The 57,671-nt window shown below is 40.6% G+C and carries 49 protein-coding genes, 1 tRNA gene and 1 riboswitch (1 of these 51 running past the window's edge); of the genes, 32 read left to right on the top strand and 18 right to left on the bottom strand.

What is annotated here, in order from left to right:
• Nucleotides 1-285 carry the final stretch of a xylan 1,4-beta-xylosidase gene (gene xynB, locus AU387_RS18270; protein WP_059336545.1) on the top strand. 1,317 nt of this gene lie to the left of the window's left edge, so the window shows 285 of its 1,602 coding nt (coding positions 1,318-1,602); the start codon falls outside the window, past its left edge; the stop codon is at nt 283-285.
• Nucleotides 286-434: 149 nt separating this feature from the next.
• Here the strand turns inward: xynB and xylR are convergent, their stop codons facing one another.
• Nucleotides 435-1,589: a transcriptional repressor XylR gene (gene xylR, locus AU387_RS18265; protein WP_044155621.1), complete on the bottom strand. Its 1,155-nt coding sequence runs from the start codon at nt 1,587-1,589 to the stop codon at nt 435-437.
• A 257-nt stretch (nt 1,590-1,846) separates the two neighbouring features.
• Here xylR and xylA point away from each other — a divergent pair, with 257 nt between their 5' ends.
• Together xylA and xylB are read left to right on the top strand one after the other, a co-directional pair.
• Nucleotides 1,847-3,184 (top strand): xylose isomerase, encoded by a 1,338-nt coding sequence (gene xylA / locus AU387_RS18260; protein WP_059336544.1) that lies wholly within the window; start codon nt 1,847-1,849, stop codon nt 3,182-3,184.
• 161 nt (nt 3,185-3,345) lie between these two features.
• On the top strand, nt 3,346-4,851 hold the full coding sequence (xylB, locus tag AU387_RS18255) for a xylulokinase (protein WP_059336543.1): 1,506 nt from the start codon (nt 3,346-3,348) through the stop codon (nt 4,849-4,851).
• A 531-nt stretch (nt 4,852-5,382) separates the two neighbouring features.
• Here xylB and AU387_RS18250 read toward each other — a convergent pair.
• Both AU387_RS18250 and AU387_RS18245 read right to left on the bottom strand, forming a co-directional pair.
• The gene (locus tag AU387_RS18250) at nt 5,383-6,822 is read right to left on the bottom strand and encodes a flavin monoamine oxidase family protein (RefSeq protein WP_059336542.1); all 1,440 of its coding nucleotides are present in this window, start codon (nt 6,820-6,822) and stop codon (nt 5,383-5,385) included.
• A gap of 66 nt (nt 6,823-6,888) precedes the next feature.
• The gene (locus AU387_RS18245) at nt 6,889-7,500 is read right to left on the bottom strand and encodes a thermonuclease family protein (protein ID WP_059336541.1); all 612 of its coding nucleotides are present in this window, start codon (nt 7,498-7,500) and stop codon (nt 6,889-6,891) included.
• A gap of 616 nt (nt 7,501-8,116) precedes the next feature.
• On the opposite strand from AU387_RS18245, the gene AU387_RS18240 reads away from it, so the two are divergent.
• From AU387_RS18240 to AU387_RS18225, 4 genes are all read left to right on the top strand, one after another.
• A complete protein-coding gene (locus AU387_RS18240; protein ID WP_059336540.1) occupies nt 8,117-9,532 on the top strand; it encodes a sugar porter family MFS transporter in 1,416 nt (471 codons plus the stop codon).
• A 342-nt stretch (nt 9,533-9,874) separates the two neighbouring features.
• The gene (locus AU387_RS18235; protein ID WP_059336539.1) at nt 9,875-10,420 is read left to right on the top strand and encodes a hypothetical protein; all 546 of its coding nucleotides are present in this window, start codon (nt 9,875-9,877) and stop codon (nt 10,418-10,420) included.
• Nucleotides 10,421-10,603: 183 nt separating this feature from the next.
• Complete coding sequence (locus tag AU387_RS18230) at nt 10,604-11,083, top strand: hypothetical protein (RefSeq protein ID WP_059336538.1); 480 nt, start codon at nt 10,604-10,606, stop codon at nt 11,081-11,083.
• Between the two features lie 278 nt (nt 11,084-11,361).
• Nucleotides 11,362-11,841: a DUF4944 domain-containing protein gene (locus AU387_RS18225; protein WP_059336677.1), complete on the top strand. Its 480-nt coding sequence runs from the start codon at nt 11,362-11,364 to the stop codon at nt 11,839-11,841.
• A gap of 154 nt (nt 11,842-11,995) precedes the next feature.
• Here AU387_RS18225 and AU387_RS18220 read toward each other — a convergent pair whose 3' ends face one another.
• On the bottom strand, nt 11,996-12,352 hold the full coding sequence (locus AU387_RS18220; protein ID WP_059336537.1) for a YoqO family protein: 357 nt from the start codon (nt 12,350-12,352) through the stop codon (nt 11,996-11,998).
• 352 nt (nt 12,353-12,704) lie between these two features.
• Here AU387_RS18220 and AU387_RS18215 point away from each other — a divergent pair, with 352 nt between their 5' ends.
• Nucleotides 12,705-13,061 (top strand): DUF3221 domain-containing protein, encoded by a 357-nt coding sequence (locus tag AU387_RS18215; RefSeq protein WP_059336536.1) that lies wholly within the window; start codon nt 12,705-12,707, stop codon nt 13,059-13,061.
• A gap of 145 nt (nt 13,062-13,206) precedes the next feature.
• Here AU387_RS18215 and AU387_RS18210 read toward each other — a convergent pair whose 3' ends face one another.
• From AU387_RS18210 to AU387_RS22140, 3 genes are all read right to left on the bottom strand, one after another.
• Complete coding sequence (locus AU387_RS18210) at nt 13,207-13,572, bottom strand: hypothetical protein (RefSeq protein ID WP_059336535.1); 366 nt, start codon at nt 13,570-13,572, stop codon at nt 13,207-13,209.
• A gap of 361 nt (nt 13,573-13,933) precedes the next feature.
• Nucleotides 13,934-14,479 (bottom strand): hypothetical protein, encoded by a 546-nt coding sequence (locus AU387_RS18205; RefSeq protein ID WP_059336534.1) that lies wholly within the window; start codon nt 14,477-14,479, stop codon nt 13,934-13,936.
• Between the two features lie 191 nt (nt 14,480-14,670).
• Nucleotides 14,671-14,874: a VanZ family protein gene (locus AU387_RS22140; protein ID WP_232460780.1), complete on the bottom strand. Its 204-nt coding sequence runs from the start codon at nt 14,872-14,874 to the stop codon at nt 14,671-14,673.
• 1,694 nt (nt 14,875-16,568) lie between these two features.
• On the opposite strand from AU387_RS22140, the gene AU387_RS18195 reads away from it, so the two are divergent.
• Nucleotides 16,569-17,342: an acetoin reductase gene (locus tag AU387_RS18195; protein WP_059336533.1), complete on the top strand. Its 774-nt coding sequence runs from the start codon at nt 16,569-16,571 to the stop codon at nt 17,340-17,342.
• Nucleotides 17,343-17,620: 278 nt separating this feature from the next.
• Here the strand turns inward: AU387_RS18195 and AU387_RS18190 are convergent, their stop codons facing one another.
• Nucleotides 17,621-18,658, bottom strand: coding sequence for a polysaccharide lyase family 1 protein (locus tag AU387_RS18190; protein WP_059336532.1), 1,038 nt, complete (start codon nt 18,656-18,658; stop codon nt 17,621-17,623).
• A gap of 168 nt (nt 18,659-18,826) precedes the next feature.
• Between AU387_RS18190 and AU387_RS18185 the strand changes: the two genes are divergently transcribed.
• Both AU387_RS18185 and exlX read left to right on the top strand, forming a co-directional pair.
• Nucleotides 18,827-19,504 carry a YoaK family protein gene (locus AU387_RS18185; protein ID WP_059293345.1) on the top strand — a complete coding sequence of 226 codons (678 nt, stop codon included), beginning with the start codon at nt 18,827-18,829 and terminating at the stop codon, nt 19,502-19,504.
• 281 nt (nt 19,505-19,785) lie between these two features.
• Nucleotides 19,786-20,484 (top strand): expansin ExlX, encoded by a 699-nt coding sequence (exlX, locus tag AU387_RS18180; RefSeq protein WP_059336531.1) that lies wholly within the window; start codon nt 19,786-19,788, stop codon nt 20,482-20,484.
• Nucleotides 20,485-20,918: 434 nt separating this feature from the next.
• Here the strand turns inward: exlX and AU387_RS18175 are convergent, their stop codons facing one another.
• Nucleotides 20,919-21,215 carry a hypothetical protein gene (locus AU387_RS18175; RefSeq protein ID WP_059336530.1) on the bottom strand — a complete coding sequence of 99 codons (297 nt, stop codon included), beginning with the start codon at nt 21,213-21,215 and terminating at the stop codon, nt 20,919-20,921.
• Nucleotides 21,216-21,326: 111 nt separating this feature from the next.
• Nucleotides 21,327-23,369 (bottom strand): molybdopterin oxidoreductase family protein, encoded by a 2,043-nt coding sequence (locus AU387_RS18170; RefSeq protein ID WP_059336529.1) that lies wholly within the window; start codon nt 23,367-23,369, stop codon nt 21,327-21,329.
• A gap of 148 nt (nt 23,370-23,517) precedes the next feature.
• Nucleotides 23,518-23,609, top strand: a riboswitch (SAM riboswitch).
• Between the two features lie 96 nt (nt 23,610-23,705).
• Between AU387_RS18170 and AU387_RS18165 the strand changes: the two genes are divergently transcribed.
• The 7 genes from AU387_RS18165 (at nt 23,706) to AU387_RS18135 (ending at nt 31,273) form a co-directional block, all read left to right on the top strand.
• On the top strand, nt 23,706-24,728 hold the full coding sequence (locus AU387_RS18165; RefSeq protein WP_082687960.1) for a 2-hydroxyacid dehydrogenase: 1,023 nt from the start codon (nt 23,706-23,708) through the stop codon (nt 24,726-24,728).
• A gap of 17 nt (nt 24,729-24,745) precedes the next feature.
• The gene (locus tag AU387_RS18160; protein ID WP_059336527.1) at nt 24,746-26,224 is read left to right on the top strand and encodes an FGGY-family carbohydrate kinase; all 1,479 of its coding nucleotides are present in this window, start codon (nt 24,746-24,748) and stop codon (nt 26,222-26,224) included.
• 93 nt (nt 26,225-26,317) lie between these two features.
• Nucleotides 26,318-27,562 carry an MFS transporter gene (locus tag AU387_RS18155; RefSeq protein ID WP_059293231.1) on the top strand — a complete coding sequence of 415 codons (1,245 nt, stop codon included), beginning with the start codon at nt 26,318-26,320 and terminating at the stop codon, nt 27,560-27,562.
• Between the two features lie 467 nt (nt 27,563-28,029).
• Entirely contained in the window at nt 28,030-28,581 is a 552-nt protein-coding gene (locus AU387_RS18150; protein ID WP_059336526.1) for a MarR family winged helix-turn-helix transcriptional regulator, read from the top strand.
• Between the two features lie 13 nt (nt 28,582-28,594).
• Nucleotides 28,595-29,533, top strand: coding sequence for an ABC transporter ATP-binding protein (locus AU387_RS18145; protein WP_059336525.1), 939 nt, complete (start codon nt 28,595-28,597; stop codon nt 29,531-29,533).
• 10 nt (nt 29,534-29,543) lie between these two features.
• Nucleotides 29,544-30,290: an ABC transporter permease gene (locus AU387_RS18140; RefSeq protein WP_059336524.1), complete on the top strand. Its 747-nt coding sequence runs from the start codon at nt 29,544-29,546 to the stop codon at nt 30,288-30,290.
• Entirely contained in the window at nt 30,284-31,273 is a 990-nt protein-coding gene (locus AU387_RS18135; protein WP_059336523.1) for an ABC transporter permease, read from the top strand. The genes AU387_RS18140 and AU387_RS18135 overlap by 7 nt, the downstream gene beginning before the upstream one ends.
• A 292-nt stretch (nt 31,274-31,565) precedes the next feature.
• Here AU387_RS18135 and AU387_RS18130 read toward each other — a convergent pair whose 3' ends face one another.
• From AU387_RS18130 to AU387_RS18120, 3 genes are all read right to left on the bottom strand, one after another.
• The gene (locus AU387_RS18130) at nt 31,566-32,093 is read right to left on the bottom strand and encodes a GNAT family N-acetyltransferase (RefSeq protein WP_059336522.1); all 528 of its coding nucleotides are present in this window, start codon (nt 32,091-32,093) and stop codon (nt 31,566-31,568) included.
• A 57-nt stretch (nt 32,094-32,150) separates the two neighbouring features.
• Nucleotides 32,151-32,915 (bottom strand): hypothetical protein, encoded by a 765-nt coding sequence (locus AU387_RS18125; protein ID WP_059336521.1) that lies wholly within the window; start codon nt 32,913-32,915, stop codon nt 32,151-32,153.
• Nucleotides 32,916-32,983: 68 nt separating this feature from the next.
• On the bottom strand, nt 32,984-33,289 hold the full coding sequence (locus AU387_RS18120) for a DUF948 domain-containing protein (protein WP_059336520.1): 306 nt from the start codon (nt 33,287-33,289) through the stop codon (nt 32,984-32,986).
• Nucleotides 33,290-33,438: 149 nt separating this feature from the next.
• Between AU387_RS18120 and AU387_RS18115 the strand changes: the two genes are divergently transcribed.
• Nucleotides 33,439-34,155, top strand: a complete 717-nt coding sequence (locus tag AU387_RS18115) for a 3-ketoacyl-ACP reductase (RefSeq protein WP_059293344.1) — start codon at nt 33,439-33,441, stop codon at nt 34,153-34,155.
• Nucleotides 34,156-34,185: 30 nt separating this feature from the next.
• Here the strand turns inward: AU387_RS18115 and AU387_RS18110 are convergent, their stop codons facing one another.
• Entirely contained in the window at nt 34,186-35,403 is a 1,218-nt protein-coding gene (locus AU387_RS18110) for a cytochrome P450 (protein WP_059336519.1), read from the bottom strand.
• 303 nt (nt 35,404-35,706) lie between these two features.
• Here AU387_RS18110 and rtp point away from each other — a divergent pair, with 303 nt between their 5' ends.
• The 3 genes from rtp to proB all read left to right on the top strand — a co-directional run bounded on the left by rtp (nt 35,707) and on the right by proB (nt 38,231).
• Nucleotides 35,707-36,075: a replication termination protein gene (gene rtp, locus AU387_RS18105; protein WP_010334473.1), complete on the top strand. Its 369-nt coding sequence runs from the start codon at nt 35,707-35,709 to the stop codon at nt 36,073-36,075.
• Between the two features lie 146 nt (nt 36,076-36,221).
• Nucleotides 36,222-37,100, top strand: a complete 879-nt coding sequence (gene proC, locus AU387_RS18100) for a pyrroline-5-carboxylate reductase (protein WP_082687969.1) — start codon at nt 36,222-36,224, stop codon at nt 37,098-37,100.
• Between the two features lie 15 nt (nt 37,101-37,115).
• The gene (proB, locus tag AU387_RS18095) at nt 37,116-38,231 is read left to right on the top strand and encodes a glutamate 5-kinase (RefSeq protein WP_059336518.1); all 1,116 of its coding nucleotides are present in this window, start codon (nt 37,116-37,118) and stop codon (nt 38,229-38,231) included.
• A gap of 60 nt (nt 38,232-38,291) precedes the next feature.
• Here proB and gltC read toward each other — a convergent pair whose 3' ends face one another.
• Nucleotides 38,292-39,194: a glutamate biosynthesis transcriptional regulator GltC gene (gene gltC, locus AU387_RS18090; protein WP_044155665.1), complete on the bottom strand. Its 903-nt coding sequence runs from the start codon at nt 39,192-39,194 to the stop codon at nt 38,292-38,294.
• 146 nt (nt 39,195-39,340) lie between these two features.
• Here gltC and gltB point away from each other — a divergent pair, with 146 nt between their 5' ends.
• Nucleotides 39,341-43,903, top strand: coding sequence for a glutamate synthase large subunit (gene gltB, locus AU387_RS18085; protein ID WP_059336517.1), 4,563 nt, complete (start codon nt 39,341-39,343; stop codon nt 43,901-43,903).
• Nucleotides 43,904-43,919: 16 nt separating this feature from the next.
• A complete protein-coding gene (gene gltD / locus AU387_RS18080) occupies nt 43,920-45,401 on the top strand; it encodes a glutamate synthase small subunit (protein ID WP_059336516.1) in 1,482 nt (493 codons plus the stop codon).
• Nucleotides 45,402-45,456: 55 nt separating this feature from the next.
• Here the strand turns inward: gltD and AU387_RS18075 are convergent, their stop codons facing one another.
• On the bottom strand, nt 45,457-46,446 hold the full coding sequence (locus AU387_RS18075) for a zinc-binding dehydrogenase (protein ID WP_059336515.1): 990 nt from the start codon (nt 46,444-46,446) through the stop codon (nt 45,457-45,459).
• A gap of 128 nt (nt 46,447-46,574) precedes the next feature.
• Between AU387_RS18075 and yofA the strand changes: the two genes are divergently transcribed.
• The gene (yofA, locus tag AU387_RS18070) at nt 46,575-47,444 is read left to right on the top strand and encodes a LysR family transcriptional regulator YofA (RefSeq protein ID WP_059336514.1); all 870 of its coding nucleotides are present in this window, start codon (nt 46,575-46,577) and stop codon (nt 47,442-47,444) included.
• Nucleotides 47,445-47,735: 291 nt separating this feature from the next.
• Here the strand turns inward: yofA and ggt are convergent, their stop codons facing one another.
• The gene (gene ggt, locus AU387_RS18065; RefSeq protein WP_059336513.1) at nt 47,736-49,499 is read right to left on the bottom strand and encodes a gamma-glutamyltransferase; all 1,764 of its coding nucleotides are present in this window, start codon (nt 49,497-49,499) and stop codon (nt 47,736-47,738) included.
• A 182-nt stretch (nt 49,500-49,681) separates the two neighbouring features.
• Here ggt and AU387_RS18060 point away from each other — a divergent pair, with 182 nt between their 5' ends.
• The 3 genes from AU387_RS18060 (at nt 49,682) to AU387_RS18050 (ending at nt 50,900) form a co-directional block, all read left to right on the top strand.
• Entirely contained in the window at nt 49,682-49,912 is a 231-nt protein-coding gene (locus AU387_RS18060; RefSeq protein ID WP_024121629.1) for an excisionase family DNA-binding protein, read from the top strand.
• A 315-nt stretch (nt 49,913-50,227) separates the two neighbouring features.
• Nucleotides 50,228-50,773: a site-specific integrase gene (locus tag AU387_RS18055; RefSeq protein WP_044155674.1), complete on the top strand. Its 546-nt coding sequence runs from the start codon at nt 50,228-50,230 to the stop codon at nt 50,771-50,773.
• Nucleotides 50,774-50,827: 54 nt separating this feature from the next.
• Nucleotides 50,828-50,900: transfer RNA gene (locus tag AU387_RS18050), tRNA-Arg, on the top strand.
• 87 nt (nt 50,901-50,987) lie between these two features.
• Here AU387_RS18050 and AU387_RS18045 read toward each other — a convergent pair.
• The gene (locus AU387_RS18045) at nt 50,988-51,533 is read right to left on the bottom strand and encodes an IseA DL-endopeptidase inhibitor family protein (protein ID WP_059293217.1); all 546 of its coding nucleotides are present in this window, start codon (nt 51,531-51,533) and stop codon (nt 50,988-50,990) included.
• A 288-nt stretch (nt 51,534-51,821) separates the two neighbouring features.
• Between AU387_RS18045 and AU387_RS18040 the strand changes: the two genes are divergently transcribed.
• From AU387_RS18040 to AU387_RS18025, 4 genes are all read left to right on the top strand, one after another.
• Nucleotides 51,822-53,213, top strand: coding sequence for an MATE family efflux transporter (locus tag AU387_RS18040; protein ID WP_059336512.1), 1,392 nt, complete (start codon nt 51,822-51,824; stop codon nt 53,211-53,213).
• A 139-nt stretch (nt 53,214-53,352) separates the two neighbouring features.
• Nucleotides 53,353-54,327, top strand: coding sequence for an aldose 1-epimerase (gene galM / locus AU387_RS18035; protein WP_059336511.1), 975 nt, complete (start codon nt 53,353-53,355; stop codon nt 54,325-54,327).
• Nucleotides 54,328-54,353: 26 nt separating this feature from the next.
• Nucleotides 54,354-55,829 carry a D-alanyl-D-alanine carboxypeptidase/D-alanyl-D-alanine endopeptidase gene (gene dacB, locus AU387_RS18030; RefSeq protein ID WP_059336510.1) on the top strand — a complete coding sequence of 492 codons (1,476 nt, stop codon included), beginning with the start codon at nt 54,354-54,356 and terminating at the stop codon, nt 55,827-55,829.
• Between the two features lie 433 nt (nt 55,830-56,262).
• Nucleotides 56,263-57,671, top strand: a 1,409-nt coding sequence (locus AU387_RS18025; RefSeq protein ID WP_241495300.1) for a condensation domain-containing protein, incomplete at its 3' end; no start/stop codon positions are given.

Below are 57,671 nucleotides of genomic sequence, written 5' to 3'. Positions count from 1 at the left end.
TTTTCTTTTTCACAACCATTAAAAAATAAAATTGTTATTCCTCGTGAAGTAAAGTATGTATATTTAAAAGTAAATATTGAAAAGGAAAATTATTATTATTTTTATTCTTTTAACAAAGAAGATTGGCACAAAATTGACATTGCATTGGAATCGAAAAAATTATCAGATGATTACATCCGTGGAGGAGGATTTTTCACGGGAGCCTTTGTAGGGATGCAATGCCAAGATACCAGTGGTAACAATATTCCGGCCGACTTTAGATATTTTCGCTATAAAGAAAAATAATTTGCGCATGAAAAAAGGAGACTTCTATTTTAGAACTCCTTTTTTCATATCCTTCAGAAATACTCCTATTCAACATCAATATAACAAACAAAAAGCTCATCTTTAAAGATGAGCGCAGGACATAAAGATCTGTACATTTTAATCATAAATTACATTGTAACCATATCCAGAAATTGATCAATAACAATAGAGGACATTCCTAATGCCGGTGCATTTTTTCCTAAGAAAGACGGTAATAATTCATAGCTATTGCCTAATTGGGAATAAACCCTGGACGACACTTCACTTCTAATTGAATTTAAAACCATAGGATGCGATTCAATTATGCTGTTTCTTAAAATGATGGCTTGAGGATTGAATGTATTTAGAATATTGGTAAGGCCTATTCCTAAATAGAATCCAAAATTCTGTAATGCATTTAAAGTTCCGATATCATTCCGGTGGGCAAGGTCTATAATATCTTGATAGGACACTTTTTTCTCTTTAGTCTGAAGAGATTTTAATAAAGCCTTCTCAGAAGCATACAATTCCCAGCAGCCTCGGTTTCCGCAACTGCATTTAGGGCCATTAAAGTCTATTGTCATATGTCCCATTTCTCCAGAGAATCCGCTGACCCCTCTATATAAATCATTGTTGATAATAACACCGATCCCTATCCCTGTACTGACACTTGCATAAATAATGTTATCGTGATTTTTTGCAGCACCGAATACTTTTTCTCCATATGCCCCAGCATTCGCCTCATTTTCAATAAAAACGGGCACATTGAACTTCTCTTGTATGAAAGATTTTAAGTCAATATCTCTCCAGTTGGAGTTCGGAGTGAAAACAATTTTTTGATTTTTATCAACTAGTCCAGGCACGCATATGCCTATACCAGTAAGCCCGTATGGAGATTGTGGCATATGCGTAATAAAGTGATGAATCATATCAATTAAAATGTCTTTGGTTTTTTCTGGAGAATTCGATTCCAAATGGTGGTGTTGATCAAGAACGATCGTTCCTGCAAGGTCTGTTAAAATGCCATTAATATAATCCACACCAACATCTATTCCTACGCAGTATCCTGCCTTTTTATTAAAAACAAGCATGACAGGTCTTCTTCCGCCACTTGATTGTCCCTGACCTATTTCAAATACAAGATTTTCTTTCATTAACGTGTTTACCTGTGATGAAACAGTTGATTTATTTAATCCAGTCTTTTCAGATAATTTTGCTCTTGAAATAGGTGAATTTTTAAGAATTTCTTTTAATAATAACTTTTGATTTACTTTTTTGACAAAGGTTTGATCAGCGATAACCACTTAATCCACTCCATTTGTATAATCTTTAAATTAAGTTGAAATGTATTGTTTTCAGTATGAGACATAGTACATAGCGAATCTTACCTTTACTATATCTAATGTGTTCATAAAAAACAAAAAAAATATTGAAAATACTGATGAGGTTATATAAGATGAAAATAAATTAGTTTGTTCGAACAACAAACTAATAGACAACTTACTTACAATATGAAATAAAACGTGCATGTATTTGAAATGATTTTTAAGGGGGAAATAACATGGCTCAATCTTATTCTAGTTCAGTCAACTATTTTGAAAGCGTAAACAAAGTGGTTTACGAAGGGAAAGATTCCACTAATCCTTTAGCATTTAAATATTATAATTCTCAAGAAGTTATTGGCGGAAAAACGATGAAAGAGCACTTGCGATTTTCTATTGCCTATTGGCATACATTTACCGCTGATGGAACAGACGTTTTTGGGGCAGCTACGATGCAAAGACCATGGGATCACTATAAAGGAATGGATCTGGCGAAGGCGAGAGTAGACGCAGCATTTGAGATGTTTGAAAAACTAGATGCACCATTCTTTGCTTTTCATGACCGAGATGTTGCACCAGAAGGAAGTACGTTAAAAGAGACAAATCAAAATTTAGATATCATCGTGGGTATGATTAAAGAGTATATGAGAAATAGCAACGTTAAGCTATTATGGAATACTGCAAACATGTTCACGAATCCCCGCTTCGTCCATGGTGCGGCGACTTCCTGCAATGCAGATGTGTTTGCGTATGCTGCAGCACAAGTAAAAAAAGGGTTAGAAACAGCAAAAGAGCTTGGTGCCGAGAACTATGTATTTTGGGGCGGACGTGAAGGATATGAAACATTGTTAAATACCGATTTAAAATTGGAGCTTGATAATTTGGCGAGATTCATGCATATGGCAGTGGATTATGCGAAGGAAATCGGATATACAGGGCAGTTTTTGATTGAGCCAAAACCAAAAGAGCCGACCACTCATCAATATGATACAGATGCAGCAACAACCATTGCCTTTTTAAAGCAATATGGCTTAGACAATCATTTTAAATTAAATCTCGAAGCCAATCATGCCACCTTAGCAGGGCATACATTTGAACATGAATTACGGATGGCAAGAGTACATGGTCTTCTTGGCTCTGTTGACGCGAATCAGGGTGATCCTCTTTTAGGCTGGGATACAGATGAATTTCCGACGGATTTATATTCTACGACATTAGCAATGTACGAAATCCTGCAAAATGGCGGCCTTGGAAGCGGTGGATTAAACTTCGATGCGAAGGTGAGAAGGTCTTCTTTTGAACCTGATGATTTAATATATTCCCATGTTGCAGGGATGGATGCATTTGCAAGAGGATTGAGAGTAGCCCATAAATTGATCGAAGATCGTGTGTTTGATGATGTGATTCAACATCGTTATCGCAGCTTTACTGAAGGAATTGGTCTTGAAATTACAGAAGGAAGAGCTAATTTCCATACTCTTGAGCAATATGCGCTAAATAATAAAGCAATTAAAAACGAATCAGGAAGACAGGAGCGATTAAAAGCTATATTGAACCAATACATTTTAGAAGTATAACAGATAAAGAGAACTGCTATAAAAAGGTATAGCATGATAGCCAATACCTGAGATTACCCGTCATGATCCCTTAACTTTTGCTTATTGTTATGACGGGTAATTTCTATAACTGGGCATTTATTTAGAGTGAATGGTTTTTTATAAGGGTAAGGGGTGAAAAAATGAAGTATGTCATTGGAATAGATCTTGGAACGAGTGCTGTTAAAACGATTTTAGTTAATCAAAACGGCAAGGTTTGTGCAGAAACGTCCAGAAGTTATCCGCTCATTCAAGAGAAGGCGGGATATAGTGAGCAAAATCCTGAAGACTGGGTGCAGCAAACAATTGATGCATTGACTGAATTGGTGTCCATATCCAACGTTCAAGCCAAGGATATTGACGGGATAAGTTATTCAGGACAAATGCATGGGTTAGTACTGCTTGACCAAGATCGGCAGGTGTTACGTCATGCGATTCTTTGGAATGACACCAGAACCACGCCTCAATGTATTAAGATGACCGAGAAATTCGGTGATCATCTGCTTAACATCACAAAAAACCGTGCTTTAGAAGGGTTTACATTACCTAAAATCTTATGGGTGAAGGAACATGAGCCTGAACTTTTTAAAAAAACGGCTGTTTTTTTGCTTCCGAAAGACTATGTGAGATTTCGTATGACCGGTGCCATTCACACCGAATACTCCGATGCAGCAGGAACGTTACTTTTACATATTACTCGCAAGGAGTGGAGCGATGATATTTGCAATCGATTTGGCATTTCTGCAGATATTTGTCCTCCGCTTGTTGAATCTCATGATTGTGTAGGATCGCTGCTTCCGAACGTTGCGGCGGAGACAGGGCTGTCGGAAAAAACAAAAGTGTACGCTGGGGGAGCAGATAATGCTTGTGGTGCGATTGGAGCCGGCATTCTTTCTTCCGGAAAAACATTATGCAGTATTGGAACGTCAGGGGTCATACTTTCATACGAAGAAGGCGAAGAAAGAGACTTTAAAGGGAAAGTGCATTTTTTTAATCATGGAAAAAAGGATTCTTTTTATACGATGGGAGTCACGCTCGCTGCAGGGTACAGCTTGGACTGGTTCAAAAGAACGTTTGCCCCAAACGAATCGTTTGAGCAATTATTGAAGGGGGTGGAATCTATTCCAATAGGAGCAAATGGACTGCTATACACTCCTTATTTGGTAGGTGAAAGAACGCCACATGCTGATTCTTCTATTCGGGGAAGCTTAATTGGAATGGATGGAGCACACAAAAGAGAGCATTTTTTGAGGGCGATTATGGAAGGCATTACATTCTCTTTACATGAATCAATTGAGCTATTTCGAGAAGCGGGAAAATCAGTGCATACTGTTGTTTCTATTGGTGGAGGAGCTAAAAATGAAACGTGGCTTCAAATGCAAGCTGATATTTTCAATGCGAGAGTGATAAAGTTGGCAAATGAACAAGGCCCGGCCATGGGTGCTGCTATGCTAGCTGCCTTTGGAAGTAGGTGGTTTGAATCTCTTGAAGAGTGTGCAGAGCAGTTCATTCGCGAGGCTGCTACATTTTATCCAAAGGAACAAAATGTTCAAAAATATAAAACACTATTCGATGTGTATAAGAAAATTTACACTCACACAAAGGATCTAAATACAGCCTTGAAGAGCTTTCGAAAAAACCAATTATAAGTATGGTTCAAAAACAGTGTGTTTTTTTGTCAGGGGATCAACGAAAAAACAATTAACGACTAATCCTCAACAAAGGCATTTGATGACAAAACTACAGCTCAAATCGGCTCCCAAGATGGCTATTGCGGAAGGATTATGGGAACACCAGTATGACGCTCAATAGCGGCGGCGCGTTTAGTGCCCAGTGAAGTAGCATTGGGAATGCTTTATTCGAAAAGGCAAGAAATTCGATACAACCAAGACTTACTCATAACTTGGAAACATGTCAATTCATTACAATGCAACCTTCAATCTGGAAGGAAATTCAAGCAGTAAATCATCCTTTTAAGTTTTGATTCAAATCCTGATTTGGTTTCAGTCCAAACTCTTGATTTACGATCAAATCGGAAGTATTGTCTACGCACAAACACCCACTCACATTAAATGTGAAGGGGTGTTTGTGATTAGCTACACGATCTAATTGCTGTTTTAAAAAGCAATATCAAATCTATCTAAAGGAGTCGCTAAAAACGGATATAAAAAACGAATGATTTAAGTTATACGATTCACTTCATACGCCGTTCGTATTCCGGATTCAATCGCTCCTTGCATCCATCCGTGAGTAAGTGAGGCGTGTTCTCCAGCGAAATGTATTTTCCCTTCAGGGGCAGGGATGTATGGATACAGCTGTAATTCCTGTCCTGGTTCGAAAGCTGTGAAACCCCCGGCTGAATGTGGATTTTGTGTCCAGCTAAAAGAAGCGCCGGTCACAAACTCTGACCATACAACATCACCATAGATTTCCGATAAATTCATTAACGTATAGCGGAGGCGCTCTCCCTCTGAAAGACTGTCCCATATCAGTGCCTCATCCGCCCATGTGTAACTCGCTACAACGACAGCATGTCCATTCGATCCAATGTCAATGCTGGGATAATACGAAAATCTAATCGGAAGATCAGTTATCGATTTGCCGCCGCGCTGCCCAGCTTTTTCCCAAAAACGGCTCTTAAACTCTATTCCGATTTTTGTTGCGGCAATATAGTTGAGTTCACGAATGGCCCGCCGTTTATAATAGGAAAATGAATCATATGGTTCAACTTGTACAAAACGCAATGTTGAAAATGGAATGGTTATGATAGCGAGATCGCCTGTCACTGCCAAATGTTTTGCTGTCTGTTGATGAATGCAGTTAACCGTAACATTGTTTTGGTTTTGAGATATTTTCACCATTTTATGATGGAAGACAGTATGTTCTTTTAATTGAGGAAGAAAGGCTTGAGGAAGCAGATCCATGCCGCCTGTTATTTCATAGAAGCGAGTTGGCGACGTATAAAAGATGGATTCCCGTAACACTTCAACAAGGGACATCCCCATATATGCTTCCATATCCAAAAGTACGCCGATCATATCGATTGCACCGTATGAAAAATAAGTATTCAAGTAAGAGCCTAACGAATGGTTCCGGTATTGTGTTTCAACAATCCGCCAATTTCTCGCAGGATCTCCATAAATAAAATTGAGGATAGGCTGCAATACAGAAAGCATCAGCTCTTCGGCCGTTTTTCTTTGTTCATTTGCTGCAACTGGGTATCTTAAGATACCCGGATTGCTTTCAAAATGATGAAGACGTGTTTGAATGCCATTGGCGTAAATGATGTCCATTGGAGTTCTGTTCAAAAATACATTTGTTGGCAGGCTGAATTTTTTTATATATTCCAAGGTTAGAGTATGGATATCCGGAATACGCATTGGTCCAGCATTGAAATACAGCCCGGCACTGTAGGGAGATCGCAACGTGCAAACTCTGCCCCCGACTCTATCACTCGCTTCCAGAATCGTCACTTTATGTCCCGCATTCTTCAGCAAAGATGCAGAAACAAGCCCGGCCAACCCGGCGCCAACGATAATAATGTGCTTTGGGTATTGTGATGTGCTGAGACCATTTCTAATCATCGCAATCATGTCTTCGTTCTTTAGTAGAGAATTCATTTTTGTGAGGCACCCTCTTTTTTGATTTCATTCAAAAGGGTATCTATCACGAACTATATCCTTTTTTCACTTATGTTTTTCAGTTGAGTGCTGCTTAACACAGCCTTTAAATCCTCTGGCATTCACATAACCGTTTTTACTCCAAATAGAACGTTTTTTCGTTTGTGCTTCCTGTTCATCTTTTCTAAACTGGTCTATGTATTTCGTATTTGGCTCATAAACATATGCTACTCTGGCTAATCCTTCTTTTAACAGTGTTTCTTGAACAGATTTGCCATCGACATAAACGTAAGCTAACAGCCTTCCGAATTTATCTCTGCGCTCTCCTTTATCAAATTCTAATTGGAGCTTGCCGCCGCTAACCAATTCTTTGTTTCGTTTAGATGCATCCTCGCCATATGGCTGAACACATGAATGTGGCTTTTTAGTCTCTGGAGTATCAATGAGCAAGTAGCGAACCGTGTCAATATTGCCGTTATAGCTAACTTTGATCGTATCTCCGTCAACAGGCCTTTCTAACAAAGCATCCACCAAGCCTTTTTTTGCTTCCGATTTAGAATTCTTGGCAACTGGCTGGTTAAGATCTGAATGGCTTTTTTCAGCAGTATCATTTAATCCGCAGGCTGCCAAAGAAAAACTCAAAGCTAATAGACTAAAGCCTAACATTACTTTCTTCAATTCTATTTTCTCCTTCTTCTGTTTCTATCTCAATCAACCAACATCCATTATAATGATATCGCTATTTATTGTGAATGTAATTTTTCTTAACACGTTTATATTTGAGTACAAGCCCTTGATCAATATTCAGATATCACAAAAAGGTTTCAAAAACATAACCATAACATAATGAAAATAGAACATGTTCAGCTGAATTTCCTGAAATCATTCGGAGCATAAGGGGATTAGTATGTATTCCTGGTGTTAGGCGTTTTATCTGGGAAAATCCTATGATTGCTAAAAAACTTTAGAAGCTTTTTATTGACTGAAAACGCTTTTAAAATTATGATAATATCAAACCTGACAAGGATGTAACAAAAATATAACTAGGACATAACAAAAAAGTGGATATGTTTCTTGTGAAAAAATGAAAGCGATTTCAATTAGGTTGTTTTTGCGAAAAGCCTCATTCGCTGCATTGAGTATTGCTAATTTTCAGATTGATAAGGTCTCGGGAAATAAAAAACCTGGCTGAAACGAGTATTGCTCTTTAAAAGAGAAAGGGTGAATCCAGCACACTCGGTTGACAAGAATGAAAAAATGTATAAAGCATTCTTCATAAAGGTGGGGAAAGGGTATGAAAGAACAACGAAATCCTAGGTCGTTTTTACAGTTAATAATGATTTCAGCAACATTTGGCGGGCTTCTCTTTGGATATGACACCGGAGTTATAAATGGAGCTTTGCCTTTTATGGCAAGATCTGATCAACTTAACTTAACACCGGTCACAGAAGGGCTGGTTACAAGCATGCTTCTATTAGGAGCAGCGTTTGGTGCATTGCTGTGCGGCAAATTGGCTGACCGTTATGGCAGACGTAAAATGATCCTTAATCTTTCCTTTTTATTCTTTCTGGCATCACTCGGAACAGCATTTGCGCCGAATGTTTTAACGATGGTTATCTTTCGGTTTTTGCTGGGACTGGCTGTCGGTGGGGCATCATCAATGGTACCGGCCTTTTTAGCAGAAATGGCGCCGTATGAGAAAAGAGGGCGTATGGTAACGCAAAATGAACTGATGATCGTCGGCGGGCAATTTTTAGCCTACGTTTTTAATGCGATTCTTGGTGTTGCAATGGCTGATACAGGGCATGTTTGGAGATACATGCTTGTCCTTTGTGCCATACCGGCTCTCCTATTATTTGCAAGTATGCTCATGGTTCCGGAGAGCCCGAGGTGGCTAACTTCTAAAGGTAAAAAAAGCGAGGCGCTGCGCGTTCTTAAACTCATACGTGACGAGAAAAGGGCAGAAGCAGAATTTAAAGAAATACAAGCAGCGGCAGTCAAAGATTCAAATGTAGAGAAGGCATCGATCAAAGAGTTCTCTACACCATGGCTGCGCCGTCTTTTATGGATTGGGATCGGTGTTGCCATCGTTAATCAAATCACAGGCGTCAATTCGATTATGTATTACGGCACTCAAATCCTGCAAGAATCCGGTTTTGGTACAAAGGCAGCGTTAATCGCTAATATTGGGAATGGATTGATATCAGTCATCGCCGTTATCATCGGCATTTGGCTGGTTGGCAGGGTGAACCGGCGCCCGATATTGATGATTGGTTTATCAGGAACCACCACAGCGCTTTTATTCATTGCCATATTCTCAATCGTGCTTGATGGATCAGCAGCACTCCCGTATATCGTGCTATCTTTGACCGTTTTATTTCTAGCCTTTATGCAGGGCTGTGTCGGACCAGTAACATGGCTGGTCATTGCAGAAATATTCCCGCAAAAAGTAAGAGGGCTTGGTTCTGGCATCAGTGTATTTTTCCTCTGGATTTTAAACTTTATCATCGGTTTTGCTTTTCCAATCATGCTTAGCTCTGCAGGCTTATCCTTTACTTTCTTTATATTTGTCGCTTTGGGTATCTTGGCAATCGGTTTTGTGTACAAATTCATGCCGGAAACTAAGGGACGAACACTTGAGGAATTAGAAGAGCATTTCCGTTCAATGGATAGAAATTATGACTCTGAAAAATCAATTCATGAAGCGTGATATCTGTACTAAAATGATATTGAAACTCAATTAGATTAATCAAGAAAACAATTCTGCATCAGACTCCCAATGAAGTGCGAGAAATAATTGATATGGACTTGTGGGAGAAAGCAAACTTTATACTTTCTTAATTCAACGATTACATGAAGGCCGCCATTAGTATTGGCGAAGCAAATGATGGGATAACGTTGGGTGTGCATATAGCATGCCCTTCACTGATCTGCTCAAGCAAAACGATTTGTAATTATAATTTGGAAATAACTAACGGAATCTTTTGATATCTCATTTTAATTTGTGAAGCTAGAATTTAGGGCACTAATAACTTTAGGGAGGCTATTTGTTTTGAGGCAGTCAAGTATGTGCATTACTTTAGTGGCAGGGCCAAATTGTGAGTTAGAATCATTTGCATTACGTTCCGCACTTGAATATTACGGTGCAAAAGTACACATGCATTGGGTTGGACGACCTAATGATTTAGTTAGCGTGCTTTCTGGCGAGAACAGGGGAGAAACCGATTATTTGATTTTAAGTTTTCATGGAGAAGATGGAAAATTTATATTGCCGGAATTGGGGCAAGAGGTTTATGAAAAAAACGAGCCGCATTCATGTTATTTCGGTCCTGAAGAAGTTCGGGCGTATGCAGATTTACGAGGGGTGCATGTGTTAGCAACTGGATGCACATTAGGTGACAAAAGGCTTGCAGAAGCGTTTAGACAATGCAAAAGCTCTTCTTACATAGCCCCTGGCGACTATATAGATGGAAACGCTACGCTTATCTTCGTCCTCACATTCATATATGAACTAATGACAAATGCGAAATCTCAAGAGGCAGCATTTCAAAAGGCTGCTTCGATCGACAAAGAAACAAGCTTGTTTCAATTGTTTTGAATCTAAACCACATACATTTAGCTATTGTAATGTTATGTTGCTGAAAGTCCTGCTTAGATTCCCGCAGACTAATGAAATAGTATTGCATTTGTAATAAAGCTCTCTAAATGAGGGCTTTTTTTATGCGTCATACCGGACACTTATATTGGGGAAGCTAATGAAAAAGAAAGAAGGAGATACGAAGTGAAGAAGCATTTACTTTCCTTATGTGTTTTATTATTTGCATTGACTTTTGTTCAAACAAAGACTCAAGCCCTGACATTTACAGAGTTGCCAATTAAACAAAAAACAGAACAATGGTCAGTCGAAATAACTGAAGCAAAAAATGCAAAGGAATTAGCGAGTCCAAAAAAGGGGGAATATAACGTATATTCAATGGAAATCAAAAACATAGGGGAAGCCGCAGCTACAGTGGATGTACAATTGTATAGAAATGATCCTGATTCAACCACTAGGTTTTCACTTTTTGGCTGTCCCAACGAAAATTGTGTGAGACAGGAGGAGGATTTAATAAGCTTAGCCGAAAGTTTAAACGATGGTGCCCCGCTGAAGTTTAACCATTTTATGGTGGCTGAAAAGGCATCTGAATTAGAGGTTGTTATGATTTGGACACAAAAAGGAAAAGAAGGACGCCAATTAAAACAAACCTTTACATTCAGTTAGTACCAGGTGAATTAGACAATGTAGTGACCTACATAGCTTGTAAGTAAATTTCTTTCCATTTGATGCTAAAAGGCAAATAATCAACACCTGATCAGTCATTAGCAAATATAGATGCGCTGTAAATCACAAAGCTGAGAACAAAGAAGAAAGTCTTATATGGCTGCAAAACTGAAAAGACAATGATTGGGCTGCTTTATGAGCAGCTTTTTTTATATTCTTTTTCAAGTAACATTTTGCCCATTTATTCTACTAATAAAATGAAGAAAGCGAGGGAAAACATGAGAAGCAAAAATAAAATTAAAAAATCACTAATCATTACAGCTCTATTATTGATTTGTTTTGTAACGTTCTTTGCAATGATATCAGGAGACAAAGTAAAATATGAGGGAAGCAGCAGGAACGGATTGTGGGTTTCTACCATTGAAAAATCAGATAAAACTTCGATTGGCCCTAATTACTTCTTGAATTTATACTGGCGAGGGAACAAGAAAGAAGCGAAAAGAACCATTGTTGAAAAAATTATATTATATATAGATGGTAAAAAGTACGATGACAGAGAAGATTATGATTTATCAGAGTACACAGGTGAAGAAATGCCAGGCGGAGGACAAATGGAAGACCATATTGCTACGTTTGATTTTATGCCTGAAGATGAAGTAATAGGACATGATGTAGTTGTTAAGGTTGAGTGGAAGACCGGTAGGGAGAAACATACAGATAAAATAAGATTACAAGAGAAACCATGGTATAAAAGATAAATTTGCAATGGCAAGTTTAGGGATGAACGTCCAAAATATAGGTCTGCCTTTCAGAAACATCTGATTGATACGTACATGTCATGATTAAGGCATGTTTTTATTCAAAGTAAAAATAAAACATGCGAGTGTAGTTCCTTACCTGTACATAAAATGCTTACATTTCTTTCAAATGCTCGTAAAGCAATCTAAAGCAAACAGTACCAGATATCAAAGGGACTGCAAACAAAATCATCACTGCTATGGTCTCCCAGCCGTTAAAAAAATCGTGGTTTTTAATGAATACCTGTCCTTCTAAAATGATAAAAGTTATAATCCCTGTTAATACTAAAAAGCATGAAAACAGAATGCTCCTTGCTTTTGGTTTTAGCTTTTTAAACTCATCTTTAAAATAAATGAAAACGAGAACTAAAGAGCAAAAGGATGCTACAGTGCTTATGACATCAATATTTTTCATGATTTTCTCAATGATGATACATAAGATGAAAAGAAAAAATGCTAAGTTTTTAGACAAAAAAATCGCTCCTTATTTTATGGCTACCCAAAAAGTTTACAAGTTTTTCACAATAGGCACAACGCGATGTCAGTAAATTAATCTATTGGTTAACGAAATAGGTGTTTTACCTTATTGTACCATGTACTAAATATTCAATCATTTTTTATGTGCGGGCACTAGGAAATGATGTGTAACGGAAAGGCAAAACGGAATTGAAGAGAGTTTACCTGTGGTAAATCTGTTCTTCAAATCTATAAACTTGTACTGTTTTTCCGGGTCCAGTACTCTTGTGTCGCGTGATTATAAATTACCTCTAAAATGATTTGCCTTTTTTACTGTTATAAAACATACGCCAAAAAGGGAGAGATAAATGCGTAAAAACGGGATATTGGTCTTAGTGTTCCTTGCTTTTATTTCAGGCTGCAATGATAAGGAAGAAAATAAAATAAAAACGCCAAAGATGCAGAACCTTGTTGGTTTTATCCTTTTTAAGGATGAAAAGTCAGCCGTTTTTCTTCAGGGCACACATGCTCCTGAAAAAGAGGACTTTGAATTGTCTCAAGATAGACTTATAAGAAAATATAAAAATCATGTTGTGATATTAGAGTTAAGTCAAATTGAAAACAAAGAAGACCTTGTGGAAGGTAAAAAAATGAAGGTGTGGTTCAACACTCTAAAAGAATCTGATCCTCCAAAAGCAACAATTAAAAAATTCAAATGGTTATAAAGGTTGGCATCCCCCCGCATATGATCGCTTAATAGAAAGCTCTGCAATTACCGTATACAACAATTTGAAGAGTTAAATAGCAAGAGGGGATACACCTGCTTCTCTAGAATCGATTCAATCTAAATGCAGATAAAGTTAGCTTCAATTATTCATTTAACCCGTCGATTTCAAAATTATCTATATCAAGATTTAGGTTTTTCAATTGTTTTAACAAAACTTCAGCTTTTAAGCAGTCACCGTTTTTAAATTCTTTTGGGATATCTTCAGGGTGAAAAATTTTTATACCAGCCTCAATCCATTGTTTACGATACAATTGAAATGCAGCTTCAATCAGATGATCTGGTGTTACAATAAAACCTAATTTCACATCATGATCTTCACTGTAACCAAATTCAAATCCACAACATGGACAAATATCAAATGTTTTTTGATACTCCCCATTATACAAAAGATTTTCTATTAATCCTTTATACCCGCATACTAAACATGAGTACAATTCTTTGTCCAACATTAATCCCTCATTTGTCTATTTTTATAATTACGCATTACGTTCTGCTGAATAAGAAGTTCTTTGGTCTTTTATTTTATTTTAATAATGGTACTGCCATTAACAGCGCTAGGGCAATTTTGATATGAAACAAACTTTAAGGCTTAGAGAAAATGGATTTACGATTGGAACGGTCCTGAAAAAAAGATGTTCTTTTACCACGCCGAAAGAGCATGAACATTCAATGCAGCTAGTTGCTGTATAAAAGCAGCATGATGGGCGAGGGCGGCAAGTGTAATTTGTAATGATGCTTTAGCGTAAAAAACAGCACTCACACGAAGACGTAGTGCTGTTTTAACGTTTGCAGAGCATTGCATAAAAGTGGTTATTTCCAGGCTGACAAATATTTCTTTCGATATGTGCTATCTTTCTCGATCTCAATCAAGTCCATTGCTATTTCCCTAATATGCTCATCTTTATCTTCATCGTATAATTTTTTTAATCCTACAATCATATCGTAGCGAATCAATGTATAATGTTTTTCGTTCATTCCATTTTTAAAGCGATCAATAATATGAGTAAGCACCAGTTCTTTTTGTTCTGGTCCAGCTAAGCCAACCTTCCAGATTGCTTGCAAACTATGCCGAGCAGTTACAAATTTTGAATCCCTGGTCACTTCCCATAACGCTGGAAAGTCGCACAGCATCCGCTTATCCGGATCACTGATAGCTAAACCAGCAAGAAACTGTGCAGCTCTCGCTCGCCTGTGGTTATCCGGATCGGTCAGCCATCCTATTAATTGATCCCATACTTCATAAGCCCAGTCTACTTTTTCCTTTGTGGCGTTAATAATATTCTGAAAGGCTTCTAATTGCAGGCTTTTGTCCTTTGCTTCTAGATTTTCAAAATGAGATTTCATTACACTGTCCATTTTCGTATCACCTTAAAATGATTAGTTATGTTGATTATATCCTTTCTCCTTGAGGTCTTCCAATAAACATCATTTCTCGCGCTAGTGAATGCTTACCTTTTCCTATTATGTCTTTCTAGTTGAATTTCAACAAAAAGTCTGTCACATTGGCTGGTCTTTGCTTGATGAGGGCTACATATCTTGTTTACAGATCAGATGTTTATGAAAGAATCATTTTTAAATCGTAATTTTTTATATACAAGAATACAAAACAGCAAGTAGCCTATTGCAGCACCTGACGTATTAAGGATTAAATCATCAACGTCAAAACTTCTATAAGAGTTTCTTACATACATAGAAATTGAAAGTTGTGTTAGTTCTATAAACAATGAAATAAAACATCCAGTTAATAACATTCTTTTTAGGTTCCTTCCTTAACTTGTCAAATAAAAGAGGGAACAACAAGCCAATTGGCAACAGTAAAATCAGATTTCCGCCAAGAGATCTTATCACAAAAAACTGCAAGCCTAGATGATAAATATCTACAAAGAAATAAAACGGGATAAAGTTATTTCCATACAAAAATGGATGATAAGAATCGTTCCTCCAGTTCGCAATTAAATGATGATCTATAGGTAAAGGGAATATTGTTACGCTTATCAGTTCAAAGAAGTAAACGATTAAACAAACAATAAAAAGATGCTTAACATTGGCCATTCGTTCTTTCTTAAATATAAATCGTTTAATAATTCTATATAGAATAAAACAAAAATAAAGTACAAACATGAATGGCAAGAGAAAAGTTGAGTCAAGCATAAATACACCACAATTTCTTTTTTGATCTATTTTAACATAATTAGGAAAGAGATTAAGATTAAATAAAAAAGACTTTTATCTAGATTTAAAAGGAGGAAAGAGAAGGTGAAACTCAATAACGACAGTGATTTCCAAACCAAGTTTGCTGACATGTTTTTAAGAAACGGTTGAGGAGAAGTTTATTGCTCATATGAGTCAAAGTTGAAAATGATTGGAGTGATATTGAATTGATCAATTGTTAAAGAATAAAAAAATAACTAAATATATTGAAAAGATCAATTGCTCTAAAGAATGCCTAATTTCGTATGGACAAATGACATTTAGCTGTGAGGTAAATACAATAAAGTAAACTAGAGGAGCGAATGGAGGGTTCGATGTGTTTAGACAATATCCAGTATGGTATACACAAACACCTTACTACCTGAATTATCATGTGCCTCAATACCAAACAATCTCTTATGATCCACAACGATGTTATCAACGTTGCATGTATCAATCTGGCGGTAACTATGAGTTATGTGACAGATTATGTTATGGAGAAATACAAGTGTAAAAGAGGGGACTTTCTCCTCTTTAAAACCACATTATATAAATGAAAAATGAAGAATCTGATAAAAAGGAAGTAAATTGGGATAACTCTATTTGATAAACGATACATCACAATTATAAATAATGATATCTCAGTTGAAGAATGTAAACCAAGTAGGAGTCAGAAAAAGCTTGCAACTTAAAGAATGACAAAGGAAACAAGAGGACGGTAGCATCGGCAATACATATGATGATAAGCTTGCTAAGAAAATTGAATGTTAAATGATGAAAAAGCTGACCAGGTCGATGATCTTCTTCGAACGACTTCATCACGCATGCTTTGGAATCAAGACCAATTAAACTCAATGGCATTTACACTATGCTTATATGAAATTCAAAGGTATTGTAAGCAAGGAAAACTACATTTAGAGGTAAGACCGTAGCAATGAAACATTGGGTACCGGTCTAATGAATTCCAATACAATGTATTACAGCGCATGAATACTAAAGAGAATGGATAAGAGCTTGGTGTACATATCTTTAACAATAATGAGGGCTTGGTTACACACGTCCTATAGATCATCTCAATTAAGGGATCAATCCTGAAGTGAAGAGCTTTTTTACTTTACACACGATGATTTCAACTTGAATTAATTAATATAATACAAGCTTTCTTTTGAGACAGCAGTTTACATTATGTGGAGAAACATTGATTTGTTAAAATAAATATATCGTCACTATACCTCATTGCGAAAGGGGAATATTTATGACCAAGGTAGCAATAGTTACTGGTTCAGCAGGCGGATTAGGGAGAGGGATAGCAGAAAGATTGTGCAAGGATGGTTTTAGTGTCGTTCTGCATGATATTAACGAGGAACTGCTGCAGGCAACTGTATCAGACTTCAAAGAAAAAGGCTATCATGTTATCGGAGTAAAAGGGGATGTATCCAAGCGTGATGATCAATTCAATTTAGTTAAAGCAGCGGCAGATACATTTGGCCGTTTGGATGTGTTTGTAAACAATGCAGGCATTGAGGCAGTTTCGCCATTTTTAGAAATAACAGAAGAACAACTGAATCAATTGTTCAAGGTTAATGTCAATGGCGTTGTGTTTGGTACTCAAGCAGCTGCTGATCAGTTCATTAAGCAAGACACAAAAGGCAAAATCATTAACGCATGCAGTATAGCAGGTCACGAATCATTTGAAATGCTTGGCGCATATTCCGCAACGAAGCACGCTGTGAAATCTTTTACACATTCAGCTGCTAAAGAGTTAGCCAAATATAAAATAACAGTTAACGCATATTGTCCTGGTGTTGCAAAAACAAAAATGTGGGATCGTATTGATGAAGAAATGGTTAAACATAGCGATGATTTAAAACCAGGAGAAGCTTTTGAGAAATTCTCTTCAGACATTGCTCTAAAAAGATATCAAACTCCTGAAGATGTGGCCAATTTAGTCTCATTTCTAGCTTCAGATGATTCAGATTATATCACCGGTCAAGCTATTTTAACTGATGGCGGCCTGGTTTATAGATGATAGAATGTACATTGATAAAAAGAATCCATTTTCGAAATGGATTCTTTTTGTTTGAGATGAAACCATAATGACCTAGTTGTATAATGAGAAAAGCAATTCAGAGGTCCGTGTGTTCCTTCAATGAAAATAGAGTGAACATTTTGGCGAAAAAATTTTGGTCCGTAAGCATGTTCATCTTGTGCAGGAATGATATGTTTGATAAGCAAGTTTAGACACAAGCCAGACGAACAATACATAGCCATAAAGAGAGGCTTGGCGTTATGCAAGCCCTCTTTGTGTCAGTAGCCAAAAACCAATGTTGTACTTTGTGATCCGGCATATTTTGTGACAAATTCTTTTGTGTACTGCGGAGTTTGAACCCGGTAGCTGTAATTGGAGCCTGGATTCCACGCTGTCAACGGAGAGGATTGCCTGTTCAAGGATGGATAGCTTCCTGTATCCTTAAAGTATCCGGTGCCCTTGTCATCAAGGATTCCGCCTTTTTCGCTGCCTTTTCCAAAATAATTGTATTCAGAGTATATTTTTGCTTTTGTCGCGATGGTAATTGCTTGGTTAAAATTGTTGCTGTAATTGTTTTTGACATGAAAATAGCCATATCTCATCAGCCCCGGGCCTCTTACATACAAATTCTCAAAATAGTTATTGGCGATGGTCATGTGCGGATAGCCGTCATATTGGTGCTGGGAATCATCAGGATATCCTAAAATTAAACCGTACTTATGATTTGCGAATTTTGAGTTGCTGATGGTGATATAATCAGCTGATTTACCGATATACAACAGCTTGTCCAGGTCACTTCCGCCAGCATTATAGCTGTGTCCTGAAAATGTAACATGGTCGATCCAATAGTTGAAGCCTGAATCTAGATAAAGCTGTATATCGTTATTTCCATTAATCTGCGGGCTGTGTTCAAAGGTCAGATTTTGAAAGATGACGTTTCCGGATGAAGAAGCTGTTGTTAAATAAATATTTTTCAGCGTTTTTTTAGCATAAGAACCTACAAGTGTTTTATTTGAACCAATCGTTACCGTTGTTTTTGAAGAAGCGATTAAATCATTTTGAAGCACTAAAATTTTAGGTGTTGATCCGCTCAGATGGGTTTTTAAATCATTTAGACTTTGGATATATACGATCTGGCCGTTTTTTCCGCCGGTTGTGCTGGCTTTAGAGACTCCTTTTTCATTTTTTGCATTTCCGGCAAATCCTAAAATGCCATTCGTCGAGGTATTTGGAAAATCGACGGCGCCTAAAGCTTTTTCAGGCAAGAGAAGCAATAATAAACTTAACATGGCAAATAATAAAGAAAGTCGTTTCAAAGCCACTCAGCTTCCTTTCAAATTGAAATAAATTCATATGGATTATTATTACAGTTGGACAAAAGTAAGAATAGAGTCTATATTCCTGATCAAAACCGGGATTTTATATGTTTTTGATGTCAAATAAAAGAGTTACAATTGGAACAACACGAAAGGATTGATACACCATTGACTGCTTCAGCATATCGAAACACCTTGCTTTCACTTCTTTGTTTAACAGCGGGAATCGTGGATGTGATCGGCTATTTAAGCCTAGGACACGTCTTCACTGCTAATATGACCGGAAATATCGTTTTATTGGGATTAGCGATCGGAAAATCTCTTCAGGTCACTGTTTTTCATTCTCTGACTGCGCTAATCGGTTTCATATTTGGGGTGATTATTTCAACAATCATTGTTGGAAAGGCAGAGAAAACATTTTGGCCATCCGCTGTAACAAAAGCTCTGGCAATTGAAGCATTCATTTTATTTGTTTTTGCTTGTCTTTCAATATCTTCTGCTTTCGTTCCCGTATACATCCTTATTATCCTTTTGAGTATTGCCATGGGGATACAAACAACAGCAGCTAAACAACTGGGGATTGCAGGCATTTCTTCAACTGTTTTGACCGGAACATTGGCTTCTCTTTTAGAGGATCTTTCCGGCCGGTTGTTTTTCTCTAAACAGAATAAAACATTCTTGAGAGATGCTGTGTTAAGGGCGCTGGCCATCATATTATATTGTATGGGGGCTATTATTGTAGCTTTTGCAGAACCGCATTTTCATTACATCATTATTTGGGTTCCGATTGTGCTCATTTTAGGTATTATACTTACTGCTCTGGCCAAGTTGCAAAAAGTAAAGTGAAATTCTCCCGCTTGCGATTTCAAGCGGGGATGGGAATTTTTTGAGCTGATATACTTCAGATCCTCACTATAGCTATCCATATTAATGAAACAAGAATTTTGGCTCATATGTGCATCTGAACATAAGTATTGCATAGTCGTATAAAATGCACCCTTTGATAGATATAGAATAGTGAATTAGACATAAATCAATCTATGAATCTATGTCCTCTTTCAATCCATATCGAATGAGTATTACAATGATAATGATTCTCATTCGAAATTTGGATTAGGAGGATGTCTATGAAAAAGAAGATCAGTGCTGTTATTAGCGTGGTTATGTTGATGATTCTTTGTTTTTGCCCGCAGGCTTCGGCAGCCTATAACGATTTGCACGAAGGCTATGCATCCTATACCGGATCAGGCTATTCAGGAGGGGCTTTCCTTCTTGACCCCATTCCATCTGACATGGAGATTACGGCAATTAACCCAAAAGATCTTAATTACGGCGGTGTGAAAGCAGCTCTTGCCGGCTCTTATCTTGAAGTGGAAGGGCCAAAGGGGAAGACGATCGTCTATGTTACCGATCTATATCCTGAGGGTGCCCCAGGAGCCCTTGATCTTTCACCCAATGCCTTCAGCAAAATCGGTGCTATGAAAGATGGAAAAATCAAAATCAAATGGCGTGTGATCAAAGCGCCAATCACTGGCAATTTCACATACCGGATTAAAGAAGGCAGCAGCCAGTGGTGGGCGGCAATCCAAGTTAGAAACCACAAGTATCCCGTTATGAAAATGGAATACTACAAAGACGGAAAGTGGATCAACATGGAGAAAACGGACTATAATCATTTCCTCAGCACCAATTTAGGAACGGGCTCTCTTAAAGTCAGAATCACTGACATTCGAGGAAAAGTTGTAAAAGACACGATTCCAAAGCTTCCTGCAAACGGAACATCTGGGGCGTACACAGTTCCCGGGCATGTTCAGTTTCCTGAATAAAACCTTTGAAAAACGTCGGAAAATCTAAATTTTCCGACGTTTTTTTATACGTGCAAATGATTATGAAATAAGAATGTTTTGACTTGCTTACAAGTTGGCACAGCAATGGTAGAGGAACATTTCAAATGAAAAGTCCTGCTCAAGAAAAAGGGCTAAACGAATCCTGCGACTGGTCTTTGTCTTTCAGCTACTTGGATACTAGATGGTGACTCTGTATTCATTTGGCAACCCCTCTACCAAAGACAGCAATACCTATACTTGATAAGTAAAAATCAATATTTGCATATGTGAGATGCTTTCGTTAATGTGTTGATTGGTTTCAAATTAAATAAATAACTAAAGAACCAATAAATTCATCAAAAAGCGTTTCCAATCCTGCTTTTTGTTGTGTTTGGAAAAGAAATTTTATAGCTCGTCTTATTGAAAAATCCGCATTAATCTTTCGCTTGTTGTTTCTCTCCTAATGTTAATACCCATTCTCTTAAGATATGTTTTTGCACATATCTTTTTCCGTTTATTTCGATATGAGGGAGGTCTGTGAGATCCTTTGCTAAGAGTTTCGCCTCCGCTTGGGTTATTCCTAAAAAATGCCCGATGTAAAAGTGAATATCTCGTTCTTTAATCAGCATGATGTCATTTTTTTCGTTAGCTTTTGGGTTGTTAATATGCTTTAATCCTTCTCCGATAAAATATCCAGCCAATGCAATACCGATTCCTAAAAAAACGTCCATGTGTATGCCTCCATTATGTAATCGTCATGTTATACGGTCAATCTATATCATTGGTTTCATTTTTGTTGACTGTGTACACAAAAAAACGCCAGAGCAAGCTCTGGACGGTTTCTATGCTTTTTCAATCTGCACTCGGCCTGAGAAAAAAGTGGCGCCTCCGCCCATATCAGACAAGCGGTCGGGGGTCAGGGCGTTAACAAGCTGATTTTTGCCTGGTTCATCTGCCCATAATCCTTGACTGACGACAACACCGGGCAGCACTTGTTCTCCGACTGCGGCGGTTAGTTCACACTCACCTCGGCTGTTGCAAATCCGTACGGCTTCACCATCAGTGATGCCGTGTTTTTCGGCATCTTTCGTGTTGATAAAGAGTTTCGGTGTCTTTTCAAGTTTGACGTGCTTTGCATTATTGGAAAACGTTGAGTTTAAGAAATTATGATTCGGCCCGGGAACATACATAAACGGGTATTCATGATCCGGCGCAAGCGGCGTATGGGTCGGTAACGGCGGGAAACCGGATTGTTTCATTTTTTCTGAATATAATTCTATTTTTCCGCTCGGTGTCGGCAATTTACCCGGAAACAGCGGCTTTTCACGCTTGGCCTTCATAAATGAACGTTCAGTAAGTGTTTCATAAGTAATTTCTGCTAAATAAGGATTATCGGGGTGGTGAAGCGCCTGCCGGATTAAGTCTTCATCTGAATCTTTGAGCTCCTGATCCGTAAATCCCATTGCCTCAGCCAATAACCGGAATACCTCAGTATTAGACTTACTTTCCCCGTATTTCTCAATAACCGGCTGCTGCAGCTGAATGTAATGATGCCAGTATGAGGTGTAAAAATCAGTATTTTCAAAAGCAGATGCAGCGGGCAGTACAATGTCCGCATATTTGGCCGTTTCTGTTAAAAACAAATCATGAACCACGGTGAACAAGTCATCCCGCAGGAGGCCTTGTCTGACTTTGTTCGCTTCTGGCGCCACAACGGCTGGATTCGTCCCATAAATAAAGAGGGAGCGAACAGGAGGGTCTGTTTCCAGAAGAACTCTGCCCAGCTGGTTCATATTAAACGATCTTGGTGTGCGGCCTTTCAGTAAATCAGGACGCTGAAGCGCGGTGGTATTATATTCTAAAATTCCGCTGTTATGTTTGATGGCACCGCCTCCTGTATGCAGCCATTGACCGGTAATCGCCGGAAGACAGGCAATTGTTCTTACAATCATTCCGCCGTTGTCATGATGCTGAAGGCCGTTTCCGATTCTGATAAAGGAAGGGGAGGTTTCACCATACATTTTTGCCAGCTGATAGATATCGTCGGTACTGATACCAGTGATCAGGGATACCTTTTCTGGATGATACTGTTTCGCATGCTCGCGAAGTTCTTCATAGCCGACTGTATATTCTGAAAGAAACGCTTCATCGTGAAGATTTTCTTTAAATAAAATGTGCATGATGCCGAGGGCAAGCGCGCTGTCGGTACCGGGTTTTATAGGAATAAACCAGTCTGCTAGACGCCCTGTCTGATTTTTATGCACATCAATCACAATAATTTTTGCGCCTTTTTTTCGTGCTTTTTGGGCGATTGTAATTTGATGCATATTTGTGCTGACTGCGTTAATTCCCCAAAAGATAAACAGTTTCGTATGGATTGTTTCTTCAGGATCGATTCCAGCACTCACACCCATGGTATATTTATAGCCCTCTGATCCGGCTTTGCTGCAAATCGTCCGCTCAAGCTGGCTTGAACCCAAGCGGTAAAAAAAGCGGCGGTCCATTCCTTCAGCCGTTAATTTTCCCATATTGCCGTAAAAGCTGTAAGGCAATATGCTTTCAGCCCCTTCTTGATCAATCAGCTGTTTCCAGCGGGATGTGATGGTGTCAATCGCTTCTTCCCAAGAAATTGGTTTAAACTCTGCCTCGCCCTTTATACCTGTTCGTTTCAGCGGAGTCGTCAGCCGCTTTTCATCATAGATGCGCTCAGCCATATTTCGTACTTTGTTGCATATATTTCCGGCTGTCACGGGGTGATCAGGATCACCCTGCACTTTTACAATTTTCCCGTCTTTTTTATGTACCAGCAAGCCGCACTGGTCCGGGCAGTCCAGTGAGCAAACGGATTTAAAAATGCCGTTTTGTTGAGTGGCAAACGATTTCATAGCCCAGTTCCTCTCCCCAGTTAGATATATTGTAAGAATTATAACATTTCGAATGATAACGTCAATTCTGAAAAAAAGACATTGACATCAATCTGGGTCTTCTTTATGATTAACGTATTCTCAATTCTGAAAATTACATACAAAACATTTTCTATCAAGAGAGGTGGAGGGACTGGCCCTATGAAACCTCGGCAACATTATTGTGCCAATTCCAGCAAGCGTCAGCTTGAAAGATAGGAAAGTAAGGTTTATACCGGCTTCTGTCTGTGGCAGAGTGCGCCTATACATGAATCTCTTTCCATCTTTGGAGAGAGATTTTTTTTGTGAAAAATAACGATGAAAAGGATGTTTTGGATCATGACGGTTTTGATTACAGCACCGTACAACGAAGAAGGACGAATAGAGCTTGAAGAATTGTTCGGTTCCGTTTTTTATCAGTCTTGGAAAGAGAACGGCCGGGCATACAGGGAAGATGAATTGATTCAGCTATTAAAAGAAACAAATGCGACGGGTTTGATTACTGAGCTTGATCAGGTGACAGAGAATGTGTTTGCATCAATGCCGGAACTTTCATTTGTGGGAGTATGCAGGGGAATGCCTTCCAATGTTGATGTAGCAGCAGCGTCAAACAGAGACATTCCGGTTTTCTATACACCTGGGCGCAACGCACAAGCTGTTGCTGAAATGTTTATTGGAAATGTGATTTCATTTCTCCGGCACACGAATACCTCTAATCAATGGCTAAAGGATGGAAAATGGAACAGCGATTATTTGCAGGCGTATGCCAAATTCAAAGGTAATGAAATAACAGGAAAAACCGTGGGTATGGTCGGATTCGGAGCGGTTGGGCAAAGAATTGCAAAACTGCTGGCTGCGTTTGACTGCAAGGTTTTGTATTACGATCCATACGTACAGCACGATTATCCGCAATATGAAAAAGTATCTCTGGAGAGGATTTTTTCAGATAGTGATATCGTTTCTGTTCATCTGCCGCGTACAGATGCTACGCTTGGCCTCATTGATCGGACGTATTTTGACTTGATGAAAGAGAGCGCCATTTTCGTGAATACATCAAGAGCTGTCGTGGTAAACCGAGAGGATCTTTTATCTGTACTGAAAGAAAGTAAAATCAGGGGTGCGATATTAGACGTTTTTTATCATGAGCCGCCAGAGCAATCGGATTATGAATTTATTTCATTGCCTAATGTTCTGGCAACACCGCATTTAGCAGGAGCAACATTTGAAGTAGAGGATCATCAGGTTACCATACTGAACGAAGCGCTTAAAAAGTGGAAGGATGAAAAAACTCTCAATATTCCGACTTTATATAACAAAAACGATCTTAAAGCTGAGGTGTAAGAAAAGGGGGCATCAGGATGATGAAACAAAAAGGTTATCTCGTATTTGACATTGGCACTGGCAATGCAAGAGTTGCGGTCGTAAGTGTGTCGGGCAGCGTTCAAACGGTTGAACGGGAGGACATTGTATATACGACCGAGCCGCTTTACCCGGACAGCCGCTATTTTTCTCCACAGGCGCTGTGGAATCAAATCATGAATCTGGCTAAATGTGCGATTTCTCGTTCTCGTCATATTGAAATTATTGGTCTCACTTCAACAAGTCAAAGACAGGGGATCGTGCTGCTTGATCAAAATGGTGAGTCTTTCCTCGGTCTGCCCAATATTGACAATCGGGGCAGGGAGTGGGAGGAAAACATACCGAATCGGGAAGAAGTATACAGCCGAACAGGCCGTCTGCCGACTGCGCTTTTTTCAGCGCTCAAGCTTTATGGTTTAAAGCACCGGCAGCCCTCCTTATGGGAAAAAACTGCAAGCTTCACAAGCATCAGTGATTGGGTGACGTATCAGTTGAGCGGAGTATTGACATATGAACCGTCACAGGCGACGGAAACGCTGCTGTTTGATGTAAAACAAAATACATGGTCAGAAGAGATGTGCGGTATATTCGGTTTCTCGCCATCCATTCTTCCGCCTCTAGTAAGAGCGGGAACAGTCATTGGATCGATAACAGATGAGTATGCGGCAGAATTAGGACTATCACATCATGCGAAGGTTATAGCGGGTGGGGGAGATACACAGCTTGCTGTCAAAAGCACTGGTGCTGCTCTGGGAGACGCAGTCATTGTATCAGGTACGACAACACCGATTACCAAAATTATTGATGAAATTCATGAGGACAGACAAAATAAAGCCTGGCTGAACTGCCACACAGATCAAGGACAGTGGCTTGCAGAGACAAATCCCGGGGTAACGGGTCTGAATTTTCAAAAATTAAAGGATATTTTCTATCCGAATGAACCGTACGATGTGATGGAAGAAGAGATTGCTGCTCTTGCTAAGGAAGATCATGCATGTGTATCTTCCCTCGGCTCGTATTTATCGACAGAAAAAAACGCCCTGACGAAAGGCGGCTTTCTCTTTGATGTACCGCTTTCAGCCCATTTAAGCAGAGCGCATTTTGTACGCGCGGCCTTACAGGAGATTGCATGTTCAATCAAATGGAACTTCGACATCTTAACAGAGATCACCCCGTTTGATCGTGACTATGTGTGGGGATGCGGAGGCGGATTCCAAAGCAGAACATTTACACAATATATTGCCAATCTTCTTCAGAAAAAAATCTATGTCAAAGAAGGGTACAGTCAGGCATCAGTCGTTGGTGCTGCTGTGGTTTGCAATGAGGCCTATAGATTGACCGAAGAAATGTCTGGAAGTGTTCGGGTGATAGAACCGCAGGATTGCCAGATAGAAATGACTTTATACGAGGAGTGGAAGCAAGTCCAACGCTTCTTTTCAGGTTTAGAGCCGTCATCGGGAAACAAGGTATTAGTATAAGGCGGAATTTGCCGCCAATTGAGGAATTATACATTCTCTTACTTTAGTGAGGTAATACGGTAATTGAAATAAGCATCTAAGGAGGATACAGATATGTTAGATAAAATTGGTATACCGAAGCGGCTGGCATGGGGGTTTTTAGGGGTTGTGCTGTTTATGATGGGAGACGGTCTTGAACAAGGATGGCTCAGTCCTTTTCTGATTGAAAATGGGCTCACCGTTCAGCAATCCGCTTCGATTTTTAGTATATACGGCATTTCACTGGCCATCGCTTCATGGTTTTCGGGTGTATGTCTGGAAGCATTTGGCGCAAAGCGGACGATGTTTATGGGGTTGTTGTTTTATGTGATCGGTACAGCTGCTTTTATCGTCTTCGGATTTGAACAGCTAAATCTGCCTGTCATGTATGTGACTTACTTTATTAAAGGCTTAGGATACCCGCTTTTTGCTTACTCCTTCTTGACATGGGTCATCTACAGAACACCGCAGAACAGGCTCAGCACAGCTGTCGGCTGGTTTTGGATTGCGTATTGTCTGGGCATGTTTGTTTTCGGTGCTTGGTATTCAAGTTATGCAATTAAAACGTTTGGTTATTTAAATACGCTGTGGAGTTCTATTTTCTGGGTATGCCTCGGTGCAGTCTTCGCGTTGTTTATTAATAAAGACCGGTTTGAAAAGAAGAAAAGAAAACGATCAGAAACGGCGGAGGAGCTTTTAAAAGGGGTTACCATTCTTGTTACCAATCCGCGGGTGCTGACAGGAGGAATGATTAGAATCATCAACAGCATCGGCACATATGGTTTCCCTGTGTTTTTGCCGATGCACATGGCTCAGCACGGCATTTCAACTAATGTGTGGCTGCAGATTTGGGGAACGATTTTTCTGGGCAACATTGTATTTAATCTCATTTTTGGAATTGTCGGTGATAAATTTGGATGGAAAAACACCGTCATTTGGTTTGGAGGAGTCGGCTGCGGCATTTTCACTGTTTTATTATACTATGCGCCTGTTTTTTCAGGCGGGAATATGGCGGTTGTGAGCATCATCGGCTTTATCTGGGGCGGCTTGCTGGCAGGCTACGTGCCGATTGGTGCGATCGTGCCGACAGTTGCCGGAAAAGACAAAGGAGCCGCCATGTCCGTTTTGAACCTGGCAGCCGGCTTATCGGCATTTGTCGGACCTGCTTTAGCTTGGATGTTCATCGGACTCGTCGGTGCACAAGGCGTTGTCTGGATTTTTGCGGTGCTTTATCTTGCGAGTGCAGTCATGACGAAATGTATTAAGCTACCTGAAGAAAAAGAAGTACAGAAAGAGACTTCTCCTCAATATGCATCCTGATGAAAAGCGCCCCTGAAAGAGGGCGCTTTTTATGATTTTTTTCAGCAATGGTTTCAGTTACAGAGTGCCGCGCAAATCATTGTTCTGGATGGGACTTCATCATTAGGAGTCCGCTCAATAAATAGTTTGGGCGATCATTCTGCATGAATATCGCTTTTTAACTCTCATGATTGTATGCCTTTTTTAAGTGTATCTTTGCAGGGCACGGCTCAACCATTGTAGGACGATTTAAGGGTCTCCGTATTTCTCTTCAATTAGATCTTCAAAAAAAAGGCTGATTTCAATGCTTTTTCTTCATCAACTATACGTTGCCGAGCCATGATATACCTTTTTCATATTGATCAATATGTGTATGTTTTGCAAACGAGGATGTTAGTTTTTTGAAATGAAATAGACAATATGTTGACAAATTGAAACAAAGTGCTATGATGATATAGACAACAAATTGTCTTTTTGGGAGGATTATAATGAACTTTTCTAAAGAACTAAAAGATTTATTTTTAATGCAGCAGTCTTACGCTACACTTTTTTCTGTTTTAAACAAAATTCAATCACGAGGTGATGAGTACTATGAGAGCTTAACGACTAGGCAATTTATGACGATGGTCTCCATACTGCATTTACCGGAAGAAGAAACCACTTTCAACAACATTGCCAAAAAATTAGGTACGTCGAAACAGAACATAAACAGGCTTGTCAGCAGTATTGAAAACAGAGGATATGCCGTTACTGTGCCAAGTAAACGTGACAAGCGTGCGGTTAATGTGAAAATTACCGATTCTGGAAAACGCGTTTTAGAGGAGTGCGGTGAAAAAGCTGTGTACTTTATGGCAGATATTTTTCAGGGGTTTTCGACGGAAGAATTAGAGACACTGTGGAATTTATTGAAAAAGCTATACAGTTTTGACGGAGAAGAGCAGGATGGTTTCGAAGAAGAAGCTCGTGACTTTGAAATTGAACAAGAACGTGATGATCTGAAAATAAAAATACTTCAGGAGTTCGCAAAACGGAGAATGTAAAAAGGAGATACGTATGAACAGCGTGGCATTAATAGAAAATTTGAAAAAGCAGTACACGAACAAAACTGCAGTAGACGGCATTTCATTTGAAGTAAAGGAGAGTGAAGTCCTTGGGCTTCTTGGCCCAAACGGAGCAGGAAAAAGCACAACGATTCATATTTTATCCGGAGTACTGTCGGCCACTTCCGGAAATGTTACGATATTGGGCCATAATGTAAAAAACAGCGCAAAGAAAATGAAAAAGGGCATCGGAATCGTCCCTCAAGATATCGCCATCTATGAGGATATATCTGCTGAGCAAAATGTTCGCTTTTTTGCCAGTCTATATTCTCTTAAAGGAAAAGAGCTGAAAGCCCGGGTTAAGGAAGCCTTGGAGCTTGTACAGCTATATGATCGTAAAGATGATAAGCCTAAGACTTTTTCAGGCGGGATGAAAAGGAGACTAAACATTGCCTGTGCTATTGCCCATCAGCCGAAACTGATTATTATGGATGAGCCGACTGTTGGGATAGACCCTCAATCAAGAAACCACATATTGGAGTCTATTAAATTGCTGAAAGAAAAAGGAGCGAGCATCATTTACTCAACTCATTATATGGAAGAAGCGGAGGCTATTGCTGATCGGATTATGATTATGAATGAGGGAAAAATCATTGCTAACGGGACGAAAGATGAATTGTACAAAAAAGTAAATAAAGAAATGACTTACTCTTTTCAGCTGGCGAATGCAGATAAATTAAACAAAAACATTCTGATGGATATAGAAGGGGTTATAAAAGCACACTCCATAGAGGGTGAATTGAAAGTTACAGTCCGAAAGAGCCAAGATCTCCTAGGTGAAATCATAGCAGAATTAAGTGTTCAAGGATGCAGCATTCTGCATATGAGCAGTCAAGAGGCATCATTAGAAACGGTATTTTTGGAGCTGACGGGAAGAAATTTAAGAGATTAGGAGAGGCAACATGAGTTTGATAAAAGTAATGACATTTGATTTTATGAATATTTTAAGGAATCCGGTTCTCGTTTTAGCTAATACGATTTTTCCTTTCATTCTTATTGTGATCATGGGTTTTGTCACAAAAAACAGCTTTGGGGCAGATGGTATCAGTTCATACGATTATTACGGGGTGAATATGATAATTTTCTCAGCGGCTCTGATCGCAATGACCGCGTCCAACACATTTATGGAAGAAAAGGTGAAGAGTGGAAACATCCGCCTTGTATACGCACCCGTTTCGAAAACAAGTATTTATCTTTCAAAATTACTATCAACTTACATATTCAGTGTGATATTGTACAGCATGAATGTATGGACGGCCCAAACGATTTTTAAATTGAACTTTGGCGGAGAAGACCTTCCGTATATCTTGCTTTTACTGCATGTCTTTTTGTTCTTTGGCTGCTGTTTCGGCATCATGTTTTGCTGCATTTTCAAAAATGAAGAACAGGCGAATAGTATCATGCAAATTCCAGTTGCTTTTTTTGTTTTCTTTGGAGGCGTTTTTTTCGGAATTCATAGATTTGGAGATACCGTAAATGAAATTTCCGTATTTTCTCCGGTTAAATGGGTAGCGGAATGCTCATTTCGCCTTATTTATGATCATGATTTCAGCATTTTGCTGCCTGTGGTATCCATTCTTCTCTTGGCTTCAATCGTTTGTATTGCCGTTTCCCATGTTGTTTTTAAGCCGGAGGGATATGTATGCTGAATCTATTCCGAAATAGGTGGGAACGAATACTGGCGAAGAAAGCCGTTATCATCATTGCAGTGATTATCATTCCGCTGATGGTTGGAACAGCGATTCTTTTTTCCGGTAAACCGGTCTTAAAAGAAACCATTGCATTTGTCACGGAGCAGGATGAAATGAAAAATCTCCCCAAAGATCCTGCCTTTCGAGTGGTTATGGTCCATCAAAAGCCGAGGTTTTCTGATCTTGTGTTAGGAAAATATGCAGCAGTCGTAGAAAAAAATCATCAAGACTACAAGGTAACCACTTTGAAAAGTGAAGCGGATAAAAAAATGATTCGGGAGCTTTTTGAGACTGGGAAAATGCCGAACAGCTATAAAGGAGAGGATAAAATAAGGACTGAAAGAGGGACAGGCACAAATATCTTAGGTTTTATCGTGATGCTTGTTTTTATGCAAGGTGTCGCGCTCACTGCCTTGTATCCTGAAGACCGCATGCTTAAAACCTTCAGGCGGATTTTAGTGTCACCCGTAAACGAGAACAAATACCTGAGTGTTCAGTTTATCTTTACATTTTTATGTCTATACATACCAACCTATCTGGCCATTGTGATGACAACAATATTATTTCAGGTGGATATTGGCTTTCGCTTGGACATTCTTGCTGAACTGCTGGCTGTTCTCGCAGTGCTTGCAGCGTCATTCGCTATTTTTATGTCCTCAGTTATGGATCGAAACTTAAGCTTGGTGACGAGCGGAATCAGTGTGGTTACGTCTGTATTGTCGGGCTGTTTTATTTCTTTTACGACTAATCTTCCCGTCTTAGATGCACTATGTGCGATTCTGCCGCAAAAAGCATTCATGACTTTTATCCATGGGATAGAAATAGGGCAGACAGTGCAGGAATTCAAATTTCAGCTTTTTTATATCTTTCTTTGGTCGGCATTATTTTATTTCTTTGGTGGCTTTATGACAAGAAGCAGGATGAAGAAAGGGATTTATTAATGGATGTCACTAGATGCATATAGCGCTATGCATCTTTTTTATTGTTTCGTTATAGGGAGTTATTTATTAGGGAGTTTTTAAGAATGAAATGGCATTGCTGGCACGACTACAGAACCGGACATTTTATATGACAAGGCTCCGTCTTCGCCAATGCTGCGATGGAATGCGGTCTTTTTGATTTCCACTACTGTGAGTATTTTGGCTATGATATTTTGAGAGGCAATCATGAGGAGTGAAAACAGACGAGAGACTTAGGGAAGAGCAGCTAGAATCTCTGCTCATTCTCTGATTTTCATGATTTTATCATAGAATAAACATTTGTATCATAAGGGACACCGTTTTGGTACATATATTGTTTTAATACGCCTTCTTTTTCAAATCCCATTTTTAACAGCAAACGATTTGACGCTTCATTTTCCATAAAAACAACTGCACCGATTCTCGTTAATTCAAGGATATCAAAGCCGAAAGACACAATTTCTAAAATGGCTTCTGATGCATAGCCGTTTCGCCAATTCACCGGGCTGATTTCATAACCGATTTCTGCACGTTTATGCTTGGGGGCCAAAGCATGAAAGCCAATCGTACCGATGAGTTCTTTGGTGTCTTTTCTTTCAATTCCCCATCGTATTCCCCGCATTTCTTGATAATTGTCGGCAAACTGATGAATCATTGTTTTTGCCTGATCTATACTTTCAAAGGGATCAAGTCCGTAGTAGCGTGTGACGCCATGGTTTGAAAAACAAGTAAAAATGGCTTCCGCATCTTTCTCTGTCAACTCTCTTAGAATAAGCCTGTCGGTTTCTAATACAGGAAACACCCAATCCCTCCCTTATGATGTATGTAGGTTTATCATATCCCTTTTATTTCCTCTTTTCTATAACAAAATCGAATTTGATGAAGCAAAGGAGCGAATTTGTTTTTCTAATTCCTCTTTGTTTTTCTTAAATTGTTTCATTCGATGGCCGTTCGCGCCTGATGGGTGAGGGAAGCCGTGTAGGCAGGTCAGCCGCCATTTGCCGTTTTCCCTGATCAGTGTTTCACAGACTGTTTCGGCTGCTTTGCCTAGCGGGATAAGAAGAGCAGGGCCCGATAGCTTTTCAAGTTCAGCGGGAAAATGCTTATATGCATAAGTGCTTAGCATAGATGAGCGGGGGATAGCCGGACGATGTCCTGTATAGTTTTTCTGCTGAATGAAAACAGGGTATTTGATAACAGAAGTGGTGTGAAGCATATGGCGCAAGTCGCCGAAAAGCTGTGCGGTGCTTTGAATGCCTAAAACCTGCGGCAGCCCGCATTGATCCAGCATCGCAATCAGGTTATCTCTCATAGTTCCAGAAAGTCCTGCCGCTTTTTTGGTGTCTAAAGCTATCTGTTCTAGAGATCGGCCTTTGCGCAAGCTTTCTGCAGCTGTTTCATAAGCTGTTTTCATCTGTGAAAAACCCGGCGTTATGCCTGAAATCACAATCGAAGCATCTTGATTGATATATTCATTATGAGGTGAATAGTACATTTCAAGCGCGTTTTCTTGGTGTATGCGAAATGGGGAAGTAAGCAAATCCGTTTTCGAAAGCGGTTTTGATACCGGAAGAGTATTTAGTTTCTCTGCAAATGATGCTAAACCGCTGCGGTTTTCAATCATGTGCGAACCTCCCTAAAAATGATATCCCATTGTCCATTTTAAACGTTACAACGGGATATCATTCATATTTAACCTCTATTCAAATGTCCTGCGTGCCACACCTCTTTAACTGCTTGAGGGGCTTCTTTCACTTCAGCAGCAGTCTGCTGCAACGCGGTTTTTTTCATTTCAACATCGTACTGAATCATTTTTTGTTTTTGAGACAGCTGCTGTGCTTCCGTTTTTACCATTTCAACTTGTTTTTGCATGGATTGCGTAACTGCAGTGAGTTCCTTCATGGCGGGATCTATTTTCTTCTTGTTTTGAATCACATTTATCCCTAAGTAAATGATTGAAATGGCTATTACTGCGATACTGATATAAACGATAACCATATGTTCACCCCTTTTCTAATGTCATACCCTATTTCGCCTATTTTAAGCAGGTGAAATGATAGTTGCGCAGTTCATATCATTTGCGTATTGGTTTTCTTGTGCTTATAATGTGTTATCGTACATATGTAAACAAAGAAAGGGTGCTTCAATTGCAAAGTTTACAAAATAAAACTGCTCTTATCACAGGCGGAGGCAGAGGGATTGGACGCGCGACAGCTCTTGCGCTTGCGAAAGAAGGCGTAAATATCGGTTTAATCGGACGAACTGCCGCCAATGTTGAGAAAGTCGCAGAAGAAGTAAAAGCACTTGGTGTGAAAGCTGCGTTTGCCGCTGCGGATGTAAAGGATGCGGCGCATGTTGATCAAGCTGTGGCTTCTATTAAAGAGGAGCTAGGCGAGATTGATATTCTCATTAACAATGCGGGAATCAGCAAATTTGGCGGATTCTTAGATCTATCCGCTGATGAGTGGGAAAATATCATTCAAGTGAACCTAATGGGTGTATACCATGTTACTCGTGCGGTGCTTCCTGAAATGATTGAACGCAAAGCTGGTGACATTATTAATATTTCTTCTACAGCCGGCCAAAGAGGAGCAGCTGTCACGAGCGCTTACAGCGCATCCAAATTTGCCGTTCTTGGGTTAACAGAATCTCTCATGCAAGAAGTGAGAAAGCATAATATCAGAGTCAGCGCGTTAACGCCGAGCACTGTCGCAAGTGATATGTCGATTGAACTGAACCTGACAGACGGTAATCCTGAAAAGGTTATGCAGCCTGAGGATCTTGCTGAATATATGGTAGCTCAATTGAAGTTAGATCCGCGTATTTTCATTAAATCTGCTGGATTGTGGTCAACAAATCCGTAAAACGAAAGCCTGTCTAGCGACAGGCTTTTTTTATTTGAATTCAATCCGCACAGGTAAATGTTTAACACCAAACACGAAAGGACTTGGTACCGCTTCGAGTTTCTGTTCATCATCAGCTTGTTTAATATAAGCTGACATAGACAAGAGGGAGGAAAGAGCGATTTTTGCTTCGAGCCTGGCCAATGGTGCGCCGAGGCAAAAGTGAATTCCGAACCCAAAGCTGAGATGGGGGTAGGAGGGGCGGTTAATGATAAAACGATCAGGTTCAGAAAATTTTGCTTCATCCCGATTGGCTGACGCGACCCAGCTGATAACGGAAGATCCTTTCTTTATAAATGCTCCGCCAAGCGCTATATCTTCTGCTGCAACTCGTCCGATGGCTTGAACAGGCGGATAATAGCGGAGCGTTTCTTCTATTATATTAGGCACATAGTCTGTATTCTGTCTTATCTGTTGTTGCATGGCTGTGTCTTCCGTGATATAGCGAACAGCATTCGCGATCAAATTAGTAGTCGTTTCGTTTCCCGCGACAAGAAGTAGAATGCAAAAACCGAGCAGCTGCTCTTCTGTTAGATATTCTCCATCGACCTCTGACTGCAAAAGCATCGTAATCAAATCTTCTTTTGGATGGGCTCGTCGTTTTAATAGAATGTCTCTAAAATAGTTACTTAAGAAAGCGTAGCCGTCCCGGCGTTTTTGAACCATGTCAGCGACAGATTTGTCTGAACTGTCCTTCGCTCCGGCAACGAGCACGTCGGAGTATGTTTTGATGATGTGCCGGTCTTCAATCGGTGCTCCAAGCATTTCAGCAATGATAATAACAGGAAGGGGGCCTGCTATATCATCTATCATATCGATTGTGTCTTTTTGCCGCGCCTCCTGTAAGAGGAATGCTGTAACGTCTTTTATGCGAGTTTCGATTTGTTTCACTGCCTTTGGAGTAAACGATTTGTTGACGAGTGCACGTAATTTGGTATGTTTCGGAGGGTCCATTGTTAAAATGCTTTCTGCCTGTATGCCGCGTTTGGATGAAAAAAGTTTGGGATTTTTCAGGACGAATTGAACGTCATCATACTTAAAAACATCCCAGCAATCACGCTGTTTGTCATAGCGGACAGGAGACGATTTCCGAAGCTTTTCATAAATCGGGAAGGGGAAAAGACGATCCTTTTCGAATTTTAATTCTTTCATGGGAATTAAGTTGGCGTAACGTTCTTCTTTGGCAGGGCACGCTGTTTGCTTTGTCATTTTATCATCTCCTTTATCGATACGTTATCAAAGGCTGTTTTTCAATTCAATGGACATATATTGAAGAAAATGTAAACCGGACAATAGTTTTAAATTGAAGATCATAGTGAAAACAAGTTATAATGAACCAAACAAACTATGTACCAAATGTTCATTTTATCTTTTTTATTCCCTCCACCCATACAAACATCAAACACAAAATAACTTGATTATCATGTTATTAATAGAAGAAGGAGAACAACAGGAAAAAATTGAATATTTAGTACATGGTGTTCTCAGTTTACAGAGAAGGGGTGCAGACCGATGAAAGAAGAAAAAAGAAGTTCCACTGGATTTTTAGTCAAGCAGCGCGCGTTTTTGAAGCTTTATATGATTACCATGACTGAGCAGAAAAGACTTTACGGGTTAAAGCTTCTGGAAGTGCTTCGATCAGAATTTAAAGAGATTGGTTTTAAACCAAACCATACAGAGGTTTACCGGTCTTTGCATGAGCTTCTTGATGATGGGATATTAAAACAAATCAAAGTAAAGAAAGAAGGGGCTAAGCTCCAAGAAGTGGTCCTCTATCAGTTTAAAGATTACGAGGCAGCCAAGCTGTATAAAAAACAGCTGAAAGTAGAGCTGGATCGCTGCAAGAAACTGATTGAAAAAGCACTGTCAGATAATTTTTAACATAGAAAACACCCGGCATAGTCACGTGTATCGGGTGTTTTCTGTTTTTCATTATACATATTTGTCGAAATGAAACAATACAAATCAATAGTGACCTTCAAACTTGACATCATTTCCTCACGTGGTAACATTTTAAACGTGTGAAAATACGAACAAAAAAGCGAACAAAGGAGATGTTACCGATCTTTGATCAAAATAAAGTAGCTTTTATCGGAGCCGGATCTATGGCGGAAGGAATGATATCAGGTATCGTTCGTGCCAATAAAATCCCAAAACAAAACATCTGCGTTACAAACCGTAGCAATACAGAGCGATTAGCTGAGCTTGAACTTCAATATGGAATCAAAGGCGTGGCGCCGGATCACTTATGTATTGAAGACATGGATGTGCTCATTTTGGCGATGAAGCCAAAAGATGCCGAAAGCGCTCTGTCATCATTAAAAACACGCATCCAACCCCATCAATTAATTTTGTCGGTGCTAGCCGGCATAACCACCTCTTATATTGAACAATCATTGCATAATCAACAGCCGGTTGTCAGAGTAATGCCTAACACATCAAGTATGATCGGCGCTTCTGCAACTGCCATCGCACTTGGCAGGCATGTGACAGATGATTTAGAAAAACTGACGGCGGCTTTGCTCGGCTGCATGGGTGAAGTGTATACAATCCAGGAAAATCAAATGGACATTTTCACGGGAATTGCCGGCAGCGGCCCTGCGTATTTTTATTATTTAATGGAATTCATCGAAAAAACAGGCGAGGAAGCGGGCCTTGATAAACATTTATCACGAAGCATCGGTGCACAGACACTCTTGGGTGCTGCAAAAATGCTGATGGAGACAGGAGAACAGCCTGAGGTGCTGAGAGATAATATCACCTCGCCAAATGGAACGACTGCTGCCGGATTACAGGCCTTGAAGAAGAGCGGCGGAGGAGAAGCCATTTCTCAAGCCATTAAACATGCGGCTAAGCGTTCAAAGGAAATCAGCGATGATATCGAAAAAACAGCGGCACCGCTATAAAACAGGAGTGATAAAGTGACGTCTGAAACAGAAATGAAAAGAGTTGTCGTGAAGATCGGCAGCAGTTCATTGACAAGTCTTCATGGGGAAATCAGCATTCGCAAACTGGAAGCTTTAGTGGACCAGGTCGCCAAACTAAAAGACGCCGGATATGAAGTCATCCTGGTTTCTTCCGGCGCAGTAGCAGCAGGATATCGCAAGCTCGGATTTCTTCAGCGACCAGAAAATCTGCCTGAAAAACAAGCGTCTGCTTCAATCGGTCAAGGGTTGCTGATGGAGGCTTATTCAAAGCTGTTTTTGGCGCACGGTTATGTGGCTTCTCAAATTTTAATCACAAGAAGCGACTTTTCTGATGAATATCGATATCACAATGTTCGGAACACAATGAATGTACTGCTCGAACGCGGTATTATCCCGATAATTAACGAAAATGACACAGTGACCGTCAATCGGCTTAAGTTTGGCGATAATGATACACTCGCGGCCAAAGTCGCCGGATTAATCGATGCGGATCTTCTTGTGATTTTATCGGATATCGACGGTTTATATGACGGCAATCCGCGAAATAATCCAAAAGCGAAAAGGGTGCAGCGAGTCAGTGAGATTACACCGGAAATTGAAGCGTGTGCAGGCGATACAGACAGCGAAGTCGGCACCGGAGGCATGCGGTCCAAACTGGATGCGTTTAAAATTGTGATGGCATCCGGCATAAAAGGATTTCTTGGCCAGGCAGACGCTGCAGATATATTATATCAAGCTGTTCATGGAGAGGCGGAAGGCACCTATTTTGAAGCTGAGGGAACGCTTCCGTTGAATCAAAAAGAGCAGTGGATCGCTTTTAATTCCGGACCAGAAGGTGAAATTGTGTTATCAGATGACTGTTCCGGCCAAATAGCTGACGGTCAATCGCATATATACCCAGATGGTGTAAGGGAAATTAAAGGAAAATTTAAAAGCGGCGCTGTTGTCCGCCTGACTGATTCTCATGGTGAAGACATCGGCCTCGGGATCGTCAATTATTCTTCCTTGCAGCTTGAGACACCCGAAAAAAATAAAGGCATGAAAAACAAAGCTGTGATTGATCCAGAAGCGTTTGTATGCCATGTGGATTTATCTTTGCCTGTATATTAAATAGAAGAAATACACGGGAACAAAAAACCCGAACTTCTCCAGAGAAGCTCGGGTTCTTTTTTATTGATACTGTTCCAATTTCGAGAAAAACTGTATGACAAACTCATAAAAATCCTGCGCTGACGGTGCAAGCTCTCTGTTTTTCGGCTTAATAATCCCGACAGTCCGTTTCACTTGAGGAAACTCAATTGGAATTTTCACAGTAAATCGGGGTGTCGTTTCCGCAAAAGTGCTCTCCGGCAGAAGGGTGACACCCATACCTGCGGACACCAATCCTTTGATAGCGTCCAAATCCTCACCCTCCGTAGAGACAAGAGGGGCAAACCCGGCTTGTTTGCAAGAGTCAATCGCCATTTTTCTGAGCACAAATCCTTCCGGAAACAACACAAATTGATCGTTGCGCAAATCGATTAAATGGACCGTTTTTTGTTTGGCGAGCGGATGATTTAAAGGTACAAGCGCGTAAATTTTTTCCGTGAATAAAATATGTCCTGCTATGTCTGGAAAATTCGTCGGCACCGGGCCTAATAACGCTAAATCGATATCGCGGTTTCTGACAGCTTCAATCAGAAACTTATAAGAGCCTTGGCGCAGCAAAAACTCTACGTGCGGATATTCTTCTTTAAATGCCGAAACGACAGTCGGCAGAAGCTGACTGGCGAGGCTTGTAGGAAAGCCGATTTTTACGGTTCCGCGATGCGGGTCAAGGTACTCATCAATTTGTTCTTTTGCATAATCGATGGCTTTCATCGCTGTTTTGACATGAATTAAAAATTCTTTTCCAATCGGAGTGAGTTTGATATTTCTCCCTTCACGCTCAAATAAAGTAACATTTAATTCTTCTTCAAGGTTTGCAATTTGTCTGCTGATTGCTGATTGGGCCACATGCAGATAATCAGCGGCTTCTGAAACGTGTTCACGTTCAGCAACCTCCATAAAATAACGCAGTTGGCGCAGCTCCATGTAAGTCTCACATCCATCTATCTCATTTTGAGATTCTTTTGATCTAAATTATATATTGTTTATATCGTTTTGAAAACCTACAATAATATTAGAGTTGTTAGATTTTATGACCGGTATTATCGGAAACTGATCGGGGGAGAGGAATTATGACTTACAATCAAATGCCAAAAGCTCAAGGTCTCTACCGTCCTGAATTTGAACATGATGCATGCGGAATCGGCCTATATGCGCACTTAAAAGGCAAGGCGACACATGACATCGTCAAACAGGGGCTGCAGATGCTTTGCCAGCTCGACCACAGAGGAGGTCAAGGCAGTGATCCGGATACGGGAGACGGCGCCGGCTTACTGGTTCAAATCCCTGATGCTTTCTTTAAGAAAGAGTGCAAAGACATCAATCTGCCGGAAAAAGGACGTTACGGGGTAGGAATGGTCTTTTTCTCGCAGAAGGAAGATGAAAGAAAAAAAATCGAAAAGCAAATCAATGCACTGATTGAACAGGAAGGCCAAGTTGTGCTTGGATGGAGAACTGTACCTATAAATGTCGGAAAAATCGGAACAGTAGCACAAAAAAGCTGTCCGTTTGTCCGTCAAGTATTCATTGGCGCAAGTTCTGACCTGAAGGATGATTTGTCCTTTGAGCGAAAATTGTATGTCATTCGTAAACAGGCTGAAAACTGGGGAGTAACGGAAGGTCTAGATTTTTATTTTGCCAGTCTTTCAAGCCAAACTATTGTTTATAAAGGCCTTTTAACACCTGAACAGGTTGATGCGTTTTATTCCGATCTGCAAGATGAGGCATTCGTATCCGCTTTTGCACTAGTTCATTCACGCTTCAGCACTAATACCTTCCCTACATGGGAAAGAGCACACCCAAACCGTTATTTGGTTCACAATGGTGAGATTAACACCCTTCGAGGAAATATCAACTGGATGAGAGCACGCGAACAGCAATTTGTGTCTGAAAGTTTTGGTGAGGATCTTAATAAAATTCTTCCAATTCTGAATGCTGACGGCAGTGACTCTTCCATTTTAGATAACGCATTTGAGTTTTTCGTTATGGCGGGACGCAAGCCGGCACATACGGCGATGATGCTGATTCCTGAGCCATGGACAGAAAATACGCACATGTCTAAAGAAAAAAGAGCGTTTTATGAGTATCACAGCTCATTAATGGAGCCTTGGGACGGTCCGACGGCCATTTCATTTACTGACGGAAAACAAATCGGCGCAATACTCGACCGAAATGGTTTACGTCCGGCCCGTTATTATGTGACAAAAGATGATTATATTATTTTCTCATCTGAGGTCGGCGTTATTGAGGTTGAACAGGAAAACGTTTTATATAAAAACCGCCTTGAACCAGGAAAAATGCTTTTAATTGACTTGGAAGAAGGCCGCATTATTTCTGATGAAGAAGTAAAAACACAAATCGCAACTGAATATCCGTACCAAAAATGGCTTGAGGAAGAGCTTGTGCAAGTGAATCCTGATCCGGAAACAAGAGAGGAAGAGCAGTTCACGGATCTTCTTACGCGTCAGAAAGCGTTTGGGTACACATATGAGGATATTCAAAAATATTTAATTCCTGTTATTAAAGAAGGAAAAGATCCTCTGGGCTCAATGGGGAACGATTCGCCGCTTGCTGTTTTGTCTGATCGCCCGCAATCGCTGTTTAACTATTTTAAGCAATTGTTTGCACAGGTTACCAACCCGCCGATTGACGCGATTCGCGAGCAGCTCGTGACTTCAACAATGACTTGGCTCGGAGCAGAAGGCGATCTCCTTCATCCGAATGAACGGAACGTCCGCCGAATCAAGCTGTATACACCCGTGTTATCCAATGAGCAGTTTTATGCGCTGAAAACCATCGTCCATCCTGATTTAAGAAGCCAAAAAATGAATGTGCTGTTTTCAGAAGATCTTGAACGCGGGTTAAAAGACATGTTCACCCAAGCTGAGAAAGCAATCAGCCAAGGCGTCAGTCTTTTGATTTTGTCCGATAGAGCAATGAATGAGCAGTTAACGCCAATTCCGCCGCTGTTAGCAGTCAGCGCACTGCACCAGCATTTAATCCGAAAAGGATTGCGCACGAAAGTCAGCATTATCGTTGAATCGGGAGAAGCACGTGAGGTTCATCACTTCGCAGCTCTAATCGGCTATGGAGCCGACGCTGTCAATCCTTATCTGGCATATGCGACCTACAAGCAGGAAATTGATGAAGGCCGTTTGGATATCAGCTATGAAGAAGCGGTCAGCAAGTATGGAAAAAGCATTACCGAAGGTGTCGTAAAAGTGATGTCGAAGATGGGGATTTCTACTGTACAGAGCTACAGGGGCGCCCAAATCTTTGAAGCGGTAGGAATCAGCCGTGACGTGATTGACCGTTATTTTACGGGAACAGCATCACAGCTCGGCGGCATTGACTTAAATACCATTGCCGAAGAGGCGCAGCGCCGCCACCAGGAAGCGTATAAAGATGACTACAGCAAAACGCTTGAACCGGGAAGTGACTTCCAATGGAGAAACGGCGGAGAGCATCACGCATTTAACCCGAAAACGATTCACACCTTGCAATGGGCGTGCCGCAGAAATGATTACAATCTGTTTAAACAATATACGAAAGCGGCAGATGAAGAACGAATCGGATTTCTGCGAAACTTGTTCTCATTTGAGGAAAACCGCAAGCCTCTAAAAGTGGAGGAAGTAGAATCTGCTGAATCGATTGTCAAACGTTTTAAAACAGGTGCGATGTCATTTGGATCATTAAGCAAGGAAGCCCACGAAGCATTAGCGATTGCGATGAACCGCCTGGGCGGAAAAAGCAACAGCGGTGAAGGCGGAGAAGATCCAAAACGCTTTGTGCCTGATGAAAACGGCGATGACAGAAGAAGCGCGATCAAACAAATTGCATCCGGACGATTCGGTGTAAAGAGCCATTACTTAGTCAATGCCGATGAGCTGCAGATTAAAATGGCGCAAGGCGCAAAACCGGGAGAAGGCGGACAGCTGCCAGGCAATAAAGTGTATCCTTGGGTTGCCGATGTCCGCGGATCAACACCTGGGGTCGGATTGATTTCACCGCCTCCGCACCATGACATTTATTCAATCGAGGATTTAGCCCAGCTGATTCACGATTTAAAAAATGCGAACCGTGATGCAAGAATCAGCGTGAAGCTGGTCTCAAAAGCTGGTGTCGGAACGATCGCTGCGGGTGTTGCTAAAGCAACTGCAGATGTCATCGTTATCAGCGGTTACGACGGAGGTACAGGTGCTTCACCTAAAACAAGCATTAAACATACAGGGCTTCCGTGGGAGCTTGGCCTTGCAGAAGCGCACCAAACCTTAATGCTGAACGGACTCCGTGATCGTGTTGTATTAGAAACAGACGGAAAGCTTATGACAGGCCGGGACGTCGTCATGGCCGCATTGCTCGGCGCTGAAGAATTCGGTTTCGCAACTGCTCCGTTAGTTGTTCTCGGCTGTGTTATGATGCGCGCCTGCCATTTGGATACATGTCCTGTCGGGGTAGCGACTCAAAATCCTGAACTTCGCAAAAAGTTCATGGGAGATCCTGATCATATTGTGAACTACATGTTGTTTATTGCTGAAGAAGTCCGTGAATACATGGCTGCATTAGGTTTTAAAACTTTCGATGAAATGATCGGCCGCACTGACGCACTTAACGTGAGTGAGCGGGCAAAGGCGCATTGGAAAGCGAGCCAGCTTGATTTGTCCACACTTCTTTATCAGCCGGAAGGCGTACGGACATTCCAAACGCCGCAAAACCATAAAATTGATCAATCGCTCGATATCACAACGATTCTTCCTGCTGTAAAAGATGCCATCGAATCGGGAAAAGAAGCTGATATTTCAGTCGAAATCAATAACACAAACCGTGTAGCAGGCACTGTAACAGGCAGTGAAATTTCGAAACGTTACGGCGAAGAAGGACTTCCGGAAGATACGATTAAGCTGCAATTCACAGGATCAGCCGGCCAAAGCTTTGGAGCGTTCGTTCCAAAAGGCATGACGCTTTATTTAGACGGAGATTCAAATGACTACGTCGGAAAAGGTCTGTCTGGCGGAAAAATCATTGTCAAATCACCGGAAGGATTCAACTCCGAATCACATGATAATGTAATTATCGGCAACGTAGCATTCTATGGCGCGACGAGCGGAGAAGCATATATTAACGGCCGTGCAGGTGAACGCTTTGCCGTTCGGAACAGCGGTGTGAATGTTGTTGTTGAAGGCATCGGTGATCACGGCTGTGAATACATGACAGGCGGAAGTGTTGTCGTACTGGGTGATGTCGGCAAAAACTTCGCGGCTGGTATGTCCGGCGGAATCGCGTATGTATTGGCCGAAGATGTAAAAGCATTTAAACGCAAATGCAACCTTGAAATGATTTTATTTGAGTCATTAGAAGATGAAAAAGAAATTCAGCAAGTTAAAGCAATGCTTGAAAAGCATGCTGCATATACAAACAGCCAAAAAGCAGCAGACCTGCTTGTACAGTGGGAAGACAGCGTGAAAACATTCATTAAAGTGATTCCGAAAAACTATAAACAAATGCTTGCGAGCATCGAAGAGCAAAAAGCTGCGGGCTTATCTGAGGAAGAAGCCGTCATGTACGCGTTTGAAGCCAATACGAAACCAAAGCAGAAAAAAGCGCCGGCGGGACAAAAACAAGCGGTAGTACAGTAAGGAAGGGGAGAGGAACATGGGGAAACCAACTGGATTTATGGAAATCAAACGAGAAAAACCAGCTGAGCGAGACCCTCTCACTCGCTTAAAGGACTGGAAGGAATATTCTGCTCCTTTTTCAGAAGAAGCGTCGAAACGGCAGGGGGCGCGGTGTATGGATTGCGGTACACCGTTTTGCCAGATCGGTGCCGACATTAACGGATTTACATCCGGCTGTCCGATTTACAACTTAATTCCTGAATGGAACGATCTTGTCTACCGAGGCAGATGGAAAGAAGCATTAGAACGGCTTGTAAAAACAAACAACTTTCCTGAATTCACAGGGCGGGTTTGTCCCGCTCCTTGTGAAGGGTCATGTACACTAGCGATTTCCGACCCGGCCGTATCGATTAAGAATATTGAACGGACCATTATTGATAAAGGGTTTGAGAATGGTTGGATTCAGCCTAGGATTCCGAAAAAACGTACAGGCAAAAAAGTTGCCATCGTTGGGTCGGGCCCAGCCGGACTGGCGAGTGCTGACCAGCTGAACCAAGCTGGACATTCTGTCACTGTTTTTGAACGCGCAGACAGAGCGGGCGGACTTTTAACTTACGGCATTCCAAACATGAAACTTGAAAAAGGAATTGTCGAACGCCGCATTAAGTTGCTGACGCAAGAAGGAATCGATTTTGTTACAAATACGGAAATTGGCGTTGATATAACGGCCGATGAGCTGAAAGAGCAATTTGATTCCGTAATCCTTTGCACAGGTGCTCAAAAACAGCGGGATCTATTAATTGAGGGGCGCGAATCAAAAGGTGTTCACTACGCGATGGATTACTTGACGCTTGCTACAAAAAGCTATTTAGATTCTAACTTTAAAGACAAGCGATTCATTGATGCGAAGGGGAAAGATGTTATCGTGATCGGAGGCGGAGACACAGGAGCTGACTGTGTGGCTACCGCTTTGCGCCAAAAAGCCAAAAGTGTGCACCAATTCGGCAAACACCCGAAACTTCCTCCGGCTCGCACGAATGATAATATGTGGCCTGAACAGCCGCACGTCTTTACGCTTGAATATGCATATGAAGAAGCAGAAGCAAAATTCGGAAGAGACCCGAGAGAATATTCGATCCAAACAAAAAAATTGGTTGCCGATAAAAACGGCAAATTGAAAGAGCTCCATACGATTCAAATGGAGAAAGTGAAAAATGAGCATGGAAAATACGAGTTCCGTGAACTGCCTGGAACTGAAAAAGTATGGCCTGCTCAGCTCGTCTTTATCGCTATCGGCTTTGAAGGCACAGAACAGCCGATTTTAAAACAATTTGGTGTTGATTCTAATAACAACAAAATCAGCGCAGCATATGGGGATTATAAAACAAATATCGATGGTGTTTTCGCCGCAGGGGATGCAAGAAGAGGCCAAAGTTTAATCGTATGGGCGATTAATGAAGGCCGTGAAGTGGCGCGTGAAGTTGACCGATATTTGATGGGGAGTTCAGTTCTGCCGTAAATAAAGGGGATTATATAAAAAAAGAAACCGGACTGTTTGTCAGCCGGTTTCTTTTTTAATCTATTGTGATCCCAATGTTCCCAAACTGGCTGCCTTCCTGCATTCTGGTATATGCTTCATGTGCTTGTTCTATAGGATATGTCCGGTCAAGCACGGGCCGAAGTTTATGTTTTTCCATGAAATGCAGCATTTTATGAAATTCATCACTGCTACCCATCGACGTTCCCAATATATTGATTTGCGGAAAGAATAAAGAACGCAGCAGAAAACTGAGATTATCACCCGAACTTGCACCAAAGCTGACAATACGGCCATTCGGTTTAACATGATCAAAGTATTCTGAAAAGAGGGCCGGTCCTATGCTATCGAGAATGACATCAGCTTTTTGTCCTTGAAGATGTTCAGACCAATTGCTGTAACTGTCAAAAGCGTGGTCAGCACCTAATTGTATTGCTCTTTTTCTTTTTTCCTCGCTTCGAGAAGTTACGCTTACAGTTGCTCCAATCGCTTTAGCCATTACTAGCGCGTAGGTTGCAACGCCGCTTCCAATTCCCGGTATCAAAATATGCTCGCCTTTTTTTAATTGGGCCTTTGTAAAAAGTGCTCGATATGCGGTCAGAGCTGATAATGGCAACACGCCTGCTTCCTCCCAGGATAGATAAGAAGGTTTTTTTACTGCGTTTTGTGAAGGAATGATCACATATTCAGCAAGTGTTCCGTTTGAAGGGCCTCCCAAAATATCCGGAACAGGAGGTACATCATCTGTTACTTTCCAATTCAAAGTCGGTAAAATCACCACTTCTGTTTGAACAGCCAGATCATCTACACCTTCACCGACCGCTTCAATAATGCCAGCACCGTCAGAGCCCAGAATAAACTCAGGATCTTGTTCAGTTTTATTTTTCATGAGAAACAGGTCCCGGTGATTTAATCCCGCCGTTTTCAACTTGACTTTCACTTCTCCGTATCCGGGATTTTGAGAAGAGAGGTCCTGATACGCTAACCCCCGAAGTCCGCTTTTTCCGTTATGAATAACCGCTTTCATGCCGTCTGCCTCCTATATTCCTCGTAATCTATGATCTTCACATATTTTACACAGCGGTTTTCTTCAAGTAAAATGAACAAAAATGATTGCCGGTATCACTTTTAATCATAACAAGAAGGTGACAGCGTATGGAAAGCGGAGAATTAAAGATATTCCGGGCTGTTGCCCGTGAAGGGAGTATAACAAAAGCAGCCCGGCAGCTGAATTATGTTCAATCTAATGTAACAGCCAGAATCCATAAGCTTGAGACAGATCTGAATATCAAGTTATTTCACCGGACAAATCGTGGAATGAAGTTAACGGCTGCAGGGCAAAACCTATTACAATACGCAGATCAAGTTTTATCATTATTAGACGAAGCTGAGAAATCAGCGCAGTTAAGTCAGCATCCGAAAGGGCCATTGCGGCTTGGAGCATTGGAAACAACAGCGGTCACTCACCTGCCTGAACATGCAGCTTCATTCCTTAGACGTTTTCCTGAAGTTGATTTATCAGTGAACACAGGTGATACGCACAGCTTGGTTCAGCAAGTTCTAGATCATAAGGTGGATGGCGCTTTTGTGTACGGTCCTGTTGAATACATGGATATCAAACAAATTCCTGTTTCCCATGAGGAATTGGTGTTGATTTCACCAGAGGAAGGGGCGATAGAGGACATGCTTCGGCTGCCGATGCTCTTTTTTGGAACCGGCTGCTCTCATCGCGATAGGGTCAAAAGATTATTGGAGGAAGCCGGTATTCAACAGCAAAAAATTATAGAATTTGGCACATTGGAAGCCGTTATCAGAGGAGTTTCCGCTGGTTTGGGAACGGCGCTGCTGCCAAAGTCGGCCATTGCCTGCTCTGTCCATCGCCAAAGGGTGTACGTTCACCAGCTTCCCGCATCATATCAGGATATGACGATCGTGTTTATTTACAGAAAAGACTTTTTTATGACCAGTGCATTTCAGCGGTTTATTGCAGAATTGAACGAAACCAAATTTATCCCATCAGTCTAATCAAGAAGAGAAGATTCAAGAATAGCAGGGGATACGGGATAGATTTTTGTTTTTGTAAGCTGGAGAGACTGTTTTCAAAAAAACAAAGAAGCTTTAAGGTCTATGAATTGATTAGCTGATCAAACCTTTATGTGTTTCGAATTGTTATCTGGCACATGTCTGGATGTTATATTGAAAGGTATTCGTACCGACATTAGATTCGCGTTAAGGAGTATGCGAGGACCATAGGCAAGATTAATCGTTCACAGCAAAAAAACTGTACTCGGCAAAAATGAGTACAGTTTTTCTTTTTTATTTATGTCTTAAATTAATTCCGATCGCTGCGCCGTTTCTGCTTGAATCGGCTACTCCTTTGAAGGTGCCGTTTTCACGGTCGATAAAAATGCTTTGCACGTTTCCGATGTCCACTGGACTTGTGCTGAATTTATGGCCCATGTCTTTTAATTTGCTGAGTACATCCTCTGGAACTCCGTCTTCGTATCTGTAGGAGCTCATACTGTTTGTGTAAATTCTCGGCTCTTCAACCGCTGCTTTTAACTCCATTCCATATTCTATACTATAGAGGATGGTTTGCAGCACGGAAGAAATAATCGTTGCCCCTCCAGGAGATCCGACGGTGAGAACTGGTTTGTCATCTTTAAACAAAATCGTCGGCGTCATGCTGCTTAATGGCCGCTTGTTCGGCTGAACTTCGTTGGCTCCGCCTGGAACCGCATCAAAATCTGTTAGTTCATTGTTTAAAATGACGCCGTAATCAGGAACCATAATACCTGTTCCAAACAGCTGTTCAATTGTTGTTGTATAGGAAACAACATTGCCCCAGCGGTCCGCGACGGTAAAGTGTGTCGTTTGGCCGTCTACTTTATCATTCGGCTGTTCGACTTGCTTATAGTTTGCGGTTCCTTCTTCGTATTTCCAAGGATCACCGGCTTTTGGTTTTTTGTTGACTTCATCTAAACTGATTAATTGCTGGCGCTCTTTTATATAGTCGGGGTGAAGCAAACCTTTGAGAGGAACATTTACAAATTCGGGATCGCCTGCATAAGCCGCGCGGTCAGCGTAAGACAAATGCATGGTTTCAGCGAGCAGATGGTATTTTTCCCATGAGCGGATATCATATTGTGAAAGGTTAAAATCATCGAGAATGTTCAGCATTTGCAGCAAAAACACGCCGCCAGAGCTTGGAGGAGGAGTCGTTGCGATTTGATAGCCCTGATATTCTCCCCAAATCGGTTCGTCAATTGTAATGTCGTAATTTTCTAAATCTTTTTCGGTCATTGATCCCCCAAAATCCTGAACAGTATCAGAAAGGGCTTTGGCAAATCTGCCTTCGTAAAAGGCGTCTATGCCTTTCGAACGAATGAGCTTAAAGGTTTTGGCCAGATCTTTTTGAATGAGCGTATCGCCTTCTTTAAGCGGCTCGCCATTCGGCAGAAATACATCCTTAGCGGCAGTTCGTGATAATTTTTCCTGATAATCAGAAATCGCATCTGCTAACACTGAATCAATCGGAAAGCCTTTATCAGCGAGTTTAATAGAGGGGGAAATTAATTGTTTCATCGAACGGGTTCCCCATTTATCCAAGGCTTTTTCCAGCCCTTTCAGTGTACCCGGAACACCAACAGCAGTACCTTTTGTGACACGTTCGGAGAAGGGTATCGCTTTGCCGTTTTCATCGAGAAACATATCCGGAGTTGCGCCTGCGGGAGCGCGTTCACGGCTGTCAATGATCGTCGTATCTCTTGTTTTTCCGTCATACACCATCATAAAACCGCCGCCGCCAATACCTGACATCATCGGTTCTGTGACATTAAGCGCAAACTGAATGGCAACCGCCGCGTCAATGGCATTTCCGCCTTTTTTCAGGACGTCAGCTCCGATCTCTGAAGCAAGAGGATGCGCAGTTGCAACCATTCCGTCTTTGCCTACATCTACTTGTTTGTACTCGTCATAGCCTTTGGGCGGCTTTTTAGCTTCCGCGTGAAATGGAGCACTTCCAGCGACTAACAGAACACTAAGCAGGGCTGCTAAACAGACGTTCCACGTTTTTTTCATGTTCTCCCTCCTATTAAGCTGTTATGTTACAATCTTAGCGTAAAAAAAATACAGCGGTTTCACAAGTGACAAATGGTATATAATCTATATCATCCGGCCTTATTTCTGTGTGAAATTGATTATATTGGGGTAAGTCATGTGCTATAGTAGAAACAGCATACGGATTAAGAAAGGAATGCTATATGTATTTAACGATTAAAGAAACAGCAGAATATGCAAATCTTTCAGAGGATTATATTAAAAGTTTGGTGCTCGAAGGAAAAATCAGGGCCGTTCATGACGGTGAGCAATTTTTGATTTATAAGGGACAGTTCAAAACGCATCTCGAACAGCTGGAGAATTACAAAGCGCTCGTGCAGGAAATATTAAATGAACCGATCCCCGAAGATATTGATGTAAAGGATGAGGATTAGGACACAATTTGAAATTGTGTCTTTTTTTGCATCTTTTTTTGAGAGTATCTCGAAAAGCAAAGCGTCATATTGCGTTTTAAGGGCTTTTTCGGGAAGGGTTAGAGTGATTTGTCTCAGGAGTTGAAAAAGCTTTATATGAGCCTGTAAATGTCATTTCAGAAGATAGGGCGTTTCAAGAGATCTTTTTTCTGCTTATGTAACACTATGTATATTATGTTACATAAATGCCTCCGAACTTTGACATTCAACGTTTTTCCGCTATAATAGTAACATAGACCTCAAAACGTTACATAACGGTTTTTAAGGAGTTTTTTGATGCATATTGTACAGCCGATCCGCAGTTTAGAGAAAATTCAAGATGTGAAACAGTATTTACGCAGCAAAAACAAGCGTGATTATTTTTTATTTATTTTCGGCATTAACAGCGCGCTCCGAATTTCTGATATTTTGCCGCTTCAAGTGAAAGATGTCAGAAATAAAGACCATTTATGGGCGACTGAAAGCAAAACAAAAAAGAAAAGGAAGATTCTCATTTTAGAATCTTTGAAAGCAGAAATATACGAGTATACGAAAGACATGAAAGAAAATGAATATCTCTTTAAATCTGTCCGAACCAGAAAGCCAATTTCACGCATTCAGGCATACAGAATTTTAAGAGAGGCAGCCGAAGCGTGCGGACTTGAGGAAATAGGGACCCATACGCTCCGGAAAACATTTGGCTATCATTTCTACCAGCGGACAAAAGATATCGCTGAGCTGCAGAGGATTCTTAATCATTCATCACCTTCAATTACAATGCGTTATATTGGAATCGATGAAGATACAACAAGAGCTGCTTATAAGGTATTTGGAGGGCTGTAAATCAAATCGCTTGAAAATCGTGACAATCGGAGCTACTATATAGATATCAAAAAAGCTCTAGTAGCACAGCGGATAGTGCAGCAGTTTCCTAAACTGCAGGTCGGGAGTTCGAATCTCTCCTAGAGCGTAATAAAACAAAAGGGCAATGGACGATACGTCCGTTGCTTTTTTATGCTGAACATAAAAAACGCCCGTTTTTCTCGGGCGTTTTTTCTTATATAACTGCGTCAAAGCGATTTACTTTCCACTTTTTATTCTCTTTTACAAATGTCACTTTCCGTTTTGCTGAAGGTGATCCGTCCAAAGTAGGAACGGTAAATTCATATGTGACTGTGCCGCCTTTTTTAGAAATGAGTTTAGCGGTTGATTTTTTCCAATTTAAGAGATTGTCTCCGTCACCGACCGGAACAGCCAGTTTTCCTTTTGAGACAACGAAATGATAGTCTTTAAAGCCTTTTTCAATCGCTGTTTTTGAGAAAATAGGTGTTAAGTAATTCACAGCTTTTTCTTTTGTACCAAGGTCACTGCACATGTATACGTACTGAAGGTTTTGATGCTCGAATGTGCCTGATGGGCAAACTGCTTTTTTCGCTTTTGGATTGTGTCCGCTCATTGTATTCCAAAAATGCTCTCTTGCTGTTAGCGCCAGCTGCAATGCTTGTTTTTGTGATAAATCCCCGGATGTGTTTTTCGCAAATGCATTTGTGTTTAATGACAGAATAAGTGCAATAGTGGTTAGAAATAGAAGATATTTTTTCAATGTGGCTCTCTCCTTTAAAATCTCTTTCTCTTATGTTACAAATGTTACAATAGTTACGTTTAGATTACAATACTTTTGCATAAATTATTTTTTATTCTTTCATCTCACCAAAAGACTATGCTGTATCGCACTAGTTTATTCTGGCAGATTGAAAAATGTGTAAAAATAGGAGAATCGGGAAGGGTTTTATAAGTACTGTGGTGAATAGTTACATGTTGCATGTCGTGTTCATTTCAAAAGAAACGGGAGCACGTTAGTGAAACGAGTTTAAATAAAGGAGTCATTCATATGGAAACATTACAAGAAAATCCCGTATCTAAGAAGAAGAGCAATCCATCTGTTTGGCGGTCAATGTCACTATTTTTAGTGCCGCTCCTTCTGAGCAATGTGCTGCAATCAGTGGGCCAATTAGTCGGGATGGTCGCTGTGGGCAGATGGCTTGGCGTAGATGCGCTTGCAGCTGTCTCATCCTTTTTCCCGCTGTTTTTTCTTCTCATTTCATTTACGATCGGCATCGGTTCCGGCAGTTCCATTCTTATCGGGCAAGCCTATGGGGCAAAAAATGAGGAACGGTTAAAGGCCGTTGTCGGAACAACGCTGACATTCACCTTTTTATTAGGAATTGTGTTAGCTGTGATCGGCAGTATATTCACCTTAGATATTCTGCGTCTCATGGGCACGCCGGAAAATGTAATTCATGTCAGTGTCAGCTATGCGCGTATCTTATTTTGCGCAATGCCGTTTATGTTTTTATATTTTGCTTATACCACATTCTTGCGGGGGACAGGAGATTCTAAGACACCTTTTTATACATTGATTGTAAGCACAGTCATCAATATAGCACTTTTACCGATCTTAATTCTCGGTATGTTCGGCTTGCCGAAGCTGGGCATTTACGGCTCTGCTTACGCAACCGTTATTTCTACAATTGTGACCTTTATCGTATTGTTGGTGTATCTGCGGAAAACGAAACACCCGCTGCAATTTGATAAGACAGTGCGGCGTTATTTGAAAATGGATAAGGAATTGCTGGCTCTTCTGCTGCGTCTTGGTATTCCGTCAAGCATTAACATGATTCTCGTCTCACTATCGGAAATAGCGGTCATTTCATTCGTCAATCATTATGGCTCTGATGCAACCGCAGCATATGGCGTGGTCAATCAGGTAGCCAGCTATGTGCAAATGCCGGCTGTCAGTCTGGGGATCGCGGTGTCTATTTTCGCCGCTCAATCTATTGGAGCGAATGAGTTTGACCGGTTAAAGCAAGTCATTCGGGTCGGCATTTGGCTGAATTATATCATTGGCGGTGTGCTGATCCTCCTTATCTATCTTTTTGCACATCAGATTTTAGCATTATTTTTGACCGAGAAAGATACCCTTTACATTGCACACAGGCTTTTGATGATTACGTTATGGAGCTATTTGCTGTTTGGGAATGCCCAAATTATTTCTGCGACGATGCGTGCAAGCGGAACGGTTTTATGGCCGACCCTCATCAGTATTTTCGCCATCTGGGGAATCGAAGTGCCGGTCGCGTTTGTTCTGTCTCACTATACAAATCTTGAAATACTCGGCATTTGGGTAGGCTATCCGGCAGCATTTGCCGTGAGTTTGCTTTTGATTTACGGGTATTATCAATTCATTTGGAAAAAGAAGCAGATTACACGTCTGATTCAATAAACTCCAAGAGAACACCGTTCATTTTGAATGGTGTTTTTTGTTTACTTAAAGACTAAAGGGAAAACATAAAATGGAGGAAATAGTGCACACTGAATTGAATTCATATATAAGCATTGAATTAAGGAGAGGTTGAGTACACATGACAAATTATATTGAAAAGATGACGTATTTAGGAACACCAGCTGTCAAAGCGGGTAATGAGCATTTGGAAATAATAGTCGTGCCTGAGTGGGGCAGCAACGTCATTTCTCTCGTAGACAAAGAAACAAAGATGCACCTTTTACGAGAACCGGAAACAACTGAAAGCTTTCATGACACACCTACATTGTATGGAATTCCCATTTTGTTTCCGCCTAACCGCATAAGTGACGGAACGTTCACCTTCCGGGGCAGAACGTATCATTTTGATATCAATGAAAAGGATAAACACCATCACCTTCACGGCTTTCTCTATGACAAAAAGTGGGACATCATAACAATGAAACAAACAGACGAAGAAGTGATCATAGAAACTGAAATTGATCTTTCGGAGATTCCCCATGTTTATAAACAATTTCCGCATCATGCTGTTGTACGGATGACATACATTTTAAAAGGTAACACTCTTTATAAGCATGCCACGATCATGAATAAAGGGAAGGATGCATTTCCTTGGGGGCTTGGTTATCATACGACCTTCGTTTTCCCGGAAGAGAGCTCTTTATTTTCTCTTACTGCTGATCAGCAATGGGAATTGGATGAACGTTTATTGCCGACCGGAAAGCTGATTGATATACCGAATCAGGAAGCTTTGCACGAAGGAATGCTCTTACGGCAGCAGCTTGATGATGTCTTTTTATCTTCTTATCAGAAGAGAGGGGGAGAAAATCAGGCTGTCATTTACCATCAGCATGCACACCTGAATATGATCTACAAGGCGGATGAACAATTTAAGCATTGGGTTGTGTATAATGCAGATGGAACACAAGGGTATTTGTGCCCGGAGCCTTATACATGGGTGACAAACGCAGTTAACCTTGATCTCTCTTCGTCACTCACCGGCTTACAAGTGTTAGAGCCTGGTGAAGAGAAGACAGTAAAAAGCAGCATCACGATTGAGCGTAATCATCGTTAGCCATTCAGGAGAGGCGGGATAAGAAAATGAGAAAAAGCATGAAGCTTTATTTTGTAATATTGCTGCTTTTCATCTTTGCTTCCATTCCATATATGCATCATGCTGCACATGCGGCTGAAGAACAGGATACACTTGCCGGGCAGATTGAAACCATTTTAGCCAATGAACCTGCTTTAAAAGGCGCAATGGCTGGCATTACTGTCCGTTCTGCAGAAACAGGCGACGTCTTATACGACCATTTAGGGGATGTCCGGATGAGACCCGCCTCTTCTTTGAAGCTTTTTACAGCCGCCGCGGCACTTTCTGTTCTCGGTGAGGATTTTTCTTTCACAACAGAAGTGCGGACAGACGGCCGCCTCAAAGGACAAAAGCTGAATGGCAACCTTTATCTGAAAGGAAAAGGAGATCCGACACTTTTACCAGCTGATTTTGATCAAATGGCCGAAAAGCTGAAAAAATCCGGCATCAAGTCCATAAAAGGCAATCTTGTCGCCGATGACTCATGGTATGATCATATCCGCTATTCGCCTGATTTGCCATGGAGTGATGAGTACACTTATTACGGCGCACAAATTTCCGCACTGACAGCGTCTCCAAATGAGGACTATGATGCAGGCACTGTGATAGTAGAAGCCAGTCCGGGAAAGAAAGAAGGACAAAAGCCAGCAATATCAGTGTCACCAAAAACGGATTATGTAGCGATTGAGAATGAGGCGAAAACAGTTGAGGCAGGAAAAAAGAAAGATCTTTCTATCGAAAGAGAACATGGAACCAACACTATTACGATTAAAGGGAGCATACCGGTTGATGCGAGCAAAACAAAAGAGTGGATTTCCGTCTGGGAGCCGGCAGGATATGCTTTAGATTTATTTAAGCAGGCTCTTAAAAAACAAGGCATTACAGTAAAAGGGAAAATCATAATGGGCACAGCGCCCGACTCTTCAGACATACTGGCCTCTCATCACTCAATGCCTTTGTCTAAGCTATTTCTTCCTTTTATGAAATTAAGCAATAACGGGCACGCCGAGGTACTTGTAAAAGAGATGGGGAAAGCGGAAAAAGGAGAGGGCAGCTGGGAAAAAGGGCTTGAAGTGCTAAACAGTACGCTTCCGAATTTCAGCGTTGATCCCAAAACACTTATTTTGAGGGACGGTTCCGGGGTCTCTCATATCAACGCCGTATCATCAGACCAAATCACAAAGCTCTTATATGACATTCAAGATGAAAAGTGGTTTCAACCTTATCTGCATGCTCTGCCGGAAGCGGGGAACAGTGACAGACTGGTAGGCGGGACGCTAAGAAACCGCATGAAAGACACCCCGGCAGAAAGAAAGATAAGGGCAAAGACCGGGTCGTTAAGCACTGTCAGCTCTCTGTCTGGCTATGCAGAAACAAAGAGCGGAAAAACGCTCGTTTTCTCTATTCTTCTAAACGGTCTGATTGATGACTCGGATGGCAAAGACATTGAGGATCAAATTGCTGTTATCTTGGCAAATCAATAAAAACGCTAAACCTGTTTTCGTGGAAAACAGGTTTTTTTATGTTTCTTTTTACATTATCGCGCTTGTTTTTAAAACATTCAGCTAAATATTGTAGAAATGTAACCTGATACTGAGGCGGAGAATATCTTATAAACGGTCCAACACTATCCTCATATGAAATTAAATAATTGAAGAAAAAATCTAGTGATGAAGAACTATTAAAAATCGATACTTTCATAACTTTACATTCGAAATCCTAATAAAATCAATCAAGAAAAATAAATAATTAATACTATATTCAAAAAAATGTTATAAAAATTTTATATTTTTTATTGTACTTTAAAAAAATTCGGTTAATATAATGCATATATGGATTATATAGTCATATAATTTCTTTTTATTGTAATTATTTCAGTTTCTTATCCTCTTATAAATTAGAATTGGAGGGAATTCGTTGAAAGAAAATACTTATGGTTTAACTCATGCCCAAAGGAGAGTTTGGTTTACTGAACTGTTGGAGCCTGGTACAAGCATCTGTAATCTGACCGCCTGTGTAAAATTCAGGGGTGATGTTGATCTTGATGCTCTTCAGCTGGCTCTGAACCTTTCAATCTCCCGTAATGATGCAATCAGGTTCCAACTGACAGAAGGAATTGAATCGGAGTCAGAGCCTCGTCTGTATCTTGCAGAATACAAAGGATTATCACTTGAAATAATAGATTTTACAAATGCTGAAATGACAGAAACAGAGCAATGGATTCATGATCAAGCCAGAATTCCGTTTAAGCTGCTTGATTCGCCTCTGTATCAATTTTATCTCCTTAGAATCCATCCTCATGAGATTTGGTTATATGCGAAATTCCATCATATTATCATGGATGGCATCTCTTTAAATTTGCTGGGAAATCAAATTATTGATCTGTATCAAAAAATCAAAAAAGGGGAGCCTGTACCCGATGAGCAAGAGCCTTCCTACATTAGCTACATAGAAAAAGAGAGGCAGTACTTACAATCTTCACGTTTTGAAAAAGACCATTTGTTTTGGACGCAAACCTACCAACAGCCTCCGGTATACCACTCACTAACCGGACAGAGCACTTCACAAAAGCAGAGTACCTCCGCATCGAGAGATACTATCACACTTTCACCTTACCTAGCCCATACCATCCAAGCTTTTTGCGAAGAACAGAAAATCAGTATGATTTCCTTATTTATGGCTTCATTTTACATATGTATCAGCCGCATCACCTCTAAAACGGACCTTGCGATCGGAACCTACTATGGAAACAGGGGGTCAAAGGCGGAGAAAGAAATGCTTGGCATGTTTGTCAGTTCTCTTCCAATTAGAAAAACGGTTGATTCTGACGCCGATTTTCTTTCCTTTGCACGCAGTGTCGGCAGAGAACAGCTTTCAGTCATGCGCCACCAAAGATTTCCTTATAATTTGCTGGTGAATGAATTAAGAAAAGAACACAAGGATTTACACAACCTGATCGGTATATCAATGCAGTACCATCCGCTTCAGTGGCAAAAAGCGGATGATTTGAACTATGAGACGGCGCTTTATTTCAGCGGATACACCGCGAACGAGCTTTCTGTTCAAATACAGGAGCGGATAGATACTGGAGCCATTCAATTAAATTTCGACTATCAAAATATCTTATTTTCTCTTGAGGACATTAAACGGATTCAGCACCACCTGCTTACGTTGCTGGAAAACGCGCTTCAAAATCCGCATAGTACTATAAAAGAATTAGATATGGCAGAAAAGTCTGAGAAAGAAAAAGTTTTGTATGAGTTTAACAGAACGAAAGCTATTTCCCCTTCAGCATCGACGTTGCACGGGCTGTTTGAACGTCAGGC

The organism is Bacillus halotolerans (assembly GCF_001517105.1).
Taxonomy (GTDB): Bacteria; Bacillota; Bacilli; order Bacillales; family Bacillaceae; genus Bacillus; species Bacillus halotolerans.
The sequence above is the reverse complement of the archived record's forward strand: the minus strand, read 5'-3'. Positions and strand labels throughout refer to the sequence as shown.

Coding starts and splice junctions, on each gene's coding strand:
- xylA (WP_059336544.1), top strand. CDS start 1,847: ATGGCTCAATCTTATTCTAGTTCAGTCAACTATTTTGAAAGCGTAAAC.
- xylB (WP_059336543.1), top strand. CDS start 3,346: ATGAAGTATGTCATTGGAATAGATCTTGGAACGAGTGCTGTTAAAACG.
- AU387_RS18250 (WP_059336542.1), bottom strand. CDS start 6,822: ATGAATTCTCTACTAAAGAACGAAGACATGATTGCGATGATTAGAAAT.
- AU387_RS18240 (WP_059336540.1), top strand. CDS start 8,117: ATGAAAGAACAACGAAATCCTAGGTCGTTTTTACAGTTAATAATGATT.
- AU387_RS18225 (WP_059336677.1), top strand. CDS start 11,362: ATGAGAAGCAAAAATAAAATTAAAAAATCACTAATCATTACAGCTCTA.
- AU387_RS18215 (WP_059336536.1), top strand. CDS start 12,705: ATGCGTAAAAACGGGATATTGGTCTTAGTGTTCCTTGCTTTTATTTCA.
- AU387_RS18210 (WP_059336535.1), bottom strand. CDS start 13,572: ATGTTGGACAAAGAATTGTACTCATGTTTAGTATGCGGGTATAAAGGA.
- AU387_RS18205 (WP_059336534.1), bottom strand. CDS start 14,479: ATGGACAGTGTAATGAAATCTCATTTTGAAAATCTAGAAGCAAAGGAC.
- AU387_RS22140 (WP_232460780.1), bottom strand. CDS start 14,874: ATGTTATTAACTGGATGTTTTATTTCATTGTTTATAGAACTAACACAA.
- AU387_RS18195 (WP_059336533.1), top strand. CDS start 16,569: ATGACCAAGGTAGCAATAGTTACTGGTTCAGCAGGCGGATTAGGGAGA.
- exlX (WP_059336531.1), top strand. CDS start 19,786: ATGAAAAAGAAGATCAGTGCTGTTATTAGCGTGGTTATGTTGATGATT.
- AU387_RS18175 (WP_059336530.1), bottom strand. CDS start 21,215: ATGGACGTTTTTTTAGGAATCGGTATTGCATTGGCTGGATATTTTATC.
- AU387_RS18170 (WP_059336529.1), bottom strand. CDS start 23,369: ATGAAATCGTTTGCCACTCAACAAAACGGCATTTTTAAATCCGTTTGC.
- AU387_RS18165 (WP_082687960.1), top strand. CDS start 23,706: ATGAAAAGGATGTTTTGGATCATGACGGTTTTGATTACAGCACCGTAC.
- AU387_RS18160 (WP_059336527.1), top strand. CDS start 24,746: ATGATGAAACAAAAAGGTTATCTCGTATTTGACATTGGCACTGGCAAT.
- AU387_RS18155 (WP_059293231.1), top strand. CDS start 26,318: ATGTTAGATAAAATTGGTATACCGAAGCGGCTGGCATGGGGGTTTTTA.
- AU387_RS18150 (WP_059336526.1), top strand. CDS start 28,030: ATGAACTTTTCTAAAGAACTAAAAGATTTATTTTTAATGCAGCAGTCT.
- AU387_RS18145 (WP_059336525.1), top strand. CDS start 28,595: ATGAACAGCGTGGCATTAATAGAAAATTTGAAAAAGCAGTACACGAAC.
- AU387_RS18140 (WP_059336524.1), top strand. CDS start 29,544: ATGAGTTTGATAAAAGTAATGACATTTGATTTTATGAATATTTTAAGG.
- AU387_RS18135 (WP_059336523.1), top strand. CDS start 30,284: ATGCTGAATCTATTCCGAAATAGGTGGGAACGAATACTGGCGAAGAAA.
- AU387_RS18125 (WP_059336521.1), bottom strand. CDS start 32,915: ATGATTGAAAACCGCAGCGGTTTAGCATCATTTGCAGAGAAACTAAAT.
- AU387_RS18120 (WP_059336520.1), bottom strand. CDS start 33,289: ATGGTTATCGTTTATATCAGTATCGCAGTAATAGCCATTTCAATCATT.
- AU387_RS18110 (WP_059336519.1), bottom strand. CDS start 35,403: ATGACAAAGCAAACAGCGTGCCCTGCCAAAGAAGAACGTTACGCCAAC.
- rtp (WP_010334473.1), top strand. CDS start 35,707: ATGAAAGAAGAAAAAAGAAGTTCCACTGGATTTTTAGTCAAGCAGCGC.
- gltC (WP_044155665.1), bottom strand. CDS start 39,194: ATGGAGCTGCGCCAACTGCGTTATTTTATGGAGGTTGCTGAACGTGAA.
- gltB (WP_059336517.1), top strand. CDS start 39,341: ATGACTTACAATCAAATGCCAAAAGCTCAAGGTCTCTACCGTCCTGAA.
- gltD (WP_059336516.1), top strand. CDS start 43,920: ATGGGGAAACCAACTGGATTTATGGAAATCAAACGAGAAAAACCAGCT.
- AU387_RS18075 (WP_059336515.1), bottom strand. CDS start 46,446: ATGAAAGCGGTTATTCATAACGGAAAAAGCGGACTTCGGGGGTTAGCG.
- yofA (WP_059336514.1), top strand. CDS start 46,575: ATGGAAAGCGGAGAATTAAAGATATTCCGGGCTGTTGCCCGTGAAGGG.
- ggt (WP_059336513.1), bottom strand. CDS start 49,499: ATGAAAAAAACGTGGAACGTCTGTTTAGCAGCCCTGCTTAGTGTTCTG.
- AU387_RS18060 (WP_024121629.1), top strand. CDS start 49,682: ATGTATTTAACGATTAAAGAAACAGCAGAATATGCAAATCTTTCAGAG.
- AU387_RS18055 (WP_044155674.1), top strand. CDS start 50,228: ATGCATATTGTACAGCCGATCCGCAGTTTAGAGAAAATTCAAGATGTG.
- AU387_RS18040 (WP_059336512.1), top strand. CDS start 51,822: ATGGAAACATTACAAGAAAATCCCGTATCTAAGAAGAAGAGCAATCCA.
- galM (WP_059336511.1), top strand. CDS start 53,353: ATGACAAATTATATTGAAAAGATGACGTATTTAGGAACACCAGCTGTC.
- dacB (WP_059336510.1), top strand. CDS start 54,354: ATGAGAAAAAGCATGAAGCTTTATTTTGTAATATTGCTGCTTTTCATC.